The 53,764-nt window shown below is 65.2% G+C and carries 59 protein-coding genes (2 of these 59 running past the window's edge); 33 read left to right on the top strand and 26 right to left on the bottom strand.

Annotated features, from left to right (window positions below; all coding sequences use genetic code 11):
- The 4 genes in view from K2U94_RS19155 to K2U94_RS19140 are tightly spaced (at most 2 nt apart) and all read left to right on the top strand, a layout consistent with a single transcriptional unit that may run on beyond the window.
- Positions 1-193: the end of an efflux RND transporter permease subunit gene (locus K2U94_RS19155; RefSeq protein ID WP_243068745.1), read on the top strand. The gene continues 2,957 nt to the left of window position 1, outside the view; the window shows 193 of its 3,150 coding nt (coding positions 2,958-3,150); the start codon falls outside the window, past its left edge; the stop codon is at positions 191-193.
- A complete protein-coding gene (locus K2U94_RS19150) occupies positions 183-1,367 on the top strand; it encodes an efflux RND transporter periplasmic adaptor subunit (protein WP_243068744.1) in 1,185 nt (394 codons plus the stop codon). The genes K2U94_RS19155 and K2U94_RS19150 overlap by 11 nt, the downstream gene beginning before the upstream one ends.
- Complete coding sequence (locus K2U94_RS19145; RefSeq protein ID WP_243068743.1) at positions 1,364-2,887, top strand: efflux transporter outer membrane subunit; 1,524 nt, start codon at positions 1,364-1,366, stop codon at positions 2,885-2,887. The genes K2U94_RS19150 and K2U94_RS19145 overlap by 4 nt, the downstream gene beginning before the upstream one ends.
- Positions 2,888-2,889: 2 nt before the next feature.
- Complete coding sequence (locus tag K2U94_RS19140) at positions 2,890-3,303, top strand: hypothetical protein (protein ID WP_243068742.1); 414 nt, start codon at positions 2,890-2,892, stop codon at positions 3,301-3,303.
- A gap of 16 nt (positions 3,304-3,319) precedes the next feature.
- On the opposite strand, the gene K2U94_RS19135 is transcribed toward K2U94_RS19140, so the two are convergent.
- Both K2U94_RS19135 and K2U94_RS19130 read right to left on the bottom strand, forming a co-directional pair.
- Positions 3,320-3,649: a hypothetical protein gene (locus K2U94_RS19135; RefSeq protein ID WP_243068741.1), complete on the bottom strand. Its 330-nt coding sequence runs from the start codon at positions 3,647-3,649 to the stop codon at positions 3,320-3,322.
- Between the two features lie 306 nt (positions 3,650-3,955).
- A complete protein-coding gene (locus K2U94_RS19130) occupies positions 3,956-5,065 on the bottom strand; it encodes a DNA recombination protein RmuC (RefSeq protein WP_243068740.1) in 1,110 nt (369 codons plus the stop codon).
- A gap of 125 nt (positions 5,066-5,190) precedes the next feature.
- Between K2U94_RS19130 and def the strand changes: the two genes are divergently transcribed.
- From def to truA, 3 genes are read left to right on the top strand one after another with little or no spacing between them, the layout of a single operon-like run.
- Positions 5,191-5,745, top strand: coding sequence for a peptide deformylase (gene def, locus K2U94_RS19125; RefSeq protein WP_243068739.1), 555 nt, complete (start codon positions 5,191-5,193; stop codon positions 5,743-5,745).
- A gap of 3 nt (positions 5,746-5,748) precedes the next feature.
- Complete coding sequence (gene fmt, locus K2U94_RS19120) at positions 5,749-6,699, top strand: methionyl-tRNA formyltransferase (protein ID WP_243068738.1); 951 nt, start codon at positions 5,749-5,751, stop codon at positions 6,697-6,699.
- Positions 6,686-7,423, top strand: coding sequence for a tRNA pseudouridine(38-40) synthase TruA (gene truA, locus K2U94_RS19115; RefSeq protein WP_243068737.1), 738 nt, complete (start codon positions 6,686-6,688; stop codon positions 7,421-7,423). Before fmt ends, truA begins: the two co-directional genes overlap by 14 nt.
- Here the strand turns inward: truA and K2U94_RS19110 are convergent.
- Together K2U94_RS19110 and K2U94_RS19105 are read right to left on the bottom strand one after the other, a co-directional pair.
- Positions 7,417-7,761, bottom strand: a complete 345-nt coding sequence (locus K2U94_RS19110; RefSeq protein WP_243068736.1) for a hypothetical protein — start codon at positions 7,759-7,761, stop codon at positions 7,417-7,419. The two genes, truA and K2U94_RS19110, sit on opposite strands and share 7 nt — an antisense overlap.
- 22 nt (positions 7,762-7,783) lie before the next feature.
- Positions 7,784-8,653: a hypothetical protein gene (locus tag K2U94_RS19105; protein ID WP_243068735.1), complete on the bottom strand. Its 870-nt coding sequence runs from the start codon at positions 8,651-8,653 to the stop codon at positions 7,784-7,786.
- A 249-nt stretch (positions 8,654-8,902) separates the two neighbouring features.
- On the opposite strand from K2U94_RS19105, the gene K2U94_RS19100 reads away from it, so the two are divergent.
- The 3 genes from K2U94_RS19100 to K2U94_RS19090 all read left to right on the top strand — a co-directional run bounded on the left by K2U94_RS19100 (position 8,903) and on the right by K2U94_RS19090 (position 10,317).
- Entirely contained in the window at positions 8,903-9,592 is a 690-nt protein-coding gene (locus tag K2U94_RS19100; protein WP_243068734.1) for an AraC family transcriptional regulator, read from the top strand.
- 75 nt (positions 9,593-9,667) lie between these two features.
- Complete coding sequence (locus K2U94_RS19095; RefSeq protein ID WP_243068733.1) at positions 9,668-9,946, top strand: helix-turn-helix domain-containing protein; 279 nt, start codon at positions 9,668-9,670, stop codon at positions 9,944-9,946.
- Positions 9,943-10,317, top strand: a complete 375-nt coding sequence (locus tag K2U94_RS19090; protein WP_243068732.1) for a protease inhibitor I42 family protein — start codon at positions 9,943-9,945, stop codon at positions 10,315-10,317. Before K2U94_RS19095 ends, K2U94_RS19090 begins: the two co-directional genes overlap by 4 nt.
- A 6-nt stretch (positions 10,318-10,323) precedes the next feature.
- Here K2U94_RS19090 and K2U94_RS19085 read toward each other — a convergent pair whose 3' ends face one another.
- On the bottom strand, positions 10,324-10,893 hold the full coding sequence (locus K2U94_RS19085) for an SH3 domain-containing protein (protein ID WP_243068731.1): 570 nt from the start codon (positions 10,891-10,893) through the stop codon (positions 10,324-10,326).
- A gap of 214 nt (positions 10,894-11,107) precedes the next feature.
- On the opposite strand from K2U94_RS19085, the gene K2U94_RS19080 reads away from it, so the two are divergent.
- The 3 genes from K2U94_RS19080 (at position 11,108) to K2U94_RS19070 (ending at position 12,965) form a co-directional block, all read left to right on the top strand.
- Positions 11,108-12,103: a 2-hydroxyacid dehydrogenase gene (locus tag K2U94_RS19080; protein ID WP_243068730.1), complete on the top strand. Its 996-nt coding sequence runs from the start codon at positions 11,108-11,110 to the stop codon at positions 12,101-12,103.
- 109 nt (positions 12,104-12,212) lie between these two features.
- Entirely contained in the window at positions 12,213-12,641 is a 429-nt protein-coding gene (locus tag K2U94_RS19075) for an Hsp20 family protein (protein ID WP_243068729.1), read from the top strand.
- 57 nt (positions 12,642-12,698) lie between these two features.
- Positions 12,699-12,965: a BQ00720 family protein gene (locus K2U94_RS19070; protein ID WP_243068728.1), complete on the top strand. Its 267-nt coding sequence runs from the start codon at positions 12,699-12,701 to the stop codon at positions 12,963-12,965.
- Positions 12,966-13,037: 72 nt separating this feature from the next.
- Here K2U94_RS19070 and recQ read toward each other — a convergent pair whose 3' ends face one another.
- Both recQ and recF read right to left on the bottom strand, forming a co-directional pair.
- Positions 13,038-14,864: a DNA helicase RecQ gene (gene recQ / locus K2U94_RS19065; protein ID WP_243068727.1), complete on the bottom strand. Its 1,827-nt coding sequence runs from the start codon at positions 14,862-14,864 to the stop codon at positions 13,038-13,040.
- The gene (recF, locus tag K2U94_RS19060; protein WP_243068726.1) at positions 14,861-16,039 is read right to left on the bottom strand and encodes a DNA replication/repair protein RecF; all 1,179 of its coding nucleotides are present in this window, start codon (positions 16,037-16,039) and stop codon (positions 14,861-14,863) included. The genes recQ and recF overlap by 4 nt, the downstream gene beginning before the upstream one ends.
- Before the next feature lie 158 nt (positions 16,040-16,197).
- On the opposite strand from recF, the gene K2U94_RS19055 reads away from it, so the two are divergent.
- The 4 genes from K2U94_RS19055 to K2U94_RS19040 all read left to right on the top strand — a co-directional run bounded on the left by K2U94_RS19055 (position 16,198) and on the right by K2U94_RS19040 (position 17,757).
- Positions 16,198-16,389, top strand: a complete 192-nt coding sequence (locus tag K2U94_RS19055) for a hypothetical protein (RefSeq protein WP_243068725.1) — start codon at positions 16,198-16,200, stop codon at positions 16,387-16,389.
- A gap of 105 nt (positions 16,390-16,494) precedes the next feature.
- Positions 16,495-16,620 (top strand): type B 50S ribosomal protein L36, encoded by a 126-nt coding sequence (ykgO, locus tag K2U94_RS19050; RefSeq protein WP_088521155.1) that lies wholly within the window; start codon positions 16,495-16,497, stop codon positions 16,618-16,620.
- A 64-nt stretch (positions 16,621-16,684) separates the two neighbouring features.
- A complete protein-coding gene (locus tag K2U94_RS19045) occupies positions 16,685-17,116 on the top strand; it encodes a DUF1810 domain-containing protein (RefSeq protein WP_243068724.1) in 432 nt (143 codons plus the stop codon).
- Positions 17,117-17,157: 41 nt separating this feature from the next.
- Positions 17,158-17,757: a tetratricopeptide repeat protein gene (locus K2U94_RS19040; RefSeq protein WP_243068723.1), complete on the top strand. Its 600-nt coding sequence runs from the start codon at positions 17,158-17,160 to the stop codon at positions 17,755-17,757.
- Between the two features lie 172 nt (positions 17,758-17,929).
- Here K2U94_RS19040 and K2U94_RS19035 read toward each other — a convergent pair whose 3' ends face one another.
- Positions 17,930-18,079, bottom strand: coding sequence for a hypothetical protein (locus K2U94_RS19035; protein ID WP_243068722.1), 150 nt, complete (start codon positions 18,077-18,079; stop codon positions 17,930-17,932).
- On the opposite strand from K2U94_RS19035, the gene K2U94_RS19030 reads away from it, so the two are divergent.
- Positions 18,065-18,898 (top strand): metallophosphoesterase, encoded by an 834-nt coding sequence (locus tag K2U94_RS19030; protein WP_243068721.1) that lies wholly within the window; start codon positions 18,065-18,067, stop codon positions 18,896-18,898. The two genes, K2U94_RS19035 and K2U94_RS19030, sit on opposite strands and share 15 nt — an antisense overlap.
- 15 nt (positions 18,899-18,913) lie before the next feature.
- Here K2U94_RS19030 and K2U94_RS19025 read toward each other — a convergent pair whose 3' ends face one another.
- The 3 genes from K2U94_RS19025 to hemN form a co-directional block, all read right to left on the bottom strand.
- A complete protein-coding gene (locus K2U94_RS19025; protein WP_243068720.1) occupies positions 18,914-19,402 on the bottom strand; it encodes a CDP-archaeol synthase in 489 nt (162 codons plus the stop codon).
- Positions 19,403-19,562: 160 nt separating this feature from the next.
- Positions 19,563-20,573: a ribonuclease Z gene (locus K2U94_RS19020; RefSeq protein WP_243068719.1), complete on the bottom strand. Its 1,011-nt coding sequence runs from the start codon at positions 20,571-20,573 to the stop codon at positions 19,563-19,565.
- A gap of 188 nt (positions 20,574-20,761) precedes the next feature.
- On the bottom strand, positions 20,762-22,114 hold the full coding sequence (hemN, locus tag K2U94_RS19015) for an oxygen-independent coproporphyrinogen III oxidase (RefSeq protein ID WP_243068718.1): 1,353 nt from the start codon (positions 22,112-22,114) through the stop codon (positions 20,762-20,764).
- A 107-nt stretch (positions 22,115-22,221) separates the two neighbouring features.
- Here hemN and hemH point away from each other — a divergent pair, with 107 nt between their 5' ends.
- Positions 22,222-23,259, top strand: coding sequence for a ferrochelatase (hemH, locus tag K2U94_RS19010; protein WP_243068717.1), 1,038 nt, complete (start codon positions 22,222-22,224; stop codon positions 23,257-23,259).
- A complete protein-coding gene (gene cutA, locus K2U94_RS19005) occupies positions 23,250-23,579 on the top strand; it encodes a divalent-cation tolerance protein CutA (RefSeq protein WP_243068716.1) in 330 nt (109 codons plus the stop codon). The genes hemH and cutA overlap by 10 nt, the downstream gene beginning before the upstream one ends.
- A 20-nt stretch (positions 23,580-23,599) precedes the next feature.
- Here the strand turns inward: cutA and K2U94_RS19000 are convergent, their stop codons facing one another.
- Positions 23,600-24,100, bottom strand: coding sequence for a DUF4405 domain-containing protein (locus K2U94_RS19000; RefSeq protein ID WP_243068715.1), 501 nt, complete (start codon positions 24,098-24,100; stop codon positions 23,600-23,602).
- 151 nt (positions 24,101-24,251) lie between these two features.
- Positions 24,252-25,238 carry a UDP-glucose 4-epimerase GalE gene (galE, locus tag K2U94_RS18995; RefSeq protein WP_243068714.1) on the bottom strand — a complete coding sequence of 329 codons (987 nt, stop codon included), beginning with the start codon at positions 25,236-25,238 and terminating at the stop codon, positions 24,252-24,254.
- Between the two features lie 190 nt (positions 25,239-25,428).
- On the opposite strand from galE, the gene K2U94_RS18990 reads away from it, so the two are divergent.
- Positions 25,429-26,319 carry a UTP--glucose-1-phosphate uridylyltransferase gene (locus K2U94_RS18990; protein WP_243068713.1) on the top strand — a complete coding sequence of 297 codons (891 nt, stop codon included), beginning with the start codon at positions 25,429-25,431 and terminating at the stop codon, positions 26,317-26,319.
- A gap of 2 nt (positions 26,320-26,321) precedes the next feature.
- On the opposite strand, the gene K2U94_RS18985 is transcribed toward K2U94_RS18990, so the two are convergent.
- The 4 genes from K2U94_RS18985 to K2U94_RS18970 form a co-directional block, all read right to left on the bottom strand.
- A complete protein-coding gene (locus K2U94_RS18985) occupies positions 26,322-28,022 on the bottom strand; it encodes an outer membrane beta-barrel protein (protein WP_243068712.1) in 1,701 nt (566 codons plus the stop codon).
- A 94-nt stretch (positions 28,023-28,116) separates the two neighbouring features.
- A complete protein-coding gene (locus K2U94_RS18980; protein WP_243068711.1) occupies positions 28,117-29,211 on the bottom strand; it encodes an alkene reductase in 1,095 nt (364 codons plus the stop codon).
- A gap of 106 nt (positions 29,212-29,317) precedes the next feature.
- Positions 29,318-29,560: a DUF2312 domain-containing protein gene (locus K2U94_RS18975; RefSeq protein ID WP_243068710.1), complete on the bottom strand. Its 243-nt coding sequence runs from the start codon at positions 29,558-29,560 to the stop codon at positions 29,318-29,320.
- A gap of 64 nt (positions 29,561-29,624) precedes the next feature.
- A complete protein-coding gene (locus K2U94_RS18970; RefSeq protein ID WP_243068709.1) occupies positions 29,625-30,467 on the bottom strand; it encodes an N-formylglutamate amidohydrolase in 843 nt (280 codons plus the stop codon).
- 132 nt (positions 30,468-30,599) lie between these two features.
- Between K2U94_RS18970 and K2U94_RS18965 the strand changes: the two genes are divergently transcribed.
- Entirely contained in the window at positions 30,600-31,028 is a 429-nt protein-coding gene (locus K2U94_RS18965; protein ID WP_243068708.1) for a DUF1036 domain-containing protein, read from the top strand.
- 28 nt (positions 31,029-31,056) lie between these two features.
- A complete protein-coding gene (gene pyk / locus K2U94_RS18960) occupies positions 31,057-32,493 on the top strand; it encodes a pyruvate kinase (RefSeq protein WP_243068707.1) in 1,437 nt (478 codons plus the stop codon).
- Positions 32,494-32,496: 3 nt separating this feature from the next.
- On the opposite strand, the gene argE is transcribed toward pyk, so the two are convergent.
- From argE to K2U94_RS18935, 5 genes are all read right to left on the bottom strand, one after another.
- The gene (argE, locus tag K2U94_RS18955) at positions 32,497-33,663 is read right to left on the bottom strand and encodes an acetylornithine deacetylase (protein WP_243068706.1); all 1,167 of its coding nucleotides are present in this window, start codon (positions 33,661-33,663) and stop codon (positions 32,497-32,499) included.
- A gap of 118 nt (positions 33,664-33,781) precedes the next feature.
- Positions 33,782-34,174 (bottom strand): Co2+/Mg2+ efflux protein ApaG, encoded by a 393-nt coding sequence (apaG, locus tag K2U94_RS18950; protein ID WP_243068705.1) that lies wholly within the window; start codon positions 34,172-34,174, stop codon positions 33,782-33,784.
- Between the two features lie 82 nt (positions 34,175-34,256).
- Entirely contained in the window at positions 34,257-34,478 is a 222-nt protein-coding gene (locus tag K2U94_RS18945; RefSeq protein WP_243068704.1) for a hypothetical protein, read from the bottom strand.
- 262 nt (positions 34,479-34,740) lie between these two features.
- Entirely contained in the window at positions 34,741-35,931 is a 1,191-nt protein-coding gene (locus tag K2U94_RS18940) for a DNA cytosine methyltransferase (RefSeq protein WP_272884884.1), read from the bottom strand.
- A 33-nt stretch (positions 35,932-35,964) separates the two neighbouring features.
- Positions 35,965-36,225, bottom strand: coding sequence for a hypothetical protein (locus tag K2U94_RS18935; RefSeq protein WP_243068702.1), 261 nt, complete (start codon positions 36,223-36,225; stop codon positions 35,965-35,967).
- Between the two features lie 298 nt (positions 36,226-36,523).
- On the opposite strand from K2U94_RS18935, the gene K2U94_RS18930 reads away from it, so the two are divergent.
- Genes K2U94_RS18930 through K2U94_RS18920 form a run of 3 tightly spaced genes read left to right on the top strand, consistent with a single transcriptional unit; the run spans position 36,524 to position 39,749 of the window.
- Positions 36,524-37,327, top strand: a complete 804-nt coding sequence (locus K2U94_RS18930; protein ID WP_243068701.1) for a glycosyltransferase family 2 protein — start codon at positions 36,524-36,526, stop codon at positions 37,325-37,327.
- Positions 37,320-38,471 (top strand): GNAT family N-acetyltransferase, encoded by a 1,152-nt coding sequence (locus K2U94_RS18925; RefSeq protein ID WP_243068700.1) that lies wholly within the window; start codon positions 37,320-37,322, stop codon positions 38,469-38,471. The genes K2U94_RS18930 and K2U94_RS18925 overlap by 8 nt, the downstream gene beginning before the upstream one ends.
- Before the next feature lie 27 nt (positions 38,472-38,498).
- Positions 38,499-39,749 carry an acyltransferase family protein gene (locus K2U94_RS18920; RefSeq protein ID WP_243068699.1) on the top strand — a complete coding sequence of 417 codons (1,251 nt, stop codon included), beginning with the start codon at positions 38,499-38,501 and terminating at the stop codon, positions 39,747-39,749.
- A gap of 10 nt (positions 39,750-39,759) precedes the next feature.
- On the opposite strand, the gene K2U94_RS18915 is transcribed toward K2U94_RS18920, so the two are convergent.
- Positions 39,760-41,055: an efflux RND transporter periplasmic adaptor subunit gene (locus K2U94_RS18915; RefSeq protein ID WP_243068698.1), complete on the bottom strand. Its 1,296-nt coding sequence runs from the start codon at positions 41,053-41,055 to the stop codon at positions 39,760-39,762.
- A complete protein-coding gene (locus K2U94_RS18910; RefSeq protein WP_243068697.1) occupies positions 41,052-44,237 on the bottom strand; it encodes an efflux RND transporter permease subunit in 3,186 nt (1,061 codons plus the stop codon). Before K2U94_RS18910 ends, K2U94_RS18915 begins: the two co-directional genes overlap by 4 nt.
- A gap of 154 nt (positions 44,238-44,391) precedes the next feature.
- Here K2U94_RS18910 and K2U94_RS18905 point away from each other — a divergent pair, with 154 nt between their 5' ends.
- From K2U94_RS18905 to K2U94_RS18895, 3 genes are all read left to right on the top strand, one after another.
- Complete coding sequence (locus tag K2U94_RS18905; protein WP_243068696.1) at positions 44,392-45,276, top strand: lytic transglycosylase domain-containing protein; 885 nt, start codon at positions 44,392-44,394, stop codon at positions 45,274-45,276.
- A gap of 154 nt (positions 45,277-45,430) precedes the next feature.
- Positions 45,431-46,384, top strand: coding sequence for a L,D-transpeptidase (locus tag K2U94_RS18900; protein WP_243068695.1), 954 nt, complete (start codon positions 45,431-45,433; stop codon positions 46,382-46,384).
- Between the two features lie 333 nt (positions 46,385-46,717).
- Positions 46,718-47,125 carry a hypothetical protein gene (locus K2U94_RS18895; RefSeq protein WP_243068694.1) on the top strand — a complete coding sequence of 136 codons (408 nt, stop codon included), beginning with the start codon at positions 46,718-46,720 and terminating at the stop codon, positions 47,123-47,125.
- 47 nt (positions 47,126-47,172) lie between these two features.
- On the opposite strand, the gene K2U94_RS18890 is transcribed toward K2U94_RS18895, so the two are convergent.
- Both K2U94_RS18890 and K2U94_RS18885 read right to left on the bottom strand, forming a co-directional pair.
- Entirely contained in the window at positions 47,173-48,423 is a 1,251-nt protein-coding gene (locus K2U94_RS18890) for a cell wall hydrolase (protein ID WP_243068693.1), read from the bottom strand.
- A 241-nt stretch (positions 48,424-48,664) separates the two neighbouring features.
- Positions 48,665-49,216 (bottom strand): L,D-transpeptidase, encoded by a 552-nt coding sequence (locus K2U94_RS18885; RefSeq protein WP_243068692.1) that lies wholly within the window; start codon positions 49,214-49,216, stop codon positions 48,665-48,667.
- 347 nt (positions 49,217-49,563) lie between these two features.
- On the opposite strand from K2U94_RS18885, the gene rimP reads away from it, so the two are divergent.
- The 4 genes in view from rimP to infB are tightly spaced (at most 30 nt apart) and all read left to right on the top strand, a layout consistent with a single transcriptional unit that may run on beyond the window.
- Positions 49,564-50,346 (top strand): ribosome maturation factor RimP, encoded by a 783-nt coding sequence (rimP, locus tag K2U94_RS18880; RefSeq protein ID WP_243068691.1) that lies wholly within the window; start codon positions 49,564-49,566, stop codon positions 50,344-50,346.
- A gap of 5 nt (positions 50,347-50,351) precedes the next feature.
- On the top strand, positions 50,352-51,977 hold the full coding sequence (nusA, locus tag K2U94_RS18875; RefSeq protein WP_243068690.1) for a transcription termination factor NusA: 1,626 nt from the start codon (positions 50,352-50,354) through the stop codon (positions 51,975-51,977).
- 30 nt (positions 51,978-52,007) lie between these two features.
- Complete coding sequence (locus tag K2U94_RS18870; RefSeq protein ID WP_243068689.1) at positions 52,008-52,811, top strand: RNA-binding protein; 804 nt, start codon at positions 52,008-52,010, stop codon at positions 52,809-52,811.
- A protein-coding gene (infB, locus tag K2U94_RS18865) for a translation initiation factor IF-2 (protein WP_243068918.1) crosses the window boundary here: on the top strand, positions 52,804-53,764 show its start. 1,757 nt of this gene lie beyond the right edge of the window; only the first 961 of its 2,718 coding nucleotides appear in the window; its start codon is at positions 52,804-52,806; its stop codon lies off the right edge, out of view. Before K2U94_RS18870 ends, infB begins: the two co-directional genes overlap by 8 nt.

The raw sequence follows: 53,764 nt of genomic DNA, 5'->3' as shown, positions 1-53,764 counted from the left end.
GACGGCGCTCGCGATGATCATCGGCATGGGGCCGATGGCGCTGAGCGCCGAGCAGAACGCGCCGCTCGGCCGCGCCGTGATCGGCGGCCTGATTTTCGCAACCGTAGCTACCCTGATTTTCGTTCCCGTGGTATTCGGCATGGCCCATTCGCGCAAGTCGAGGCCTTCCAACGAGGCGTCCCATGAAAAATGAACTAGCCTCCGAGGCGCAGACCATTGCCGTGCGCGGACGAAGCGTCGGCCCTTGGCTGATTCTGGCGGCCGCCGTGCTTCTCGCCGCTTTCGTGGCCTATTCGTTCTCGCAACGCTGGCAGTCGGAGAAACAGCTCGCGGAATGGACGCGCGGGCGCGCGATACCGAACGTGAGCGTCATCGAGCCGACTTACAACACGAAGCCGGAGGCCCTTTCGCTTCCGGGCAAAATTTCGGCCTGGTACGAGGCCTCGATCTACGCCCAAGTCGCGGGCTATATCAAGAACTGGCAGACCGACATCGGCGCCGTCGTCAAAAAGGGCGATCTGCTCGCCGTGGTGGACACACCCGAACTCGACGACCAGCTCGCCCGGGCGAACGAGCAGGTGAGTCGCCAGGAGGCGGCCCTTGAGCTCGCCAAGGTTACGTCCGAACGCTGGGCGGCGCTGCGCAAGTCTTCGGCGGTTTCCAAACAATCCGCGGACGAAAAGGCCAGCGATTATCAGGTCAAGCTGGCCGATCTCGGCGCGGCCAAGGCCAATCTCGAACGGCTGAAGTCCCAGAAATTGTTCGCCCGGATCGTTGCGCCCTTCGATGGCGTCGTCACTGCCCGCAATATCGACATCGGCTCCTATGTGGCGCAGGGGGGCAACGCCAAGCCTTTGTTCAAGGTTGCCGACGTTCACGCCGTGCGTCTCTATGTCCAGGCGCCGCAGGTCTATTCCGCCGTTCTCACCCCGGGCATGAAGGTGGTTTTCACCACGCCGCAGTCGAAGGGCCGCAAGTTCCACGGCACGATCGCCACGACCTCCAATTCGATCGGCGCGGCCAACGGCAGTCTTCTCGTCGAAGTCGACGCGCCTAACCCCGATGGCGCCCTGTTCCCCGGCTCCTATGCCGACGTTCATTTCGAATTGCCGATCAATCCCCACCAGCTGCGCATTCCCTCGAGCGCCCTTTCGACCGGTGAGCACAACACGCGCGTCGCAACGGTGGACAAAGAAAACCGGATCAAGTTCAAGGATGTGGTCATCGCCAAGGATTTGGGGGCAGAAATCATTATCGCCTCCGGCCTGGGTCCCCACGACCGCATCGTGAACAATCCGTCCGAAACATTGGCCGATGGCGACGTCGTCCACATTTCCTCTCCGAAGTCGGCGGAAGCCCAGGAATGAAGTTGGGTTTTTCCCCCTCCCTCGCGCTGCGAGTCGGAATCTGCGCCGGCGTCTTCGCGCTTGCCGGCTGCGACCTCGCGCCTCCTTATGCGCGGCCGAAGTTCGCCGCACCGCAAAAATTCAAGGACAGCGCGCCGCCGGGGCGGCGCGCTGCGCTGACCGAAGATTGGTGGCGGACCTTTCGCAACCACGAGCTTGACCGGCTCGAAGCACTGATCGAACTCGACAATCCGGACTATGCCGCGGCCCTCGCGAGATACCAGCGCGCCAAGGCGTTCCTCGACCTTGCGAATTCGGCGTTCTTTCCGACCGTCATCGGTATGCCGGAGCTGAGCTACAACAAACAGTCGCAGCATCGGCCGCTTCGCTCGCTGGATCAGCCGAATTATTTTGGCGCCAACCAATTGTTCGGCCAACTGAGCTGGGAGATCGACCTGTGGGGCCGGGTTCATGACCTTGTGACGGCGGCCAAGGTCGGCGCCCAGGCCAATGACGATCTGCTCGCCGCCGCCCGGCTCTCGCTCCACGCCTCCTTGGCCAGAACCTATATTGCCTTGCGGGGCGCCGACGCCCAGGCCGCTTTGCTTGCGCGCACGATCAAGGTCTATCAATCCGCGCTCGACCTCACCCAGGAGCGCCTCAACGAGAATATCGCGCCACCGATCGACGTCGAGCGCGCCAAGGTTCAACTCGCCAATGCGAAAGCGGCGGCCGCCGAAATCGCCCAGGGGCGCGCCGTGCTGGAAAACGCCCTCGCGGCGATTGCCGGCCAGAACGCATCCCTGTTCAAAATCCCGCCCTCCGCCGTCCAGCCGGCGACGCCGCGGCCGCCCCGCGCCGCTCCGGCGAGCCTGCTGCTGCGCCGCCCCGACGTGGCGGCGAGGGAGCGGCTGCTTTATGCGACGAGCGAGCGGATCGGCGCGGCCAAGGCCGATTTTCTGCCGCGCTTTTACATTCTTCTGTCCGGCGGCACCCAGTCGACCAATCTCGATCTGCTGAATTTCCATAATTCCTTGTGGAGCTACGGGCCGGCGCTCTCGGCGCCGATCTTCGACGGCGGCGAGCGCCAGGCGGCGCTGGACGCGGCGCGCGCGGATTTTTCCGCCGCAGCCGCCGATTACAAGGGCTCGGTTCTCGCCGCCTATCAGGAGGTCGAAAACGCGCTCGCCTCCATCAAATGGCTGGGGATCGAAAGCGCGTCGCTCTCGACCGCCGCGAAAGCCGCGCAGAGGGCGCTGGACATGTCCATGAGTCTATACAAGGATGGCGCGGCCTCGTCGCTGGATGTCGTGACTTCTCAGTCGGCTGCGCTCCAAGCCGAGCGCGCCGATCTTGCGGCGAAGACGCGCCTGCTCGAGCAATATGTCGAACTGATGCTGGCGCTTGGCGGCGGGTGGTCGGGGCAGGCGCCGCCGCCCCAGCCGCCGCAAGTTCCCAATATCGCGGTGCTCGGATGGCGGGGTCAGGATCCCAGCGCGCAGGGCAAGCCGGCGATCACCGCCGAAGCGGGAGGGCATTGACGGTGGAGGATATGGCAGGCAAGGGCCGCTGCGACCAGTGCGGCTTCTGGAAGATGGCGCGTCCGCGCGAAGGGTGGTGCCGGCGGCACGCGCCCAAGCCTTCGAGCGTTTCGGACCGGATTTCCCATTGGCCGACGACGCATGGCGGGCAGGGGTGTGGGGAATTTGCGGCGGCGGACGCCAATAATGAACCTGTCGCCTGCAACGATTGCGTCTATTGGCATCAGCCTGCGCTGGGCCTCCAGCCTGTCGATCGCGGCGACAAGCTGGGATCGTGGTGGGCAGAGGCGGGGCTTTGCGTCCGTCGTGCGCCGACGCCCGTGTCCGAACCGGGGCCGCGCGCTTTCTGGTGCGCGACCCATCACGCGGACGGCTGCGCCGATGGCCGCCACGCCGCGAAAAACGACGGGGCGTGAGCCCTTCCGGCCCGGCTCAGTCGCAGACCCTGACATAGGGGTGCTGGAAATCCCAGTAGGTATTGATAACGCGCTCGCGCCAGACGCAGCGGGCGGCGCCCCGATGCGTCGAATAGACGGTCATTTGGTAATCCTGCGGGTCGCCGCCATACCAGCTAAGGTAATGGTGCGGATCGAAATGGTCTTGTCCCCCGGACCAATAGGCGCCGGGATCCACCTGCCCCGGATCGCCCGACCAATAGGTTTGACCCTGGGCTGTCCGCACCGTTGCGGCGGCGGGGCTGGCGGCGAAGGCGGCAAAAGCGGCGAGCGCCAACGCTTTGGATAAAAAAGACAAATTTTGCATCTTTCGATCTCCTTGGCCGGGTCGGGCCCTGGACCCGACGAGGTATTAGGCTTCTGGCGGCGACGGTCCTTTGAGACCGGGGCGGAAGGAGCGTTGAACATTTTTAAAATGGGCGCGAACCAAGGCGGACCAACGGCGGCGGCGACTAAAATATTTTTTAATGGCGCAGGTTTGGGAGCGGCCCTGGCGCTTCGGGATCGGCGCAGGCGCAATGGAGCCGGGATCGCCGTACATGCGGCCCGATTCTTCCGCCGAGACGGCAGGATCGAGGGACGGTTCCGCTTGTTTCGTGCGCGATGACGCGCTTCATTGCGCCGCTTCGAAAAAGCCCTGGCCCTCGTCGCGGGAGAAATCGACGCGGTCGATGCGCTCGCCGGCGCGCGCGATCTTTTCCGATGAAACGAGAATCGCGGAAAGGTCGTCCTGCGACTGGCGGAAATGGCTTTCGAGTTTCAGCGCGCGCTGGCGCAGGCGGGCGACGTCTTCGACGAGGCGCCGCGTTTCGGCCTGGATGACATGGGCCTGGTCGCGAACCAGAGCGTCGCGGACCAGAGCCTGCAGGACCTGGATCGCCATGAGCAGCAGCGAGGGCGAGACGATCAGCACCCGGGCGCGATGGGCCTTCTGAATCACGTCGTCGAAATGTTCGTGCAAATCGGCGAAAAGCGATTCCGAGGGCACAAACAGGATCGCGACGTCCTGGGTCTCGCCGGGCAGGAGATAGCGCTCGGACACGTCCTTTATGTGTTTGGCGAGATCGCCGCGCACCCGCGCCTGCGCCGCCTTTTTGGCCGCCTCGTCGCCGGCCTCCTTCAGGGCGGTGAAAGCTTCGAGCGGGAATTTGGCGTCCACCGCCAGAATCTTGTCGTCGCCGGGCAGTTTCAGCGCGCAATCGGGCCGCGCGCCGGTTGAGAGCGTGTGTTGAAACGCATAGGCGCTTGCCGGCAGGGCGTCGCGGATGATCGCCTCCATCCGTCCCTGGCCGAAGGCGCCACGCGCCTGTTTGTTGCCGAGAATCTCCTTCAGGCCGACCACTTCCTCGGTCAGCCCGGCGAGCCGATTTTGCGCGGCGTCGATCAGGGCGAGGCGTTCATTGAGCGCGCTCAAATTGACCAGCGTCGCCCGGGTCGAAGTCTCCAGCCTTTCATTGACGCGATGGGCCGAAGTATCGAGCTTTTCAGCGACCGCGCGCGCGAAATCGGCCTGGCGGCCGCCGAGAATTTCGGCGAGCGTCTGCAGGCGGCCGGCCATTTCGGCGTGAGATCGCGCGAGCGCCTGCATCTGCGCGTCGCCCCGCGCGCGCCTGTCGCGCGCGAAAAGGCCGAGCGCGAACAGGGCCAGCAGCGCGACCGCGGCGACGAGTTCATAGGCCGTTGCCGGGAAATTGAAAATATCGAACAGAAGGTGATCCGTCATGGCGCGATCAAAGCAGGAATCAATGAACAAAAATCGAACATATTACAGCTTATGTGCACAGCCCATTTGACGCGTCCCGCCAGCCCACTTATCTCAGAAGGCAAATTCCGCTAGAGTTCGCTGTCATGGCTATCCGTTCTATCCTGTGTCTTCCGGACCCCCGCCTGCGCGCCGTCAGCCAGAATGTCGGCGTGGTGGACGATTCCGTGCGCGCCCTGATGGATGACATGCTGGCGACCATGTATGACGCGCCCGGCATTGGGCTTGCCGCGATCCAGATCGGCGTCGCCAAGCGCGTCATCGTGATCGATCTCGCCAAGAAGGACGAGGAACCGGCGCCTCTATTCGTCGCCGACCCCGAAATCCTCGAACGTTCCGACGATTCCTCGATCTACGAGGAAGGATGTCTCTCGGTGCCGGATTATTACGAGGAGGTGAGCCGCCCGGCGAAGGTGCGCGTGCGCTTTCTTGACCGCGACAACCAGCGCCGTGAGATCGAGGCCGAAGGTCTGCTCGCCACCTGTCTCCAGCACGAAATCGACCATCTCGACGGCAAATTGTTCATCGACCATCTGTCGCGGCTGAAGCGCGAGCGCGCGATCAAGAAATTCGCCAAAGCCGCCCGCCTCACCGAGCCGGCTGCCCCGCGCGCGCCGGAAATCCGCGAGAAACTGGGCTGATTCATGCGCGTCATTTTCATGGGCACGCCGGATTTCGCGCTGGCGCCGCTCGCCGAAATTTTTGGCCGCGGCCATGAGATCGCGGCGGTCTATACCCGCGCGCCGAAACCCGCCGGGCGGCGCGGACTGGAACTGACGCCGTCGCCGGTCCATGCGGCGGCGGAAAAATATGGCCTTAGGGTCCTGACACCGAGGAATTTTCGCGAGCCCGAGACGATCGAGGAATTCCGATCCTTCGACGTCGATGTCGCGGTGGTTGTCGCCTATGGGCTGATCCTGCCCCGGCCGGCGCTGGAGGCGCCGAAATTCGGCTGCCTCAACCTTCACGCTTCGCTTTTGCCGCGCTGGCGCGGCGCGGCGCCGATCCAGCGCGCGATCATGGCTGGCGATCGCGAGACCGGGGTCGAGGTGATGCAGATGGAGGAGGGGCTCGACACCGGCCCCATCGCCATGGCCGAGAAACTGACGATCACGCCTGAGATGACCGCGGGAGAGGCCCATGACCGGCTCTCCGCGCTCGGCGCCGATCTGATCGGCCGGGCGCTGGCGGCTTTGGAGCGCGGCGGGCTGCAATTCCAGCCCCAGAGCGAGGAAGGTGTGCTTTACGCGCGCAAGATCGACAAGGCCGAGGCGCGGGTCGATTTCAACCGGTCGGCGGGGGAATTGCACAATCTCATTCGCGGACTGTCGCCTTTCCCCGGCGCTTTTTTCGAGGCGGATTTCGGCAGGGGACCGGAACGGGTGAAAATTATGCGCGCCGCGCCGGCCGTGGGCGCGGGGAAGCCTGGCGAAGTGCTTGACGAAACGCCGCGCGTCGCCTGCGGCGACGGCGCGATCCGGCTGCTGGAAATCCAGCGCGCGGGGCGGAGCGTCGTTTCCGGGGAGGAGTTTTTCCGCGGGGCGCGGCTTACCGTCGGCGATGTTCTTGTCCAGGCGCAGCATGCCGCGCTATAAGCTCGTCATCGAATATGATGGGACCGGTTATGTCGGCTGGCAGCGGCAGGCCAACGGGCTTTCGGTCCAGGAAATCATCGAAAGCGCGCTCTCCCGGCTCGAACCGGCGCGGGGGGGCTTGCGCGGCGCCGGGCGCACGGACGCCGGGGTCCATGCCGCGGCGCAGGTCGGCCATGTCGATCTCGCGCGCGAATGGCGTCCCGACAAGTTGCGCGAAGCGTTGAACGCGCAGATGCGGCCGGAAAAGGTGGCGATTTTGCTGGTCGAAGCCGCGGCCGAAGATTTCGACGCGCGCTTTTCGGCCAAGGCGCGGCATTATCTCTTTCGCATCGTCAATCGCCGCGCGCCGCTGACTTTCGACGCCGGGCGCGCCTGGCTCGTCAAGCGCCCGCTCGACGCCGCCGCCATGCATGAGGCGGCGCAATGTCTCATCGGCCGCCATGATTTCTCGACTTTTCGCGATTCCGACTGCCAGGCCGAAAATCCGGTGCGCACCCTCGATAAGCTTGACGTGGTCCGCAAGGGCGATGAAATCCACATTCACGCCAGCGCCCGCGCCTTTCTGCATCGCCAGGTGCGCTCGATGGTCGGCTCTCTGGAGCATGTCGGCTCGGGCAAATGGCGCGCGGAGGATTTGAAAGCGGCGCTCGGCGCCTGCGACCGCGCCCGCTGCGGCCAGGTCGCGCCGGCGGCGGGGCTTTATTTGATCGGCGTGGATTATTGACGCACGGTCATCGAGTCCCTGATCAGGAGCGCGGTGAGAACGACATGGGCGGCGACCGCCGGCCAAAGCAGGACGCCGTGCAGGCCCGCGAAGAGACCAAGATAGGCTAGACCGAGTGCGACGGCGCCGCTGTAGATCAGCATGCCGAGCGACGGCGGGTCGGGCCAGCACGCGACGCTGAGGCCGATCAGGGCGATGCCCGCCACGCGCGCCATGGCCGCCGCGACGCCCGCCAACGACGTACCCAGCAGAAGTTCGCCGACCAGCGACGGGACCAGCAGCAAGGCCAGTCCCGTCAGCGCCTCGCCGACCGACGCGATGATCAGCGCTTTGTTCATGCCCCCTCGCATCGGTTCAACCTTAATCAGGCTTGCACTCGTTGAGCGGCGGGACCTTGCCGTTGAGCTTGGCGGCCAGCGCCGCCGCCCTGCCGATGGGTGCGCCGACATAGATGGTCGAGCCGGTCTTGCCGTTGGCGGTCGCGCTCTTGCAATATTTGAAGAACGATTTGTCGCAGGGGTAGGGCCCGAGGATTTGAAAACCTTGCGAGCGGCCTGATTTGGCCTGGGTGATGGGGCAGGAGCAGATGATCTGTCCCTTCGGGATCGACTTGTCGAAGCCCGGGAAACTCATTTCTTCCGTGCTCTTGAAGCAGATTCCGCCGTCGCACTGGGCATAGGCGCCGTCGGAACTGTTGCTCGGGCACGTATAGACGGCGCCCCCGCCTTGCGGCGACGCGATGGATTCCGGCAGGCTGTAGGTGCTGATCATGTAATTGGCTTTGACGCCGGCGGCGTTGGTGGCGCAGATGTCCTGGTCCTTGCCCATCGTGAACGGCAGGCTGATGCTGTCGTCATGTTTCACGTCGCATTGGCAATAGGCGACGCCGTCATAGACATTGCAGCGCGCCGCGGCGCAAAGCGCATAGGTCTGGTTCTTGCAGATCTTGAAGGACGAGCCGGCCATCGCTCCAAGCAGCGAATTGAGGCAGGTTTTGGAAAGCTGGCCCATCTTGTTCTGAACGCAGCTTTTGAGCCGCCCGACATCGGGCAACACGTCCGAGCAGAGTTTCCAGACATCGCCGGAACAGGCGCGGAAGATTCCGAAATCCTTTTCGATGCCCTCCTGCGCCTTTGAAGGCGCCGCGAGGCCAGCGATCAACAGAAGCGCGACGGCCAAAAACGCGCCGATCGGCCGCGCTGGTGCGGCCCATTTCCACAATGAGCGCATGTTCCCCTCTCCTTTGCCGCGCAACGCTGGCGTCTCGGCAAGAGCGGCCCTCGCGCGGCCCGCGATTGATATGCATGTCATCCGTAAAAGCCGGGGCGGTCCCGCGCCGCCCGGACAGCGAGCAAGTTATCCTGCCACGTTTCGGCCGTATTGACTTTGACGAGCCGAAATTTGACTGTTTGGGAAAGCTGCGGTCGGGGCGCCGTCTCGACCGGCGGATCGAGTGTTCTGGAAGGAAAGGCGGCGGCGATGGACCTCACCGCTCAGAGCAGGCGGCGCGAAGCGACCGCCAAGATCCGCAACATCGCCGCCATTCCCGTCGTGCTCCGCGAGCTTGGCGCCGATGTCGACGCCGTATTGCGGCGCGCGGGCCTCGATCCCCTTATTTTCTCGGACCCGGAAAACGTGATGCCCTATGCGGCGCTCGGGCGGCTGGTAGCCGAAAGCGTGGAGGCGACGGGCTGCGAAAGCTTCGGGCTGCGCGTCGGGGCCAGAACGAAAGCGAGCGCCATCGGCCTCACAGGGCTCGTTGCGTTGCATTCCTCGACCGTGCGCGAGGCTTTGCGCGTCATCAACGACACGCTCAGGACAAGCGAGACCGGGGGAGCGACCTTTCTCGATATCCACGAGAATCAGGCCTCGTTCGGCTATGCCGTCACGGCGCCGAACATCGAGGCGGTCGATCAGATCGAGGACGGCTCGGGAGCGATCGCTTGCAACATCATGCGCCAGCTCTGCGGTCCGCAATGGCGCCCCCAACGGGTCCGTCTCGGTCGTGCGCCGCCCCGCGACAAGGCGCCATTCCTGCGTTTTTTCGAAGCGCCGGTCGATTTTCTCGAGCCTTGCTCCTGCCTCGTCTTCGACGCGGCGATCCTTGGCCAGCCGGCGCGCGAGCGCAGGCCGGATTATGTGGACGTCCTCGCGCCGCTCCTCGAATAGGCGGTCGCCAGCGCCCCGGGCGATTTCCTTTCCGCCGTCAGGCTCGTCATTCGCAGCCAGATCGGGACGGGCGGGATGTCCCGCGACGATGTCTGCCGCGAGCTGGGCGTCAGCGCCCGGACTCTCGCCAATCGCCTGGAAAGCTACGGCGCAACCTATTCAAGCCTTGCCGACGAGGCGCGATTCGAGGCGGCGCGAAGCCTGTTGACCAAAGACGTCCCGATCGCGGCGGTCGCGGCGCAGCTCGGCTTCGCCGAGCAAAGCGCCTTCACCCGCGCCTTCAAGGCCTGGTCGGGACTGGCGCCGGCGCGATGGCGCGCGGCGCGGCGTGGCGAAAGGGGGAGCGCGCGATGAAGGTCGCTCTGGCCGCCGTGCTCGTCATCGCCTGTTTTTGCGGCCGCGCGCTTGCGGCGGACATCCTGACCGAGGCCGACGCCGGGGTCGTCCGCGCCGTCGCGGCAGGCGAGACGATCGCCCTGCGCCTGCCGGAAAATCCTTCGACCGGCTACGTCTGGGCGATCGAGGTCGATCCGCCGTCAGCCGCGGCCGTGGTCGCCGACTATTGGACCGCGCGGAGCGGGCTGATCGGCGCGCCGGGAACCCGCGAATTCACTCTTGCGGTCAAACGGGCGGGGCCGTTTTCGATCCGCGTCAAGAACCGGCGCCCCTGGGAGGGCGACGCCTCGGCGACGCAAAGATTGATTTTCCGTTTTGACGCGCGATGACGGCGCTCAATTCACTTTTTCGCCGGGATAGACGCCCCAGAGATTGGTCTGGATCATATAGCCGTCATAGCCGTCGATTTTCACGCGACACCATTTTCCGTCGCAGGACTTCACGCTGACGATGACGCCCGGCGCGAGCTTGACGACGATTCGCGCGTCATTGTTCGAATCGGCGCGCAAAGGGAGGGGCGGGACGTCCTTTTTCCAAGGGGCGACGAGCGCGGTGCGCTTGCCGGACAGAAGCGAATGGAAGACCCAGCCTTCGGCCCCTTCCGAATCGCGGATGCGCCGCCAGGTGTCGAATTCGGCGGTGATCTCGACCGGCAGTCCGGCGCGCTGGTAGATCCATTTGGTGGCGTGGTCCTTCGACGGTCCTTCGCGCAAATTCACATGATCCGACTTTAGACTGACATAACGCGGCAGCGGCAGGCCGGTCACAGGGCCGACGGCTTGCTGCGCGCGCGCCGCCGAAAAGCCGGCAAACACGAGCGCGGCGCCGGTCAGGGCGGCCAAAACCCGCGCGCGCGCCATCGCGATGAAGGAAAAGCGGAGAAGCCGCCGCGTCCAGTTCGCCATCTCGCTGTCTTTCTTTGTCCCGCGCCCATCCGCCGCCGAAGCGGCAAAAGGATCGCCGTCCTTGTTTTTGCCAAGGCATCTGCTAGGAAGCAGGACGGCGGCGCCGGGAGAAATCGTGTTACGATCTTTCTCGCCCGACCATCGTTAACGACTGGTTTAGGCGAGCGCCGTCGCGCGGACCGACGCGAACGGCGCAGGGAGAAACGGAATATCCATGGGCAAAACCGCGCCGCTCGTCATCGTCACTCGCAAGCTTCCCGAGCCGGTAGAGGCGCGCATGCGCGAATTGTTCGATGCAAGGTTCAACGAAACCGACGCGCCGATGACTCAAGGCCAATTGGCCGAGGCGATCCGCACCGCCGATGTTCTCGTGCCCACCATCACCGATCGCATCGACGCCCATCTCATCGCCCAGGCCGGCGAGAGCCTCAAGCTCATCGCCAATTTCGGCAATGGCGTGGACCATATCGATGTCACCTCGGCGCTGCGGCGGGGCGTCACCGTCACCAATACGCCCGGCGTGCTGACCGAAGACACCGCCGACATGACCATGGGCCTGATCGTGGCGGTGTCGCGCCGCCTCGTCGAGGGCGCGGGCGTTTTGGTCGCCGGACCCTGGGCCGGCTGGACGCCGACCTGGATGCTCGGGCGGCGCATCACCGGGAAGCGCCTGGGCATCGTCGGCATGGGCCGAATCGGCCAGGCCCTCGCCCGGCGGGCGAAAGCCTTCGGCCTGTCGATCGCCTATCACAACCGCCGCCCGGTCGCCCCGGCGATCGAGCAGGAGCTCGGCGCGACCTTTTACGATTCGCTCGACCAGATGCTGGCCCGCGTCGATATCGTTTCGGTCAATTGCCCGCAGACGCCGGCGACCTTTCATCTCTTGTCGGCGCGCCGCCTGAAACATCTCCATTCCGGCGCGATCATCGTCAACACCGCGCGCGGCGACATCATCGACCAGAACGCCCTGGTTCGCATGCTGGAGGCGGGGGAACTCGCGGGCGCCGGGCTCGACGTGTTCGAGCACGAACCGGCGATCTCGCCCCGGCTGCTGAAACTGGCCGAAAACGGCAAGGTCACTTTGCTTCCGCACATGGGCTCGGCGACCATCGAAGGCCGCATCGACATGGGCGAGAAAGTCATCATCAATGTGAAGACTTTCATGGACGGCCACCGCCCGCCGGACCGCGTGCTTCCGTCCATGCTGTAAGCGCGCGCGCTCTTGAAACGAATATAACCCGACGCCATATCCGGGCGGTGAAAACCGCGGGGGCGCTCCGGGCCCTCGGCTTCCACGAGGCGCCTGAGAGGGCTTCGAAATGTCGCGTCCGACTTTGATGAATTCGCCCTTTCTTCTGGGCTTTGATGAGATTGAGAAGGCCTTGGAGCGCGTGACGCGCACCGCCTCCGACGGCTATCCGCCCTATAATATCGAGCGCCTGCCTCGCGACGGCAATCTGCCGGAGCGGCTGCGCATCACGCTTGCGGTCGCGGGCTTCAGCCGTGACCAGCTCGCGATCACGCTTGAAGAGGGTCAGCTCGTCATTCGCGGTCGCCAGCAGGACGACCGCGAACGCCAGTTCCTCCATCGCGGCATCGCGGCGCGCCAGTTCCAGCGCGCCTTCCTCCTCGCGGAGGGGATGCAGGTGCTCGGCGCCGATCTCGCCGACGGATTGCTGTCGGTCGATCTCGTCCGCCCAGAACCGGAGCGAATCATTAAGAATATTGAGATCACTGTGCGGAGCTGAACTTCAGTCCGCACGCTGGGCGCGTCTCTTCGAGAGAGCGCAGAAAGGGTGAAGACAATGACCAACGAACATCACCATCACGTTCCGGGACCGCTGACACCCGACCAGTTTGTTCATCTCGGCCAGGGCGCGATCGCCTATGTCCGGCCGATGAAGTCGGAAGAAGCGCAGGCCCTGTTCCCGCAAATTCAGGGGCTCCAGCCCGGCATGCAGCTGTTCGCGCTGGTCGGCGCCGATGGCGAGCCGATCGTGCTTGCCGACAGCAAGGCCGCCGCCGTCGCCAACGCCTGGGAGCACCAGCTCGCCACGGTGAGCCTGCATTGACGTCGATCTTCTCGCCGCGAGGGTTGTCATTGCGAGCGCGGCGAAGCCTTTCATAAGGACGGCGCGCGAGCTTCAATCGGAAGCCTGCGCGATCGCCTCCAGAAAAGGCTCGCCATAGAGCGCGATCTTGCGCTCGCCGACGCCGTAGATTCCGCGCAATGCATCGAGCGTCGCCGGGCGCCGTTCGGCCATTTCGAGCAGGGTGCGGTCGGCGAAGACCAGATAGGCGGCGACGCCCTCGTCACGGGCGATCTCGCGCCGCAATTTGCGCAAGGCTTCGAATATTTGGTTCTCGCCAGGCGTCGTTTCTCTGGCGCCGGCGGCCGCCGCGTCGCGGGCCGTCTTTGATGTCTGGCGCGGCGCCTTTTCGCGCGGCGGGTCGTCGCGCAACATGAAACCCTCGCGCCCGCGCAAAATGGCCTCGCCCTTTTCGGTCAGGGCGAAGCCGCCATGTTCCGCGCTTGCCGTGCGCAGGGCGCCGGCGGCGAAGAGTTGGCGGAAGGTCGAAGCCCAGTCCTGCTTGGTCCGGTCGGCGCCGACGCCAAAAGTTTTAAGCGCATCATGGCCGTTGCGGCGCAACGCCTCATTGTCGGCGCCGGTCAGCAGGTCGGACAGATAATTGAGGCCGAAGCGCTGGCCGGTGCGGTAGACGGCGGAAAGGGCCTTCTGCGCCTCGATCGCGCCGTCGCGGACAAGGATTTCGCCGCGGCAGAAGTCGCAGGCGCCGCAGGGCGGCGCCTGTTCGTTGAAGTGGCCAAGCAGGATTTGCCGGCGGCAGGCGGCGGCTTCGCACAAAGCCCCGAGCGCCGAAAGGCGCTGGTGCTCGAAGCGGCGGCGCTCGTCGCCGAGGTCCTTCTCGTCGATCTGGCGGCGGCGCAGGGCCATGTCCTCAAGCCCGTAAAGCGTCAAGGTCTCGGCGGGCAGGCCGTCGCGCCCGGCGCGGCCGATCTCCTGATAATAGCTTTCGATGCTCGACGGCATGTCGGCATGGGCGACGAAGCGCACGTCCGGCTTGTTGACCCCCATGCCGAAGGCTATCGTTGCGAAGGCGATAACCCCGTCCTCGCGCAGAAAACGGTCCTGATTGGCGTTGCGCCGCGCCTGGTCGAGTCCGGCGTGATAGACAATTGTTTCAAACGACTGTCCGGCGAAAAATTCGGCGAGACGCTCGGTCCCGGCGCGCGAGGCGCAATAGACGATGCCGCTTTGACCCCGGCGGGCGCTCAGAAAACGCAGCAATTGCTTGCGCGGCTGGTCCTTGGCGGCGAATTTCAGCGCAATATTGGGCCGGTCGAAGGAATGGACGAAGACTTTCGGCGGGCTTGCAAACAGCCGCTCGGCGATTTCGGCGCGCATCGCGGAATCCGCGGTCGCGGTAAAAGCGATCGCCTGGACCGCGCCGATCTTTTCCACGCTCTCGCGGATCAGCCGGTATTCCGGCCGGAAATCATGGCCCCATTCGCAAATGCAATGGGCCTCGTCCACGGCGACCCGGCTCACTCTCGCGTGCGAAAGGGCCTCGGTCAGGCCGTCGAGGGCGAGCCGTTCCGGCGAGACATAAAGCAGTTTCAGCGCGCCGGCGCGGATGTCGCGCCAGATTTTCGCCGCCTCTTCCTCGCTGGTCTGCGAGTTCAAAGTGGCGGCGGGAACCCCGAGCGCGCACATCTGGCCGACCTGATCGCGCATCAAGGCGATCAGCGGCGAAACGACAAGGGTGAGCCCGTCGCCGAGCAGGGCCGGCAATTGATAGCACAGGCTTTTGCCCGAGCCGGTCGGCATCACCGCCAGAACCGGCGCGCCCGACAGGATCGCGCCGACGATCTCTTCCTGGCCTGGCCGGAAATCGGCGAAACCGAAGACTTTTTTCAAAATCTGTTTTGCCGCGGCCAAATCGCTCATGGCGCCTCCGCGCGGGAAAGAGGGGAAAGCGAGCCATTGCACACTGTGAAAATATCGGCGCGGCCAATCAAATCGTCAAACAGACTCGCATCCGCTCCGGTCATCCAGATCTGGCCGCCAAGCGCAGCGAGCGCATCGAACAAGGCGCGGCGGCGACGCGGATCGAAATGGGCGGCGATCTCGTCGAGCAGGACCAGCGGCGCAATGCCGCTCATCGCCGCGACCAGTTGCGCATGCGCCAGCACCAAGCCGACCAGCAAGGCCTTCTGCTCTCCGGTCGAGGCGCGGCGGGCATCGCATTGCTTGGGTCCGTGGCGCACGATGAGGTCCGAGGCCTGCGGCCCGATCAGGGACCGTCCGGCGGCGGCGTCCCGCGCCCGGTTGTCGCGCAGCAGCACCCGGAACATTTCCTCCGCCTCCAAAGCGGGGCGCTCGGCGGTCAGGCGGTCGATTTCGCCTTCGAGCGCAATATCCGCCCAGGGGAAGGGCGATTCGGCGTCGCGTCCGGCCGCGATCAGCGCCGCGAGCCGCTCCACCGTCTCGCGCCGGGCGGCGGCGACGGCTATGCCCAATTCCGCGATTTCGCGCTCGGCGGCGTCGAGCCAGATTTTTTCGCCGCGCCGCTCTTCCAGCAATTTGTTGCGGTTGCGCAGTGCCCGCTCCAAAGCGCCGACCCGCGCGCCATGCTCGCTGTCCACGGCGAGAACGAGGCGGTCGAGAAAGCGGCGCCGCTCCCCGGCGGGTCCGGCGAAGAGGCCGTCCATGGCGGGCGTCAGCCAGACGATGCGAACATGGTCGGCGAAGGCGCGGGAGGAGGAAACGGGCTCGCGGTCGATGCGGTATTTTTTCTGGGCGCCTTCCGGCGCCATTTCCGCGCCGGTCCCGAGCTGGAGCGGGCCGCCGGCCTCGCCGGTCAGCTCCAGCGATACGGCGAAGCCGCCCCCGCCGCCTTCGCGGGCGAGGTCGGCAAGCTCGGCGCGCCTCAGGCCCCGCCCCGGCGTGAACAGAGAAATCGCCTCCAGCAGATTGGTCTTGCCCGCGCCATTCTCGCCGGCAAGCGCCGCTATATTGGCGGAAAGCCGCAGGTCGAGCGCGGCATAGGAGCGGAAGTCGGCGAGGACGACGCGCCTGATGCGCAGCGCGCGAAATGGGGAATCGCCGGCGGGAAAAGTCATGCCCCGCTTTTACCGTCCGCGGCGCGGCGGGGCCAGAGCCGCGACAATTGACCACGGTGCATTTGTGGTCAAAATGTGGTTAATAAAGAATGGCTGAACAGAGGCGGCGCGCCGAAGTGCCGCGACCGAGCCTATAGCCTGCAAAGCAGGAGGCTTCGATGACTCTCCTTCGTGAAAAAAGCAAGGTTCCGGTTTCCGACAAGGTCAAGACCGATCGTTCCTTGGACCCAATGCCGCCGGCTGGTCCGCATGACCGTCCGGAACTGACGAATTACGACGCCTGCCCTGGCGCCGGCATGTTCCCGGCGCAGGTCGGAGTCGGCATCGAGTCAGATCCCGGCGGCGGCTGAGTAAAATGGTGGTCGGGACTTGATTGCGGCGCGCAAATTTGGCATAGGACCGGTTCCGATTTCCGGCTGAGGGAGAACCCCGGCCAAATGTTTCCGGGGTCGAAAATGAAAGTCCGCAACTCGCTCAAATCCCTGCGCACGCGCCATCGCGACAACCAGCTGGTCCGTCGCAAGGGCCGCGTCTATATCATCAACAAGACGCAGAAGCGCTACAAGGCCCGCCAGGGCTGAATTTCCGGCGCGCCAAGCCCGAATTGTGCAACCCCGGCGCTTTGTCGGGGTTTTGCTTTTCAGGATGGGCCAGGACGATCCCTTCAACCTCCAGCGTTTCGTCGCCGCGCAGGACGGCATGTTCGAGCGCGTGCGCGCCGAATTGCGCGCCGGACGAAAGCGCAGCCATTGGATCTGGTTCGTTTTTCCCCAGATCGAGGGATTGGGCTTCAGTCCGACGGCGCAATTCTACGCCCTTTCCTCGCTCGACGAGGCCCGAAGCTTTCTCGCGCATCCCGTGCTGGGTCCGCGATTGCGGGAATGCGTGGATCTGGTCAACCGCATCGAGAGCCGCAGCCTGTTCGAAATTTTCGGCGATCCCGACGACAAAAAATTCCGCTCCTCGATGACCCTGTTCGAGCGCGCGGCGCCGGACGAAAAGCGTTTCGCGCAGGCGCTCGACAAATATTGCGCCGGCGCCCGCGATCCGCTCACGCTCCAAAAACTTGGCCTTTGAGAACGATTGGCGGCGGCGCGAAAAAAGGCTTTAATCGCCCTATGTCGGCGCGTCTCCTCTTCACCTCTCTTCTGATCGCGATCCTGTCGGCGGCGCCGTCCGGCGCCCAAGGGCTGAAGCCGCCGCCCAAACCCGCGCAGGTCGACCCGGCGCAGATACGCGCCAGGGCGCTCGACGATCTGTTGGCGCGATTGCGCGAGGCGCCGGACCCGGAGGCCGCCGCGTCGATCCGCGCGATCATCGAAAAGATATGGGCGCATTCGACCTCGCCCACCGCCAATCTGCTGATGGCGCGGGCGGAAGTCCTGCTCAAGGCGGACAAGGGACCGGCGGCGGAAGCCCTGCTCGACCGCATCGTCCTGCTTTATCCCGACTGGACGCTCGCTTGGCGCCGGCGGGCGCAATCCTCTTTGCTTCAGGGCGACAGCGAGGGCGCCATGCTCGACCTCGATCGCGCCCTGAATGTCGATCCGCGCAATTTCCTGGTCATGACCGACCTCGCCAATCTGATGCGCGCCGCCGGCCACGACCAGCCGGCGCTGGAGCTGCTACGCCGGGCGCGCGGCTTCGACCCCCAGAACGAATCCCTGCGCCGCGAGACGGACCAATTGCAGCGCCAGGTCGAGGGCCAAAGAATCTGACGACGAGAATCTGACGATTGGGGCCGATCGACGAATCCGGGGCGTTCGCGCCTCTCGAATCCGGCTTCTTTTGTGTCGCGGCGGCGCCGTGTAACGTGGTAATGCCTTTCGCCATGGGCGAATGCGCCCTCAGCGGCGAGGGAGCCTGTTCCCCTTGAATCCTGACGCAGTTTCACCTGAAATGATGCAGGATTTCCTGGCTCCCGATGAGGTCGCTCGGGTCCTGGAGGGTCGTCTTGGCCGGTTTCATGCGCGCCAGCGCCTGGGCATAGAACGCGACCACGAAGCCCAGGTTTTCGGTCAGGGATTGACCTTTTTCCATTTCGAGAATGTTCCCGGCTCCGCGGTCGCGATCGAGGCGCTGCTCCGGCTTTCGGGCGCCTTCTGGCGCGGCCGGGAAAATGCGGCCAGGGTCGAACTGCGCGAGAACAGGATCGTTTCGGCCCGGATACCCGAAGCCTTCGACGGCTTCACCATTCTTCATCTGTCGGATTTGCACGCGGATATGAGCGTCGAGGCCATGAAGCGCACGCGCGCGCTCATTGCAGAGGCCAAATACGATTCATGCGTCCTGACCGGCGACTATCGCGGCCAGACATTCGGGCCCTATCTGCCGTGTCTGCAGGCCATGCGGGAATTGATCGAGGCGATGCGCGGCGACGTCTATGGCGTTCTCGGCAATCACGACACCATTCGGATGGCGCCGGATTTGGAACGAATGGGCGTCCGCATGCTTCTCAACGAGCATGTCGTCGTCGAACGGGGCGATGCTTCGATCTTTCTCGTCGGCGTCGACGACGCCCATTTCTTTCGCGTCGACAATCTCGAAAAGGCGGCGGGCGTCGTTCCGGACGACGCCTTTTCGATCCTGCTGTCGCATACGCCCGAAATCTATCGCCAGGCCGCTCATGCCGGTTTCGATCTGATGCTTTCGGGACATACCCATGGCGGGCAAATCTGTCTGCCCGGCGGCTTCCCCCTTACGCTCGAAGCGCGTCTGCCGCGGCGCATGGGGCGCGGCGCATGGCGCTACGGCGAAATGGCCGGCTATACTTCGGCGGGATGCGGCGCCTGCATCGTTCCCGTTCGTTTCAACTGCCCGCCGGAGATCACCTTGCATCGGCTTGTCAGGTCGGGCTGAGGCGAAGGCGTCTCTTCAATAAGGCTCTTTGCGCAGGCCGATTTTGTAAAACAGGCGCGAAAAGACGATTTGCCCCAGGAAAAACGCCAGAATCGTCAATAGGACGTCGAAAAGCGTGAGCGGCAGCGCCAATTGCGCCGCCAGCGCGCCGAACAGGGCTTCGGGGATTTGATCGAGTCCGGTCGCCTTGCTGCTTGCCGGCAGGCGGAGACGGCGCTTCACGAAGCTCGAAAAAATATCGCCCGCCATCGAGGCCGCGGCGATCAAGGCGCCCGAGCGCCAGTCGAGGCCGAGCAGCGGCGCCGCGCCAGCCGTCGCGCCGACTGAGGCGACGATTCCGCGGATCGTTTTCGCCGGCCCCAAGATCGGCCGTGCGTCGGGAAAAGCCTGATTGAAGTCGAGCGGCCAGGCGGCGACGCCGCCCATGAGCCTGGCTGCGATCACCGGCGCGCTATTGGCGACCGCCAGGAGGACAAGGGCGCGCAGGATCGAATCGGGGTTCAAGGCTGTGCCGCCTGGGTCGTTACGCGAGGGAACGAAAATCTTTCGTTGGGAGGGATTTTCAGCGCTGTCGCGCTTGTTTGCAACTCTTTGCCCATCAGAGTTGATATTGAAACGCCGGTAGGCGCGGGGCGTATCCGTGCTTGGCGGAGGGAAGGGCGCTTCAATGCCCCAGGAAGGCGTGCTGCGCCTCGTCCGCGAGCAGATCGCCTCGTCCCTTGTAACGGGGGGAATAGTGCAGGGTGACAAGGCGTTTCGCGTTCGATTTCCGCGCCAGCCAGCCAGCCTGCCGCGCCGTGAGATGACGGCGGGCCGCGGCTACGCTCGCATCCGCGTCAAGGAAGGTCGCCTCGATGAAAAACAGGTCGGCGTTCCGCGCGAGGTCGATGATCTTTTCCTGATTTTCCGGCGTGAAGGCGCAGTCAACGACATAGGCGATCTTGCGGCCCGGGCCGGATTTCATGATTTCCCGCCTGAGCGCGCCTAGCGGCAGCTTCGACACCTGGCCGGCGGTTTCGGATTGAAAGATCACGTCGATCAGATCATTGTCAGGGGCCTCACGAAGGATCGCCTCCTTGAAGCGGCGCAGCCACGGCCCGACGGCGAGCCCCATTCGCTCGACTCTGTCGCGCAGGATATTGATTTCCATTCTCTCTTCCAGGGCGAAGGCGAGCACGGGCACGCCATGGTCCAAAGTGGCCGCGCGCATCTGAAAGTCCGGCTCCTGCAACAACAGGCCATCCTCATATTGCGCACAGGCGCGATCGGCGCGGGCAAAACGCGACCGGCCCGCAAACAAGGCGGCGGACATCCGGCCGTCCGCATCGACGTCCACCGCCCGGATGACCAGATTTCCGTCGTAGCCTTCGACGAGATTCCACGTATAGGCCCGCAATTTGTGCTCGATGGCGTCGATCATTCCCGGCGGGCCGAATATGCTGAGCATTTTCTCCCGGCCAATGAGAAGGCGCAGCAGCGAGTCAAAGCCCGCGAAATGATCCATATGGCGGTGGGTGACGAAAATGTCGCTGACCCGAAGCAGCTTGCGCGCCGAGACATTGGCGCGGTCGCCAAGGTCGAAAAGAATCGCCCGTTTCTGGAAAACGAGATCGACGTAAAGCCCGGCGTCGCCGAAAGCATCGTTGACCAGCGTGGGATCGAAATGGGGCGGCATCGTTTTCGGAAAGGTCAGGCAGACCCGTTAAAGGAAACGCTCTTACCGCCCCTCGCTGCTTCGATCACGATCAGCGGACGTCGATCTGCGGGCGCTTCGTCTACGTCACACCGATGGATCGCTTAGGGCAAGCGCCTTTTCCCAGCGCCGGGAGCTGGACGTCTTAATTTTGCGAAGCGCCAACCGCCTCAGACCGCCACGCTATGGCGTGCGGCGCGGGCGGCCAAATAGGCGTCGAAGGCCGAGGCGACGAGGCGCATGAAGGGGCGGCCGGCCTCGGTGATCGAGACGCGGCGCCCCTCCTGGGTCGCAACGCCCTCCCCGGTCAGTTGCGCCAATTCCTCTTGCGCCGCGTCGAGCGCGGCGGCGTCGCCCAAAAATCTTTCCGCGATCGCACCGTAATCGACCGAGAAATCGCACATCAGGCGCTCGATCACCGCCGCGCGGGCGAGATCGTCGCGGGTGAAGCCAACGCCCTTGACCGTGGCGAAACGCTCCGATTCGATTGCCCGGCGCCAGGTTCCGACATCCGCCGCGTTCTGGACATAGCCTTGGGGGAGGCGGCCGATGGAGGAGGCGCCGAAGGGCAGGAGCGCGTCGGCCTGATCGACCGTATAGCCCTGGAAATTGCGCCGCAATTTTCCCGCGCGCTGGGCGACGGCCATGGGGTCGTCCGGCAAGGCGAAATGGTCGAGGCCGATCGCGACATAGCCCTGTTCGCTCAGGACGCGCCGGGCCGTCGCCGCCTGGCGCAGGCGTTCCGCCGCGCCGGGCAGGGCGGCGGCGTCGATCAGCTTCTGCCGCTTGGCGAACCAGGGCGCATGGGCGTAGCCGAACAAGGCCAACCGGCTGGGGCGGAGCGAGGCCGCGCGTTCGGCGGTGTGGACGACATCCGCCTCGGTCTGGAACGGCAGGCCATACATCAGGTCGAGATTGATGGCGCGAAATCCCGCCGCCCGCAGGACGTTCACCGCGCGCTCGACGACATCGAAGGGCTGGATGCGGCCGATCGCCTGTTGCACATGCGGGTTGAAGTCCTGCACGCCGAGGCTGACGCGGTTGAAGCCGGCGGCGAACAAAGGCTCGGCGAGCGGGCCGTCGACATGGCGCGGGTCGAGTTCGATCGAGATCTCGGCCTCGGGCGCGAAATCGAAATGGCCGCGCAGGGTTTCGGTGAGCGCGCGCAGCTTCTCGCCGCCGAGCAGGCCCGGGGTGCCGCCGCCCCAATGGGCGTGGATGACTTTTCGCGCCGGCGAGGCCGTGGCGACCATGTCGATCTCGCGCGCCAGCGTCGCGGCATAGGCGTGGAGCGGTTCGTCGCGCCGGGTCGCGCGGGTGTGGCAGCCGCAATAAGTGCACAGCTCGCGGCAAAAAGGCACGTGAAGATAGAGCGACAGGCGCGTTTCCGCCGGCAGATCGGCGAGCCAGGCGGCATATTGGTCCGGCCCGACGGCGTCGGAAAAATGCGGCGCGGTCGGATAGCTGGTGTAGCGGGGAACCGCTTTTTCGGCCAGAACGAGATGTGACGGAAGGGCGCTCATCCTTGCCTTCTCGCACGTATAAGGAAACGACTCTTTGACGCGGATCAAATTCATCGGGCGTCGCGTCGCCCGATGCTATGCGAGCCGCACAATCTTTCGAGGTTTCGATGTCTGCTGCGCCGACCGCCCATCCCCCCGTCGCTCACGGCAAGATCGGAGTCCTTCTCGTCAATCTCGGCACGCCGGAGGGTACGAGCTATTGGCCGATGCGCCGCTATCTCGCTGAATTCCTCTCCGACCGGCGGGTGATCGAGACCCCGCGCGCGCTGTGGCTGCCCTTGCTCCATATGGTGATTCTCACCACGCGACCGGCGCGAAAAGGCAAGGATTACGCGGCGATCTGGAACAAGGCGCGCGACGAGGGGCCGCTGAAAACCGTCACCAGGTCGCAGGCCGAAAAGCTCGAGCAAAAAATCGCCTCGGGCGAATTCGGGCCGGGCGGCGAAAGAATCGTCGTCGATTGGGCCATGCGCTATGGCGCGCCGTCCATGGCGTCGCGGATTGAAGCGCTTCAGGCGCAGGGCTGCGACCGGCTGCTGGTGGTCCCGCTCTATCCGCAATATTGCGCGGCGACCAGCGCCACGGTCGCCGATTGCGCCTTCGACGCGCTCAAACGCCTGCGTTGGCAGCCGGCCTTGCGGATCGCCGCGCCCTTTTACGACCGACCGGCCTATATCGAGGCCTTGGCCGATTCGCTGCGCTCAGGCCTCGCCGGGCTCGCTTTCGCGCCGGACAAAATCGTCGTGTCCTGGCACGGGATCCCGCAGGATTATTTCGACAAGGGCGATCCCTATTATTGCCATTGCGCCAAGACCACGCGGCTTCTCGGCGAGGCGACCGGCCTTGGCGAGAAAATGATCATGACCTTCCAGTCGCGCTTTGGCCCCAAGGAATGGCTCAAGCCCTATACGATCGAAACCATGAAGGAACTGCCGGGAAAGGGCGTGAAAAAGATCGCCGTGATCGCGCCCGGCTTTTTCGCCGATTGTCTCGAAACGCTGGAGGAGCTTGGCGTCGAGAACCGTCACGCCTTTCTTGGCGCCGGCGGCGAGGATTTCGCGCTTCTGCCATGTCTGAACGATAGCATCGGCGGCATGGACGTCATCGCCGATGTTGTGCGGACGGAGGCTGCGGGATGGATCTGAGCGCTTTCTGCATGGTGCAAACCACGATCGACGACGAGCTTCGCGCCCATGACATCGCCGAAGCCTTGATCGAGCAGAAGCTCGCCGCCTGCGTCCAGATCGCGCCCGTGACGAGCGTCTATGTCTGGAAGGGCGCGCCCGCGAGCGAAAAGGAATTTCTGATCTCGGCCAAGGCGCGGACGGCCGATTTTGCCGCGGTCGCCGCCGCGATCCGCGAGTTGCATTCTTACGAGACGCCGGAAATCATCGCCTTGCCGATTTTGACCGGCGACGCCGCCTATCTCGATTGGGCGCGGCAGGCGACCGAGCGGGGGGAATAGCAGGAGCGCCTCGCGCTGCCTCAATCGCGCGCGCCGCCGCCAAACAGAACGGCGATGGCCTTGCCCTGCGCCTCGCGGCTCCGGCCAGTGGCGCTGGCTATCGTGGTGTCGGGGCCGGAAATATCGATGCCCGCATTTTTCAGTTCGGAGACAAGCGCCTCGACCGGGCGGCCGGTCAGCGGCGCGATCGCGGAGAGCGGCGCTTTGGCGATGGCGTTCATGGCCAGAACCGGCGGCGCCGCGCCCCTGCCGCCAAGCGGGACAAAGGAAGCGAGCAGGGCAATGGCGAAAGCGGCCACAATCGCGCGGCCGACTTTGCTTGAGACGAAATGGCGCTTGAACGCCGCCCAATTGACGGCGGCATGGAAGCTGACGCCGGCGACGAACACCCAGCCGAGCCATTCATGAGCGAACTTGTTGAGACCGCTGTCGAGGTGGAAGAACATCAGCAGGCCGGTGACGGCCATGAGGCTGAAGGCGCCAATGGTGATGGGCGTGGCCCATTCGCGCGAGATTTTCATGAAGAACACTCCAGGCAAAAAAAAAGGCCTTGTCGCCCGCCTGACGTGTACCGGGTATGAACCGCTCAGCTCCAGCCGCCGAGTTTCCCGCCGCGTCGCCGTTTTCGCGCCGCCGGCCGCCGCCTTGAGCCGGTCTCAAGCCTCCAATTCTTCAGTTATTCTCCGCAATCAGCTTCTTCTCCCAGGCCAAGGCCTGGCGCACGATCTCTTCCAGATTGTCGTGGATCGGCGTCCAGCCCAGCTTCTCCCGCGCGCGCTCGTTGGCGGCGACGATCGCCGCCGGGTCGCCGGGGCGACGGCCGGAGATTTTGACCGGGAAATCGACGCCGGAGACTTTTTTGACCGTCTCGACCACTTCCAGCACCGAATAGCCGCGCTTGTAGCCGCAATTGCAGGCAAGACTTTCGCCCCCGCCGCGCAGATGGCGCAAGGCGTCCATATGGGCGCGAACGAGATCGGTGACCTGGATATAGTCGCGCAGGCAGGAGCCGTCGGGAGTCGGATAATCCGTGCCGAACACTTCGATGCCGGGGCGATAGCCCAAAGCGGCCTGCACCGCGACCTTGATCAGATGGGTGGCGTTGGGCGTGGACTGGCCGGTGCGGCCTTTTGGGTCGGCGCCGGCGACATTGAAATAGCGCAAAGCCACATAGCGCAGGTCATGGGCGCGGGCGACATCCTCCAGCATCCATTCGACCATGAGCTTGGAGCGGCCATAGGGCGAGACGGGTTTGAGGCTCTCGTCCTCGGTGACAGGATTTTTCTCCGGCTCGCCATAGACGGCGGCGGTGGACGAAAAAATGAAATTTTTGACCCCGCCCTCAACCGCATTGGCGAGGAGGCCGCGGGCGGAAGCGGTGTTGTTCCGGTAATAGCCGAGCGGGTCCGAAACCGATTCCGGCACCACGATCTTCGCGGCGAAATGAATGATGGAATCGATGTTCCGGCTTTTGATCAGATTCCTGACAAGGGCCTCATCGCCAAAATCGCCGACGATCAGCTCGGCCTCCTGCGGGACGGAGGCGCGCCGTCCGGTCGAGAGATTGTCGAGCACGACCACGTCCTCGCGGGCGTCGGTCAGTTCATAGGCCATGTGGGAGCCGATATAGCCGGCCCCGCCAGTCACGAGAACAGTCATTCTTGCTCTGCCGCTTTCGATCGCTGCGCGCTTCGGCGCGGCGGGTTTGTAAACCACAAAATCACTCAGGCGAAGCGGCGAAAGTCGAAAGAGCGAATTTTAACTTCTCTTGGCGCAAGGATTCCGCAGGTGCTAAAAGGCGCCGGCCTGTCGCAAAACTCCTACCATGGAACAAAAGAGCGAATCTTTCATGTCCAAGAAACCTGTTCGCAAGGCTGTCTTTCCGGTTGCGGGTCTCGGCACCCGCGTGCTTCCGGCCACCAAGACCGTGCCCAAGGAAATGCTGACGGTGGTCGATCGCCCGGTCTTGCAGCATTGTGTCGAAGAGGCGCGCGAGGCCGGCATCGAACATTTCATTTTCGTCACCGGCCGCAACAAGGCGGTGATCGAGGATCATTTCGACGTCGCCTATGAGCTGGAAGAGACTTTGCGGCGCCGGGGCAAGATGAAGGAGCTGGAAGATCTGCGCGCCGCTCTTCCGGCCGCGGGGGCGACGAGCTTCACCCGCCAGCAGGAGCCGCTTGGTCTTGGCCACGCCATCTGGTGCGCGCGCGAAGTCATCGACGACGAGCCCTTCGCCGTGCTCCTTCCCGACATGATCACTTTGCCGGGCGCGGACGGCAAGCGCTGCCTGCAGCAATGCATGGACACCTATGCCCAGTTTGGCGCCAATGTCATCGCCGTCGAACAGGTCCCGATGGACGAAACGCACAAATATGGCGTGGTCGCCAAGGGGAAGGACTATGGCCCGTCCTTCGAGATCGACAGCATGGTGGAAAAGCCGCCGAAGGGAACGTCGCCGTCTAATTATATCATTTCCGGGCGCTATATTCTGCAGCCGGAAATCTTTGACCTGCTCGGCCAGGGGCAGAAGGGCGCCGGCGGCGAGATCCAGTTGACCGATTCGATGCTCGAACTGGCCAAGATGCAAAAATTCTTCGCCCGCGATTTCGACGGCAAGACTTATGACACCGGTTCGAAAATCGGCTTTCTCGCCGCCAATGTCGCCTTCGCGCTGGCGCGGCCGGACATCGAGCCAGGTTTCCGCGCCGAATTGAAGAGGATCGTGGGAAGTCTGTAGCCCTATTGCTGCAGCCGCAGGCCAACCGTCAGGATATTGGCGGTATAGTCGGTCCCCGCCTGGTTCGACGTCATGCTCTGGAACATATAGGCGCCCTTGAGCACGATGCTCCGCGTGAGATGATATTCCGCCTTGATTCCGGCCGTATAATAGGTCTGGGTCAGGGAATTGCCCGGATAGGTGTCATATTGCACGCCGCCGGTCGCGGTCAGGGTGAGGTCGCGGCGCAAGGCGTGGGCGATCTCGATCGTGGGCCCGCGGGCGATCACGCCGGAGGCGCCGTAGACCGTGGTCTCGTCCATGGTGGTGAGCGCGCGCAAGGTCACCGTGGTCAGCGGCGTCGGTGTCCAGATCAGCGAAATGTCAAAGATCGGGCCGCGCAGATTGGCAAGGCGCGGGTCCTGATAATTGCGGTCCTCATAGCCGATGGAGGCCGAGCCGATGAGCAAGCGGGTGATGTCGAAGGTCGAGCCGACATTGATCGTCGCGCCGACCGAATTGCGGTCAAAGCCGGTGCTGCCGAACGTCGTGTCGTGGATACGCTGGTCCACGCCGCCCGAGATGAAGGGTTTGACGTCCGGCGTCAGCGCATAGCTCGCCTTGAGGGTCGCGCCGTAATCATTGTAGGAATCGCGCGAGAGATATTGGGTCGAGCCGTCGGCGAAATGGGCGTCGGCCCAGTAATTGCGTTCGAACGAGCCGCGTAACGTCAGTTCGGTGCGGTTGAAAACCTGACTCACCCCCACGCCGCCGCCATAGGTGGCGATCAGCGGCCGCGACGACAATTGGGTCGAGGCGCCGTTGTTATAGAGATTGGGCGAAGTCTGGTACTGGGTCGAGAGCAAATAATTGCCGTCGATATTGATCTTGGTGTCCCGCGCCACGTCGATGCGGGCGAGGAAATTGCCCGAGCCGTCCGGGGCGTTGGCGCTCGGCGCGTTGAAATAATCGTCATAGCCGAGCCGCATTTCGCCGGTGAAGGAATGGTTCGACCAGTCGGAAACGGCGGAAAGGCCGACTTCCTCGCGCACGAAGCTCGATCCGCGCAAATAGGACGTTCCCGCCGAGGCCTGGTTCGGATTGGAATTATAGCCGAGATCGGTCTCGGAATAGGCATGGGCGCGCAAGGGCCCGGCGTCGAAGCCGATCGGGGCGAAGGGGTCGGGATCGAGTTTGGGCTTGCGATGCGGCGGGATCGGCGCCGGCATGGCCGTCGTCGGCGCCGGGGCCAGCAGGGCCGGATCGACGCCGTCGGCGCGCAGGCCGAGCCGGTTCGAGCGGCGGGCTTCGGCGGAGGTCGGATAGGGGGCCAAAGCCGGCAGCGGATGGGCGTAGGACTTTTTCTTCTTTTTCGGCCCCGGCCTGAACGGGCGGGGCTTGCCGTAATTGGCCGCCGCCGCCTCGGGGGACATGCCGGACGGCGTGGAGGACGCGGACGGTTCGGGATAATAGGCGCCGGGCAAAGGCGTCGTGGTCATCGGCGTTGAGGCCGCCGGCGGCAAAGGCGCGCCCGCGCCCGGCCTCACCGGCGGGGTCGAATCTTGGAGGTCGTCGCCGGAGGGCCGCAGATCAATGGTCTGCGCCAGGGTCGGGACGACGAGCGCGAGAACGAAAGCCGCCGGCGCGAGGGCGCGGAAAGCCGCACGATCGCGAGGCGATCGCGCGCAAGAACAATCGGGCTCGCGACGCTTTTCGACTGACAAGGGCTGGCCTCGCGACGCGGCGCAACAGGCGCCGCGTCTCGCTCCAGCGTTAGGGTTTTATAGTTAATGGAGCCTTACCAAGGCGCACCGCCGTTCAGGCGGCAAGCGTCGGATAGTCCGTATAACCCTCGGAGCCGCCGCCATAAAAGGTGTTGACGTCCGGCGGGTTCAGCGGCGCGCCGCGGCGCAGGCGCTCGACCAGGTCGGGATTGGCGATGAAGTGCCGGCCGAAGGCGATCATGTCGGCCGCCCCGGTTTCGATCGCCTGGATCGCCAGTTCCCGGTCATAGGAATTATTGGCGATATAGGCGCCGTGGAACGCCTTGCGCAGGGCGGCGTAATCGAAGGGCGCATGGTCGCGCGCGCCCTGGGTCGCGCCCTCGATCACATGGATATAGGCGAGCTTGCGGGCGTCGAGTTCGCGGACGAGATAGTCGAAAAGCGCCTGCGGATTGCTGTCGCTGATGTCATTGGCCGGGCTCGCCGGGGAAAGCCTGATGCCGATGCGGTTGGAGGGAAGAACCTTGGCGATGGCGTCCACGACTTCCAGCGTCAGCCGGCAACGGTTCTCGATCGCGCCGCCATAGGCGTCGGCGCGATGATTGGTCCCATCCTTCTGGAACTGGTCGAGCAGATAGCCGTTGGCGGCGTGGATTTCGACGCCGTCGAAGCCGGCCTCGCGGGCAAGCCCGGCGGCATGGGCGTAATCGGCGACGATTCCGGGGATTTCCTCGGTCTCCAACGCGCGCGGCTCCGACGGCTCGGTGAAGCCTTCGGCGATGAAGATTCGCGATTTCGCTTTGAGCGCGGAGGGCGCGACGGGCGCGCCGCCGCCCGGCTGCAACGAAAAATGGGAAATCCGGCCGACATGCCAGAGCTGGATGACGATCTTGCCGCCGGCCTCGTGGACGGCGTCGGTTATACGGCGCCAGCCGCGCGCCTGTTCTTGCGTGTAAATGCCCGGCGTGTGGATATAGCCTTGGCCCTGCTGGGAAATCTGCGACGCCTCGGTGACGATGAGGCCGGCGCCGGCGCGCTGGCGGTAATATTCGACCATGAGGTCGTTGGGCGCGTCCGTTCCCGGCGTCGCCCGGGCGCGGGTCAGCGGCGCCATGACGATGCGATTGGCGAGGCGCAGGTCGCTCAGTTCGCTGGGCTGAAACAATTTCGGTTCGGCTTGGGCGTGCATGCCGGTTCTCCAGATCGTGGGATGAGCTGGATTTAGGCCTCCGACCGGCCCGCCACAATGTCCCGCGCCGCTTCGTCGCGGCAAGGCCATGCGTGCAAAAATGAAATCATCCCTCTCCGAGCGCCGACATATAGAGGTCGAGGATTTCCTCCTCCTCTTGCCTTTTGCTGGCGTCCTGTTTGCGGATCGAGACGATCTTGCGCATGATCTTCACGTCATAGCCATTGCCCTTGGCCTCGGCGTAAACGTCCTTGATGTCGTCGGCGATCGCCTTCTTTTCCTCTTCGAGCCGCTCGATGCGCTCGATGAAGCTTTTCAGATGGCCGCCGTCCAGCGTGTTCGCGCCCATATCGTTCCTGCATGATGTTCGGGAAATTCACGGGGCCCTGAATTGAACCAGCGGAAGCCAAGCGTCAAGCCGAGGAGATTTTCGGATCGGCCCGCGAGCCGAAGAATTCTATTCCACGCGTCTCGGCGCGGGAAAGGATCGGGGCCACGACGCGGGCGAGGCGCTCCGCCCAGGCTTCGCAGTGCGCCGGCGTTTCCAGCAGATCCTGGCGAATCTCTATCAAGGCGCCGGGCAGGCCGCGCCGGGTCGAATGTTCGTACATGCTGTCGCCGAGAAGCGCGCCGTCATAGGGTTCGTTATCTCCCACGACGATATTTTCCGCGCGCAGGCCCTCGATCAGGGGCAAAGCGAGGCGGGGGTCCTTGTCCCACAGCACCCCGGCCTGCCAGCGCCGCGCGCAGCCTTGGAAACAGGGGGTGAAGGAATGGATGCCGATGAGAACCGGAATCTGGCCGCGGGCGAGCGCCGAATCGATCAGCCCGGCGCAGGCGGCGCGATAGGGCCGCCAATAGGTTTCGACCCGGCGCGCGATTTCCTCTTCGCCAATGCGCGCATTGCCCGGGATCAGCGCGCCGTCGGAGATGCGCATGACCAGGGTCGGGTCGTCCTCGCCGCGGTTGGGATCGATCAGCAGGCGGGAGAACAAGGCGAGCGCCGCCGCCGCGCCGGTGAGGGCGGCGAGGCGGCGGACGACTTTTTCCGCGCCTATGTCGAAGGCGATGTGGCGGCCGAGCGCCTCGCGACAAAGGCCGAGGTCGCCATAGGCCGGCGGCAGGGCGTTGCTCGCATGGTCGCAGAACAGGATCAGGCGCTGGTCCGCCGCGCCTGCGATGAGGTCGAAGGGACGGAAGGCCGGTTCGGCGCCGGGGGACGAATCGTTGTGAGGGATTTTCAAGGTGAGCGACAAAATTCCATCTTGTGAGGCGATTCTAATGTAAATCGCATCGACGCGGTCGGGCAATATCGCTAAAAGACCTTTGCCCTGGCCGTGGAGATCAAGAGTCAATCACCACTTTAGACCTAGAAAGGGAACGCGGACATGGCAGGGACGAACAGGCATATCGGGATCGCCGCCGTGCTCGCCCTGGTCGTGGCGCCAGGAGCGCCGGCGCGCGCCGATTTTCGTCTGTGCAACAATTCCAGCGCCCGCGTCAGCGTGGCCCTGGCCTATACCAACGGAACGGGCTGGGTGAGCGAAGGCTGGTGGAACATCAAAATCAGCCATTGCGAAACCCTGCTGCGCGGCCCGCTCGCCGCCCAATATTATTACGTCTATGCGATGGACGAGCGCGGCGGCGAATGGAAGGGCAAGGCCTTCATGTGCACCCGCGACCGCGAATTCCGCATTGAGGGCCGCGACAATTGCTTTGTGCGCGGTTATGACCGGTCCGGCTTTTTCGAGGTGGACACCGGCAAGGACGCGCGGAACTGGACGGTGCAACTGACCGATCCCGGTCCGCCACATTGATCGCGCGATCAGCCAAAGGGGAGAAAATATGATCAGGCGCCGCCGCTGTAAAATCCTGGCCACGCTCGGGCCGGCCTCCAATGACGAGGCCTCGATCGAAAAGCTCTGGCGCGCCGGCGCGGACGTCTTTCGCATCAATATGAGCCACGCCAATCCCGAAGCCATGCGCGAAACCGTCGCCATGATCCGGGCGGTGGAGGAGCGCGTCGGCCGGCCGATCGGCGTTCTGGTCGATCTCCAGGGCCCCAAGCTGCGCGTCGGCGCTTTCGCCGGCGGCGGCGCCGATCTGCAGGCCGGCCAGCTTTTCACCTTCGATTCCGACCCGACGCCGGGCGACGCCACCCGTGTCTGCCTGCCACATCCCGAAATCCTTCTGGCGCTTGCGCCCGGTCATCAGCTCCTGATCGACGACGGCAAATTGCGCCTGCATATCGTGGAGGCCGACGCCGACCGCGCGGTGGCCAAGGTCGATGTCGGCGGCCGCATCTCCAACCGCAAGGGCGTGAGCCTGCCCGACACCGAAATCGCGGTCGCCGCGCTCACCGCCAAGGACCGCGTCGATCTCGAGGCGGCGGTCGAGACCGGCGTGGATTGGGTCGCGCTCTCCTTCGTGCAGCGCGCCGCCGACGTGATGGAGGTGAAGCGCATCGCTGGAAACCGCGCCCTGGTGCTGGCGAAGATCGAGAAGCCCCAGGCCATATCGCGGCTCGACGAGATCATGACGGTCGCCGACGCGCTGATGGTCGCGCGTGGCGATCTCGGCGTCGAAATGCCGCTTGAAAAAGTGCCGGGCCTGCAGAAACGCATCACCCGCGACGGCCGCCGGCTCGGCCGTCCGGTGGTGGTGGCGACCCAGATGCTGGAAAGCATGATTTCCGCTCCGGCGCCGACCCGCGCCGAGGTTTCCGACGTGGCGACCGCGGTGTTCGAAGGCGGCGACGCGATCATGCTGTCGGCGGAAAGCGCCTCGGGCAAATATCCCTTCGAGGCGGTGACCATGATGAACCGCATCGCCGAAGAGGTCGAGGAAGACGCGGTCTATCGCTCGATCATCGCGGCCCAGCGCGCGGCTCCCGAGCGCACCGGCGCCGACGCGGTGGCGGTCGCTGCGCGCGACATGGCAGAAACGCTCGATCTCAAGGCGATCGTGGCCTGGACCTCCTCCGGCGCCACGGCGCTACGCGTTGCGCGCGAGCGGCCGTTCGCGCCGATTCTGGCGCTGACCCCCAATCGCGACACCGCGCGCCGGCTCACCCCCGTCTGGGGCGTGGCCGCGGTGGTCACCAAGGACGCCAATGACGTGGATGACATGGCCGATCGCGCCTGCAAATTCGCGGTGCGCCAGGGGCTGGCGGGGCCCGGCGACCGCATCCTGATCATCGCCGGCGTGCCGTTCGGGACGCCCGGCGCGACCAATATGCTGCGCCTCGCCTTCATCGCCGACGACGGCAAGCGCGCGGAGTGAAATTCAGTTCGACATCTGGCCGGCCAGGCGGCGCAGGAAGGCCAGTCCTTCGGCGAGCTGGCCGATGTCGATGAATTCATCGGGCTGATGGGCCTGGTCGATGCTGCCGGGCCCGCAGATCACCGCCGGGAGCCCGCTGGCCTGGAACTGGCCGGCTTCGGTGGCGTAGGGCACGGCGATGGTGTGATTGGCCTGGGCGAGCTTCATCGCAAGCGTCGCGGCGGCGGAGTCCGGGTCGGCGCACAGGCCGGGCGCCTCGGTCTCGACGAAGGTTTCGATCTTCGCGGCGGGAAAATTCCCGAACCTTTCGGCGGCGAGCGCCGCGCAAAAGGCCTCGAATTTCTCAAGAGCGCGGTTCTGCGGCGTCTGCGGCAGGCCGCGGAATTCCCAGTAGAAATCGCATTGCCGCGCCATGATGTTGCGCGCCGTGCCGCCCTGGATGACGCCGACATGGACGGTCGAATAAGCCGGGTCGAACCGGCCGAGCGGGTCGCGTTCGGATTCAAGCTCGCGCCCGATGCGCTCCAGCGCCATGACCAGTTCGCAGGCGATATGGACGGCGCTGACGCCGAGCCAGGGCTTCGACGAATGAGCCTCGTGGCCGGTGACGCTGGTGCGATAGGTCGCGACGCTCTTATGGGCGTCGGCGACCTGCATCAGCGTCGGCTCGCCGATCAGGGCGAGCGCTGGGCGCGGCAGGTCGTGGCCGAAGCGGCGAATCGCGTCGAGGCAGCCGGCGCAGGTGGTTTCCTCGTCATAGCTGAGCATGATGTGGATCGGCTTTTTCAACGGCGCGGCCATGAATTCCGGCGCCATGGCGAGGCAGATGGCGTCGAAGCCCTTCATGTCGCAGGTCCCCCGGCCGTAGAGGCGGTCGCCGTCGCGGCGCAGGACGAAGGGCGGCGAAGTCCATTTCTGTCCGGCGACCGGCACGACGTCGGTATGGCCGGAGAGCACGACGCCGCCATCGGTCGCCGGGCCGAAGGTCGCAAACAGCGCGGCCTTGTCGCCCGGGGCGTTGGGAACGCGGATGACGCTCGCGCCAAGAGCGAGCAGGTAATCCTCGACGAAATTGATGAGGCCGAGATTGCTGCGCGAGGATTCGGTGTCGAAGGACACCAGCCGGTCGAGCAGGGCGATGGCGCGGTCCAGGGCGGGGTCGTGGGTCATGCAGGGCTGTCCTCGCCTCTCCATCCAGGCATTATGCGCGCCAAGGATTATGCGCCAAGGATTATGCACGAAGCATTATGCGCGCCAGTTCGCGCGAGCCGTGCAGGGACGGGCCCGATCAGTTCAGGATGCGCCGCTCCATCGGGCTGTCGAGGGAAAAGGGGGGAATCTCCGCGTCGAAGGTGCGGCCATTGGCGTCAACCATGCGATAGCTCCCTGACATCAGCCCGGACGCGGTATTGAGGCTGCAGCCCGACGTATAGCTGAAACTCTCGCCCGGTTCGATGATCGGCGTTTCGCCGACGACGCCGGGGCCGTTCACGGTCTCGACCCGGCCATTGGCGTCGGTGATTCGCCAGAATCGTTCGAGCAATTGCACCTGGATGTCGCCCTGATTGGCGATCTCGATCGTGTAGGTCCAGAAATAGCGGCCGATTCCCGCGTCGCTGCGTTCGGGGGCGAAAATCGGGGTCGCGGTGATTTGAATGTCGAAAGTTGTGGCGCGGTACATGCGGGGGAATTTGCCTTGCCCGCGCCGCGGCGTCGAGCGAAATTTTCGCCGCGGCGCCACGGGAGGCGCCGCCGTCCGCCTTTCAGGCGGCGCGGCGGGCCCGAAGGCTGCGGGCGGTGGAGACGCCGACCAGCACCACGATGCCGCCAGTCTCGTTGGTGACGCGAATCTGCCCGCCGTGCGCCTGTTCGGCGACGACGGCGTCGATCTCGCGCCAGACGGCGCCAATGTCGGCGAGCTGCAACGACTTGATGTCGTGGCGGGCGCCCGTCGGGTCGATCATCTGGAAATGATACAGGGGCATGCCGGCCTCTTTGCGCGCGGCCTCGTGTCGCGACAGGTGCGCTCTAACAAAAAAATATGACGTTTAGATTATGTGATGGGTAGAAAAATGTTGCTACCGAGACATTTCATGCTTTTACCTCAGTCACAAATTGACTGAACATTAATCGGGCCGAAATGGGGCGCGGCGTTTACGTAATAATACCTACTTCCATCGGTTTTGTTTTGCTGCATCGCCAAGAGAAGGCTGCAACGCCGCAAAATAGCTTCGCATTCGCGAAAAGCTATTCCGCTGCGGCAAGTCCCTGAGGCGCGCTGTCGCGCAGAAGCGGCTGCAGCAGATGTTCGGCGAGATGGCGGACGACCGGCGCGCAGAGGCCGTCGCCGCATAATTCGTAAGCCGCGCCGGCGCTTGGCGGCAGCCTGTAGGAATCCGGCAGGCCCATCAACCGCGCCGCCTCGCGCGGCGACAGCAGGCGGGTGCGGATCGTTTCCCGATGGACCTCCATGATGGTCTGGCGCGAACTGCCGCCGCGCGGGGTGCGAAGGCAGCCGGCGAGGCCGTCGAACCTGACCTCGGCTCTTTGCCGCTTGAGGCCGTTCTCGTCGGTCCGGGTGCGCCGGAAAACGGCGCCGACGCGGCGCGCGCCGCTGGCCTGGATCGCGGCGATCTTTTGCCGGTGCGCCGGCGCCATCAGCGCCAGCAGGCGCTCGGTCGCGGCGGGAGGGCGCCAGGGGGCGTCGGCGGGCGAATCTTCGAGAAGCTCGGCGAGTTCCGCATTGCGGCGCGCCGGTTCCGGCAGCCGCCACCATTGCCAGTTGGCCGCCAGTTCGGCGGGCAGGGCGGCGCGCGCCGCGCGCAGGGAGGCGGAGGTCCACAAAGGCTGGGCCTCGTGCGCGACGAGCCCCGCGCCGGCGCGGGCCGGCGCGGCCAATGGGGACTTTTGCACGGCGACGAAGAACACGCGCGGCCGCGACTGGGGGGTGAACCAGCGCGCGTCGAGCGTGAGCGCGCCGGTCCTGTAGCCGAGTTCGTCCAGGGCCGCGACGACGGCGCAAAAGTCGCGCATGCCATGGGAGGTCAGCACGCCGACGACATTTTCCAGCACGACGGCGCGCGGGGCGCGGCCTTCCGCGCGCAGGGCGCGCATTTTTTCGTGGAACAGCCAGAACGCGCCGCTGCGGGTCTTCACCGCGTCGCCGGCCGCGCCCATGCCCTTGCCGCCGCCGGCGAGCGAAAGGTCCTGGCAGGGAAAGGAGGCCCAGGCGAGATCGGCCCGGCCGGGGATTTCGCGCGCGGCGATCGTGGCGAGGTCGCCCTCGACGAATTCCGCGTCGCCCCAGTTGGCGCGATAGGCGGCGGCCTTGTCCGCGTCTATGTCATTGGCGAACAGGCAGGTCCATTCCCCGCCGAGGCCCAGGCGCGCCATGCCGCCTCCGGCGAAGAATTCGTAAAAGGTCAGCGGTCGGGGCATCGCGCGGAAAGGCCGGAACGAATCATTTTCGCATCAGGTCACAGCGGCGTGTTTTCCGCCAGCGCCTGCGCTCCTCCATCCCCAGAAAGCGGCGTCGGTCTCGGCCATTACGCATTCGAAGGCGCGGCGCTCCGCGGTCGCCCGCTTTTCGCCGCCATCATATTCGATCAGCGCGGCGCGCTCCTCGTAAAGCTCGCGCAAATTTTCCGGCAGCAGGTCGAGCAGGGCGCGCCAATCGGCGGGCAGCGGCCGCGCGCCGCCGGGGTGCAGGGCAAGGGACAAGCTTCGCGCCATGGGCGCCTCCGGGGAGAATGTTTCGCCTCATGTGTTCTTATTTTGTTCTATAGGTGAAGGCAAGCGAAAAATGGGCGGCGGGTTTTTATCGCGCCGCCTGTTCGCGCGTCGTTGCGGCCAATTAAGCAAAAATCGTTAAAATAATTAACGCTTAAAATTCACTGTGAGATGGATAAGTCTAAAAACTGCTTAAAAAGGCGCCTATCAGTCAATGAGGACTCGTTGGATTGAGATGAGAGTTGTTTTATAAAACTTGTAATTACCTGCGCAATATCGGCGCATTGCGTGAGAGAGGCTCATGAAGCCGGAAATATCCGTCATCATTCCGACTTTCCGCCGCCCGGAACCTTTGGCGGCGGCGATCGAAAGCGTGCTGGCGCAAACGGGCGCCGCCTGCGAAATCATCGTCATCGACGACTGCCCGGACGGCGGCGCCGAACCGGTCGCGCGGCGCTACGCCGGGTGCGGCCTGACCTATCTGCGCTCGCCGGCGCCCTCGGGCGGGCGGCCGGCGTTGGTGCGCAATTTCGGCTTGCCTCACGCCCGCGCCGGCATCATCCATTTCCTCGACGACGACGACCTCGCGCCCGAGGGTTATTACGCCGAGGCGCTGGAGGTTTTCGCCAGCCGCCCGGACATTGGCGTGGTCTTCGGCAAGGTCGAGCCCTTCGGCGACATCGACGTCAGCTCCGAGCGCGATTTCTTCGAGGCCGCCTTCCGCCGCGCCCGCCGCTGTTCGAGGCTCGGGCCGAAGCTCGGCTTTTCCGCCGCCATGTTCTTCCAGCGCACCCTGCTCATCTGCAGCGCCGGCATGGTGCGCAAATCCTGCGTCGAGGCGATCGGCGGCTTCGATCCCGAGCCCTCGCTCGCCGAGGACGTGGACTTTTTCGCCCGCGCCATCCGCCATTCCGGCGCTTACCTCCTCGACCGCACGTCGATCCATTACCGCATCGGCCCGTCGCTGATGCGCCTGCCGGACCGCCAGCCTTTGATCGATTCCTCCTATCGCGCCATCCATTCCCGCTACCGGCGCGAACATGGCGCGGTCGATTTCTACGCCCTGAAAACCTTCGCCAAGATTCTGGATCGGCTCCATGCTTGAAATCGATGTGATCGAAACTTTTGACGGGCTTCAGGCCCTGGCGCCGGAATGGCAGGCTTTGTTCGACAAATCCTCGCCGCGCACGCCGTCGAAATCGCCTTTGTGGCAGATGGCGTGGCAGCGCCATTTCGGCGGGCGCCGTTCGCTCGCCTGCCGTCACGACATGCGGGTCTTCGCCCTGCGCGACGAAACGGGCGCGCTCGTCGGCGTCGCGCCGATGATGCTGACCAGCCGTCCAGGCTATGGCCCGGCGCTGGTGCGCGAGATGCAGTTCTTCGGCGCCGACGCCTATGTCACCCAATTGCGCGGGCCCTTATGCCAGCGCGAACATCTGCCGGAGGTCGGACGGGCGCTCGCTGCTCATCTGCGCAAGCGAAAAGGCCACGATCTCGTCCAGTGGCGCGGACTCGCGCCCGGCGCCTGCGTTCTGGAGCAGGGCGAGCGTCAGGCGACGCTGGAGGACATCGATTCCTGCCTGATCATGCGCGAGAGCTGGGACGCCTTTCACGCCGGCTTGCCGAAAAAAACCAGAAAACATTTGCGCAAGAGTCGCAACGATCTCAAGGCCGCGGGGATCACGATCGAGTTCCGCGTCGCGACCGCGCCGGACGAGGCGCAGGAGGGTCTGAAGGCCTTCTATGAACTCCACGGGCGGCGCGCCGCCATGGCCGACGTCGTCCGCCACCCCAATGTGTTCGGCGGCGAGCGGGAGCGCGCCTTCCTCGACGATTATTGCGCGCAAATGGCGCGCGCCGGCGATTTGCGCATTTTCGAAATCCAGGTCGGCGGAAAGATTGTCGCGGCGCGTCTCGGCTTCGCCTTCGGCGACGAGCTTTATCTCTATTTCTCGGGCTACGACCCGGATTACGGCGCCTATAGCATCATGACGACGTTGATGGCCGAAACGCTGCAATGGGCGCATGAGAATGGCGTCGCTTTGGTCAATCTGTCCTCGGGCGTCGATCGCTCCAAGACCCGTTTCCGTCCGGAAATGATCGCCTCGGAAGGCTTTTATTCGGTCAGCCCGAACTGGCGCGGGCGCCTGGCGCTTGCCGCCATGCGCAAGCTGCGCGGCGGCGCGCCGGCGCCGGAAGCCGAAGAATCGCCCGACGACCAGGAAATCGGAGAACCGGCCGGGGCCTGAGCGCCGGCGCGAAGGAGGAAAAACGCCATGCGGTTTCGCGCTCTCGACGGCCTGCGCGGTCTGTCGGCCCTGACTGTCGCCCTGGTGCATCTTTACGAATCGATGAAGGTGACGCCGCCGGAATTCATCGGCCACGCTTATGCGTTGGTGGATTTCTTCTTTGTCCTGTCCGGCTTCGTGCTCGCCCACGCCTTTTTCGACAAGCTCGCGGTTCAGGGCGACGGCTGGGCTTTCGCGTTGCGTCGTTTCGGCCGCATGTATCCGCTGCATTTTTTCATGCTGAGCCTGCTCGTCGCGGTCGAGGCGGCGAAATGGGTCGCGGCGCGTCACGGCGTACCGGTTCTGGTTCAGCCCTTCACGGCCGAAAATTCGATTCCGGCGCTGTTCTCCAATCTGCTGCTGATCCAGTCGCTCGGCCTGCATGACCGGCTGACCTGGAATTTTCCGGCCTGGAGCATCAGCGTGGAATTCTATGTCAATATGCTGTTCTGCATGGTCATGGTCCTGCCGTGGCGCGGCGCGGAATCGCGCGAAGGCGTCCAGCGCCGCAAGACCTGGATCATCGCCGCTCTGGCCGTGTTCGGCTGCGTCGCGACCCTGTTGGCGACGCGCTATTCCACCGCGATGAGCTATGATTACGGCTTCGTGCGATGCATCTACGGCTTTTTCTGCGGCGTGCTGGCCCAGCGCATCCGCGCCGGCGGGCTCGATCCCTTCGCTCGCCTGTCAGACCGCGCCGTCGCGGCTTCGGAGGTCGCGCTGACCGTCGTCGCCATCGCCTTCGTGACCTTCAGCCCCTGGTTCTGGCTGTTCGCGCTCACCCCGCTCCTGTTCACCGCGACGACGCTGGTCTATGCCCATCAGAAGGGGCCGTTCTCGCGTCTCCTTCTCACCCCGCCGTTGCACGCCATCGGCGAATGGTCCTATTCGATCTATCTGGTCCACACCTTCCTGCTGATCCACATTCTGGGACGGTTCGCGTCCTTTGCCGGCAAGCACGGCTGGATCGGGCTTCACCCGGTCGCAGGCGCCGATGGCGGGGCCTATATCGGGGGGCTCTACCATCAGGGGCCGCTGATGATGGGCGCGGTTGTCGCCGTCTATGTCGGCCTCATCCTCGCCATGTCGAGCCTCACTTTTCGCTTCATCGAGAAGCCGGCCCACCGCTATTTCAACGCCATGGCGGCGCGCCGGGAAGCGCGGCCCGAGGACGAAGAGAGCGACATCAGGGCGCGGCGCCAGGCCGTGGCCGCGCGCAGGGTCCAGGCGGCGGAATAGACGCGCGGCGTCATTTCCCCCGCGCCGCGATCTCGACCTTCTGGCCGTCGGCCAAGCCGGCGGCGGGATTGAGGATCACCTTGTCGCCCGATGTGAGGCCGGTCGAGGCCTCGATCGCCGTGCCGAAATCGCGCGTGACCCGGATTTTGCGCAGACGGGCGACGCCGTCGTCCACCACCGCGACCCGGGTCCCCTCGCGGTTGAAGATCAGGGCTTCGGCCGGAACCAGCAGCGCATTGGTCTTGCGCGGAATTTTCAGCTCGACCTCGCAATAGGCCCCGGCCTTGAGCAGGCCGTCGGGATTGGGAACGTCGGCTTCGGTCAGCAGGGTGCGGGTTCCCTGCTGCAGCGCGCCGGCGACACGCGTGACCTTGCCGGGGAAGACATGGTCCGGCAGTTCGGGGACGCGCACGGCGACATCGTCGCCAGGGCCGAGGCCGAAGGCCTGATCCTGCGGCACATTGACCTGGACCCGGATCACGTCGGTCTTCTGCAGATTGAACAGGAGGGTCGCGCCGTTCTGGATCAGCGACCCGACGTCGACTCCACGCTGGGTGATGACGCCGTCGAAGGGCGCGACCACGGTGAGATAGTCGCGCTCCTGCTTGAGCACGCGAAGGGCGTCAGTCAGGGCGGCGCCATTGGCTTCGGACGCGCCGAGCGCGGCTTTTTGCGCCTCCGCTGTCAGGCGGTCGATGTCGCCCTGCTGCGCGGTGGTCCAGCCCTGTTTCACCAGCTTGGCGCTGCGCGCATTGGTCAGCGCCGCCAGCTTGGCGTTGGCGTCGTTCCGCCGGATCGTGGCCTTGGCCTGGGCGATCGCCGCCTCGGCCTGCGCGATCTGATGGTCGAGTTCCGGCGCCGCCAGCACGGCGAGCACGTCGCCCGCCTTGACGTGGTCGCCGATATCGACATTGCGTTTGGCGACATAGCCATTGGCGCGCGCGTAAATGTCGGCGTTGGCGAAGGCGAGCGTCGTTCCCGGCAGATTTACCGAGAGCACGGACGCGCCGGGCTTGACGTCGGCGACGCGCACCAGCGGGATCACGTCGCGGAACTGCGCCTTGGCCTCCTCGGCGGCGAGCCGCGCGGAGCGGTTCTGCCAGAAGCCCCAGCCGAGGCCGACGGCGAGCGCGAGGCCAACCAGAAGGCCGAAGCGCCGCCGTTGCCCGGAGCGTCTTTCCGCCTCCTTGCGTTCGCAGGCCCCGGCGTCCGGCGGCCGCCAGCTGCAGCCGAGATCGTTCTGTTTCCCGGCGGCGCGATGCGAGGGATCGCTGCCTTCCGGCGGATTTGTCCAGGCTTCGTTCATGTCAGCTCAGCCTCCGGGAAGACGCCATGCGCGGGCTTGCCGTCATTGCCGCGGCGCAGGACCGCGAAGAGATAGGGGACGATCAGCAGCGTCGTCGGCGTCGCGAACAGCAGGCCGCCGATCACGGCGCGCGCGAGAACCGCGTTCTGCTCTTCGCCGGGGCCGCCGATCGCCATCGGAACCATGCCGACGATCATGGCGGCGGCGGTCATCAGCACCGGGCGGATGCGGGTATGGCCGGCCTCGATCGCGGCCTCGAAGGAGGTGGCGCCGTCGAGCTGGCGCTCGCGCGCGAAAGTGACGAGCAGGATCGAATTCGCGGAGGCGACGCCGACCGCCATGATCGCGCCCATCAGCGACGGCACGCTGAGGGTCGAGCCGGTCACGAACAGCATGGTCAGAATTCCGGCGAAGGTCGCGGGCAAAGCGAGAATCACGACAAAGGGATCGCCGAAATTCTGATAATTGACCACCATCAGGAAATAGACCAGCACGGCGGCGAACAACAGCCCGATCCCTAAATTCCGGAAGGAATCGCGCATCGACCGGATCTGGCCGACGACTTCTATGTGATTGCCCGGCTTGAACTTGGGCGTAAGCTCGGCGACGAGCTTGTCGAGCTGGCGCGAGGCGGTTCCAAGATCGACGCCCTGCAGGCTGGCGTAGACCTCGTAGACCGGCTGGATATTGCTCTGATTGGCGTTGGTCGCGATGGTTCCGCGCGAAAAAGTCGCGACATTGGAGAGCAGGCCGGGCGCCGGCGCGTCGGTCCGGGCGTTGATCGTGGTCGTAACGGGAATGTTCTTCAGATCGTCGAGCGAGGCGATCTTGCGCTCCGGCGTCTGCACGGCGAAGAAATAGGGAATGCCGGATTTCGGATCGGTCCAGAAATTCGGCGACACCTGTTCCGACGAGCTGAGCGCGACATTGAGATTATTGGCGATCGTGCTCGCATTGACGCCGAGAAGCTGGGCGCGGGAGCGGTCGATCGAGGCGATGAGCGCCGGGGCGTCGGTCTCCTGCTGGATATGGACGTCGGCGAAGCCGGGCGTGGCGTTGAGCCGGTCGCGGATTTCCTTGGCGACGGCGAGATTGTTGGCGCGGTCATAGCCGACCGTGCGGATGTCGATCTGCGCCGGCAGGCCGAAATTGAGAATTTGCGTCACCATGTCGGCGGGCTGGAAATAGAAAATGGCCTGCGGGAAATCGCGATGCAGGACGAGACGCAGCTTGTCGACGTAATCCTGAGTCGGCGCATGGCCGTTCTTCAGCGCGACGATGATGATTCCGTCGTTCGCGCCGATGGTCGAGCCGTCGGAAAAGGCGAGATTGTAGGAGCGCGCGGGCAGGCCGATATTGTCCACGATGCGCTCGCGCTCGTGCGCCGGGATGATCTGGCGGATCTTGTCCTCGACCTGCTGGAACAGGACCTCGGTCGCCTCGATGCGCGTCGCCGCCGGGGCGCGGACATGGAGCTGGATCTGGCCGCTGTCGATCGCCGGAAAGAAATCGCGCCCGACCAGAGTGAACATGACGCCCGCGAGCGCGAGGATGGCGACGAAGGCGACGGGAATGACGAAACGATGCGCGAGCAGCGATTGCAGCAGCTCGACATAATTTGCGCGCATGCTTTCGAATCGGGTCTCGAAACCGTGGCTGATGCGGCCGAAGAAGCCTTCTGGCGCGCCTTCCTCATGCTTTTCGTGGCGCAGCAGCAGACCGATCATGACCGGCGTGAGCGTGCGCGACAGAGCGTAGGACGCGAGCATGGCGAAGACGACGGCAAGGCCGAGCGGCGTGAACAGATATTTCGCCGGGCCGTCGAGAAAGACGACCGAGGTGAAGACGCAGCAGATGGCGATGGTCGAGACCAAAGTCGGCACGGCTATGCCCGCCGCGCCATGGAGCGTGGCGTAGCCGAGCGGCTTTTTCTCCTCGGTGAGCAGGCGGTGAGTGTTCTCGATGGTGACGGTCGAATCGTCCACCAATATGCCCACCGCCAGCGCCAGCCCGCCGAGCGTCATGGTGTTGAGCGTATGGCCGAGCGCGGAAAGGACGATCAGCGACGAGAGGATCGACAACGGGATCGACACCATCACGACCAGCGTCGAGCGCCAGGACCGCAGGAACAGCAGGATCATCACGGCGGTGAGCGCGCCGGCGATCAGGCCCTCGCGCACGACGCCGTTGACGGCCTCGCGCACGAACACCGACTGGTCGAGCAATTCGCCGATCTTCAGCCCGGGCGGGGCGGCGGCGCGCAGGGTTTTCAGCGCCTGGCGCACGCCATTGACCACGGCGAGCGTCGAGGCGTTGCCGTTCTTGATGATCGAAAGCAGGACCGAGCGCTTGCCGTCCTCGCGCACGATATTCTGCTGCGCCAGCCAGCCGTCGTGAACCTGGCCGACGTCGCGCACGAAAACCATCGCGCCATTGACGCTCTTGATCGGTATGTCGTTCAGCCCGGCGATGGTCGAGGGCATGGCGTTGGTGCGCACCACATATTGAGTGTCGCCGAGCTTGGCCGCTCCCGAGGGCAGGGTCAGGTTCTGGGCGTTGACCGCATTGACCACGTCCAGCGGCGTGAGGCCTCGGGCAGCAAGTTTTTCGGGGTCGATATCGACCATGATCTGGCGATATTTGCCCCCCGATGGCGTGGGCAGGGTGACGCCGGGCACCGGGGCGAGACCCTGGCGCACGCGATAGATGCCGTAATCGTAAAGTTGTTGCTCGCTCATTGAGTTCGAGCTGAGACTGAGCTGAAGCACCGGCACGCTGGAGGCGTTGAACTGGACCACGATCGGCGGCTGGACGCCCGCCGGCATCAGGGAGCGGATGGCGCTGGTTCCCGCGATGATCTGGGCGATGGCGAGGTCGAGATTGACGTCGGGCTGGAAGTAGATTTTCTGGACGGACAGGCCGTTGAGGGTCTGCGCCTCCATGTTCTTGATGCCGTTGACATTGGAGCTGATGGCGTACTGGCTGTAGGTGCTGATGCGCTGTTCCATTTCCGGCGTGCTCAGGCCGGTGTATTGCCAGATCACCGTCACGACAGGGATACGGATTTCGGGAAAGATGTCGGCGGGCATGGTCTTGATGGCGATGCCGCCGAGGAACAGAATCAGCGCCGCGAGGACGTAAAATGTATGCGGAAATCGCAAGGCGAAACGCACCAGACCCATGAAACGCCCATTCTCTTTTCGGAATCGCCGCGACAGCCCGGCCTCGCCCGCGCCGCCGGCCGCCGTGTCTGCGCGCGTTAAAACTTATCAAAGCTGGCGGGTTTGCGCGCGACTGACTGCGGTTTGGCCCGCAATTCCTGCCTTGCGTTCGCGCATGCGAAAACGAGCGGCCCTCGCCGCGCTCGCGCTCGCCTTCGCCACGCCGGCGCGCCTCGCCGCCGTTCAGAGCGCGCCGCCGCCCGCTTCTGCCGCGGCGTCGCATCCAGCGTCCTCTGGCGATCTGCGCGGCGAGGTTTGCCGGATGATCGAGCGGGCCGCGGCGGCCCATCATCTGCCGCCGTCCTTCCTGACCCGCCTGATCTGGCGGGAAAGCAGTTTCCGCGCCCATGTCGTCAGTCCGGCGGGCGCGCAGGGCATCGCCCAGTTCATGCCCGGCACCGCCGCCGAGCGCGGTCTTTCCGACCCCTTCGATCCCGAACAGGCGATCCCCAAGGCGGCGGAGCTCCTGGCCGATCTGCGCGCCCGTTTCGGCAATCTCGGCCTCGCGGCGGCCGCCTATAACGGTGGCCCGCAGCGCGTCGCCAACTGGCTCGCGGGCTCCGGCGGCCTGCCGTTCGAGACGCAGAATTATGTCGAACTGGTCACCCGCCATCCCGCCGAGGATTGGCGCGACGGGCCTTCCTCCGTAAAATTGGAGGCGGGTTTCGCCAGGCCGGCGACCTGCCTCGCCACTGCGGAGCTGATTCGCATCCAGGAGCCACAGCAATTCGCCGGCTCGACCCTCACCGCGCCCTGGGGCGTCCAGCTCTCCGGCTCGTTCAACAAAAGGGCGGCGCTCGCGGCTTACGCCCGGGCGCAGCGACGCTTCGCGGCGCTTCTGGGCAATGGCGAGCCGATGGTGATCGGCAGAAGGGCGCCGGGACGGGGCTTTGCGCGCTTCTGGCGGGTGCGCTCCCCCGCCCAGACCCGGGCGCAGGCGGAGCGCCTCTGCGCGGCGATCGAACGCGCGGGCGGCGCCTGCGCAGTGTTGAAAACATGATACAGTGCCCCGACGAAACGCGCCGAAGTCGAATTGGCTAGGCCGGAACAGGCTTTACAAAGGCGGCGGCGATCCGCAAATAAGGTTCTGCCCCTTCGCCGCCGCCAAACGAAGCCCCCCTTTGGCGCGCCGCACGCCAAAGGAACGGACCGCCATGTTCGTCAAATCGAGGTCCTGCACATCGAGGCCGCGCCGATTCTTTTTTCATTCCGCTTTGCTCGGCGGCCTTCTTCTCGCGGCGCCGCAGGCCGATGCGCAATTCTGGTTCCCCTTCGGGCAGCCGGAGCCCCAGCCGCAGCCGCAGCCGCAGCCGGCCCGGCGTCACGGGCAGCGCCACACGAGGCAGCATCCGGCGGTTCAACAGCAGGCGGCCCAGCCGCAGCAGCAACAGCCGCTGTTCTGGTGGGACAGCCAGGCGCAGCCGGCCGAGCAGCAGGCGGCGCGTCCGCGCGTCGGCCGCGCGCCCCGGCCGGAGGAAGTCCTGGGAGAGCGCCAGACCGGACCCGGCGGCGACGCGGTGGTCGATCTCGCCTCCCATTCCGGGTTCGACGGCGGCTATGACGGCGGCCGGAGCGCGGCCTCCGCCGCTGTTCTGCCGCCCGACGCCGATCCCAATTATTCCACGCCGGTCGATCTCGATCCCGACGTGAACTATAAATATGCGACGCGCAGGGAAGTGGCCGACCCGACCGGCGAGCCGGCCGGCACCATCACCATCAGCACGGCCCGCCGAAAGCTCTATTATTCGCTCGGCGACGGCAGGGCGATGGAATATGGCGTCGCCGTCGGCAAGTCGGGCTTCTCCTGGAAGGGACAGGCGATTGTCGGCCGCAAGGCCTATTGGCCGGGCTGGACCCCGCCGAAGGAAATGCTGGCGCGCGATCCCGAGCTGCCCGAACATCTGGACGGCAGCCTGAGCAATCCGCTCGGCGCCCGCGCGCTCTATCTGTTTCAGGACAACAAGGACACCTTGTTCCGCATCCACGGCACCAACGCGCCGAAGTCGATCGGCCATGCGGTGTCCTCCGGCTGCATCCGCATGGAGAACGCCGACGTCATCGACCTTTACGGCCGCGTCGGCAAGGGAACCCGCGTCGTCGTGAGGTGAGGCTTTCGGGCGATCGCGGCGCCGCGGCGGGGACTCTCGCGGCAGAAAAAAGGGGGCGCGCCGGGGGTCGGCGCGCCCCCTTTTTTGCGCGAAATTCCATTTTCTGAGCGAAATTTCCAGATTCGCTCAAAATTGTTTTACGTTCGCTCAAAAATTAGGCGCAAGCCTATGGAACCTTTTTGCAGCGACAGGTCTTTGCTTGGGTAACCGGAAAGGCCGTCGCCTGTTGCGCCTCGTCCTGGCGACCCGACAGAATAATCCGTGACGTGATTCGTCCATTCTGGCCGAACCGTCTTTGCGACGAGGCGATGCTCAGCATGATGGAGCAAAGCCATGTGTGACTACTCGCTCGAAATGTATGCTTCGCGCGCCGCACGGGAAAACGAGGTCTATATCACCTCCCGGTTTCCGAGCGGATCGATCGGGCTGACAGCGCCGGACGACCCCGGAACGGCGGTATGCCTCGCCTGCGGCAGCCGGCTCTCGCTCGAAAATCTCTCGGTGGAGACGCAGAAGACCTTCGGCGTGAAGGACGCGGAAGCGGTCAAGTTCATCCGTCTCGAAGAGGGGCTTTATCGGGATGGCGTCGCCTTTGACAATGGCGTCCGCATCGCGCTGACCCGGCTCGGCACGGGCGTGCTGGTCAGCTTGATGGATCAGCCGCGCGCCGCCAAGGCGCGCGATGAAGCGGAAGCGCCGGCGGAGGCTGGCCGCATGATCGAAATGCAGCCGGCGGAGTAAGTTGCGGCGGCCGGAGTCTCATATTCGGGCTGGGCGCGTCCGTGCGCTCAGCCCGGCCCGAGGCGGTAAAAGATGTGCTTGCCGATCACATCCATCTTCTTGAGCGACCGCGCCCAGCGCGGTCGCACATAATTGGCGTGGTAGTGGGTGGCGTCGCCGATGTCGGCGTTCCAGGTCTTGCCGGCCAGAACGTTTTCCGCGACCTGCGTCGCTTCCGTCCAGGCGTCGGGCTCGCGGATGCGCAGAGCATGGCCGTCGCAGGCGAAGGAGAACTGGCAGGCGCGATAATGGCTGCGGTTCTGGAATACGACGCCGCAAATGGTCGAGGGATAGAGGCCTGAGGTCATCCGGTTGAGGACGACCTGGGCGACGGCGGCCTGTCCCTCTTCGGATTCGCCGCGCGCCTCGAAATAGACCGCCTGGGCGAGACAGTGCTTTTCCGAAGCAAGACGCTCGGACGGAATCATGGCGAGATAGTCCCGCCGGCTGCTGGACCCGGCCGCCTGTTCGCCGCGCGCGATCACCGACAGGTCGGCTTGGACCGGCGTTTGGTCGGCGGCGAAGGGCGTGTTGGAGCCGAGCGCGTCGGCGCGCGGGACGGGAGGGGTCGCGCCCTGGGCGATCCGCTCGGCCAGCGCCGCCGGGCGCATGGTCATGTCGCCCGGGCCGGAGGTCGGCGAGGCGTCCGAGACGCCCGATTGGGTGACGGGGGCGTCGTCCGCGTCCCAGGCCTCGAAATGGGCGACCGAATCGGGGCCGGGGGGGTCGCCGTCGCGCGGCGAAAAGCTCGATGCGAGCCCACTCTCGTCCTGGCCGAAGGTGAGAATGTCCGCTCGCAGGCGGTCGAGCGCGCCTTTCTGGCGCAATCGGCTGGAGATGGACGGGCGCAGGCCGATGAGAGGGTCGCCCTTGTGGCTCCGGTCGACTTCGGGAAAGATTCTGGCCCCCTTCTTGAGATCCGTGCGCGGCTCGATCTCGTCCGGGATGGTGGCGAGCATTTCGGGCGGCCCGAGTTCGAGGCGGGCCTCCTGCAGCAGGCCGCGCCCGAAATGGGGGCCGAAATCGGCGTCGAGCGTAAGGGGGTCGGGCGCGAATGGTGCGGGAACGACGGCGGCGTTGAGCGCGGAGATCGGCGCCATGGAGGCGCCCTGGGGAACTTCCTGGCCGGCGTCGGCGGTGAAGGACGCCAGCAGGGCGACGCCGAGCGCCCAGGGCGTTGCGATCCGCATCGCCCAGAACAGCCTCGGCCAGAGCGGCCGCAACCAGGATGTGGGCGTCTGACGCCGCGCTATACGCATACGCGTTCCCATGCCAACCAACGGAAGCGGCGGCGCCGCATTGTCGCCGGTCGCGACGCGAAAGCGCGCGACCGGCCCGTTATTTATCGCTTGTTAGGCTTGATGGGCGGTTACCAGGGGAAGTCGGGCGCGCGTCTCGATATGGGACGGCGCGCTTCGATCTCGCCGCCGACGGACGGCGATCGGGCTTTTTCAGCGGCGAGCGATGAAAATGCGGACGACCGATCGAGCGGCGGAACGGTCAGGGGAAGGGAAAGAATCCGAAAATCCGCGTCTCCGGCTCCTCATAATGGCCGCGCGGCGCAGCGGCGGCGCGGCGGCGTACCGGCCGCTCCTCGTCATCGGAGGCCGGCAGCGTCCAGTCCGACTCGGACGGGGGATCGCCGACAATGTCAATGGTTGCGCCCTCGTCCTCCACCAGTCTGAACAAAGTCGCGGCATGGGCCGGCGAAATGCGCACACAGCCATGCGAGACGGGCCGGCCGAGACTGCGGGTCTCATAAGTGCCGTGAATGGCGAAGCCGCCGTCGAAGAAGATCGAATGGGGCATGGGCGAATTGTAATATTCTTTCGAATAATGCACGGCCTCCATGCGCTGGACCGAGAAATGTCCCTGCGGCGTGACATAGCCGTCGCGCGCGGAAGAAATCGGCCAGGTGTACGACCCGCTGGCGGAGTCGACCTGCATCGTTTGCGAGGAGAGATCGACGAGGATGCGCACTTTCGCCACGCAGGCGAAGGGCGCCGCGACAAAGGCGCAAGCCAAAGCGCCGGCAAGGATTCTGTCGCGCATGTCGCCTCCGAAAACAACCAACGAAAACACCAGGCCAAATTCCAAGGCCAAGCTCCAAGGAACAATTCCGAACTTGAGCGCAGGTTCCAAGTTTTTGCCGTTCTTGTCACGCTAAAGTAGGCTGCGTCCTTTGCAGCGCCACGATCGCGCCATTCCTCCCGCGCCATTCCCTGTCGCGCCATCGAGGACGGGACGCGGCCTTGCGTCCGCGCCCCGTTTGCTTTATAGAACGCGCAGTCAGCATCTTCGTCATGGCCTTGGGGCCAAGCGGGAGTGGGGCCCAGGCGGGACCCGCTCTTTTTTGTTTTACCCGGCTTGCCGGAGCGATTCGGACGGACCATTTGAACGTGACGCAGGATTCAGCCGCCGCCTTGCCGCGAGAACTCGAAGCGCCGCTCGATGAGCCGCGTTTCGTCGCGGAGAGCGGCGTCGCCGCGCGCATCGCGGCCATCGCCGAACGGGTGTTGAATTCTTTGGGCTTTCGCCTGGTGCGGGTGAAGATCATGACCGGGCAGGGCGCGACGGTCCAGATCATGGCGGAGCGGCCGGACGGCTCGCTCACCATCGACGAATGCGAGGAGATCCACGACGCTCTGTCGCCGGTCATCGATGTCGAGGATCCGATTCGGCAGGCCTATCGGCTGGAAATTTCCTCGCCGGGCATCGATCGCCCTCTGGTTCGCGCCTCGGATTTTTTGCGCGCGCTCGGCAAGGAGGCTAAAATTGAACTGGCCCATGCGCATGACAGCGGGCGGAAGCGTTTTCGCGGCTTGATCCGCGCCGTCGAGGGCGAGGGCCGCGATTGTGTCGTGACAGTCGAGCGGACCGACGCCGGTCCGGACGAGGACAAGGCGCCGAAGCTCGCGATGCGGGACCTCGGCGAGGCCAAGCTGGTGCTCACCGAGGCGTTGATTCGGGAATCCTTGCGCGCGGCAAAGGCGCTTGCCCGCGGCGAGGGCGAGCCGGACGAAGAGTCTGCCCCGCAAGAGGCCGCGCCCGCCCGGCGTTACGCTCCGGGCAAGGCGGCTCCAAAATCGAAACCCGTTCTGCCGGCTGGCGTGCGGGCGCAATTCAAAAAAGGCGGCGGCGCCAAGAAGACGCCCCGCAAGCAAATAACACATCAGGAGTAAAACCCATGGCCGTCAGCGCCAACCGGCTGGAGCTTTTGCAGATCGCGGACGCCGTCGCGCGCGACAAGTCGATCGATCGCTCGATCGTGCTCGCCTCGATGGAGGACGCGATGCAGAAGGCCGCGCGCTCCCGCTATGGCCAGGAGACCGAGGTTCGCGCCGAGATCAATCCGCGCACCGGCGAAGTGCGCTATTCGCGCCTCATGCTGGTGGTCGATCAGGTCGAGAGCGAAGCGACCCAGATTTCGCTCGCCGACGCGCGTAAGCGCAACCCGGCGGCCGAAGTCGGCGACTGGATCGCCGAGCCGCTGCCGCCGATCGACTTCGGCCGCATCGCCGCGCAATCGGCCAAGCAGGTCATCGTGCAGAAGGTGCGCGAGGCCGAGCGCGACCGCCAGTATGAGGAATACAAGGACCGCATCGGCGAGATCATCAACGGCCAGGTCAAGCGCGTCGAATATGGCAATGTGATCGTCGATCTCGGCCGCGCCGAGGCGATCATCCGTCGCGACGAAATGATCCCACGCGAATTGTTCCGCCCCGGCGACCGCGTGCGCGCCTATGTCTATGACGTGCGCCGCGAACAGCGCGGGCCGCAGATCTTTCTCTCCCGCACCCATCCGCAATTCATGGCGAAATTGTTCCAGCAGGAAGTGCCGGAAATCTATGACGGCGTGATCGAGGTCAAATCGGTCGCGCGCGATCCGGGGTCGCGTGCGAAAATCGCGGTGACCTCGCGCGATTCCTCGATCGATCCCGTCGGCGCCTGCGTCGGCATGCGCGGCTCGCGCGTCCAGGCCGTGGTCAACGAGCTTCAGGGCGAGAAGATCGACATCATTCCGTGGTCGGTGGACGCCGCGACCTTCATCGTCAACGCACTGCAGCCGGCGGAAGTGGTCAAGGTGGTGCTCGACGAGGATTCGTCGCGCATCGAGGTCGTCGTGCCCGACGACCAGCTGTCGCTGGCCATCGGCCGGCGTGGCCAGAACGTGCGTCTCGCCTCTCAGCTCACCGGCTGGGACATCGACATCCTGACCGAGGCGGAGGAATCCGAGCGCCGGCAGAAGGAATTCGTCGAGCGCACCCAGACCTTCATGCATGCGCTCGACGTCGACGAGGTCGTCGGCCAGCTGCTGGCCTCGGAAGGCTTCCGCTCCGTCGAGGAGCTGGCCTATGTCGAGCCTTCCGAAGTCGCCGCGATCGAGGGTTTCGACGCCGACACGGCGGAGGAAATCCAGAACCGGGCCCGCGACTATCTGGCGCGGATCGAGGCGGAGCAGGACGAACGGCGCAAGGAGCTGGGCGTGGCGGACGAATTGCGCGAGATCGAAGGCGTCACCACGGCCATGATGGTGAAGCTCGGCGAGAACGAGGTGAAGACGATCGAGGATCTCGCTGGCTGCGCCACCGACGATCTGGTCGGCTGGACCGAGAAGACGAATGGCGAAACCGTGCGCACGCCGGGCTTTTTGGAAGGTCTGGACGTGGCCCGTGACGAGGCCGAGGCCATTGTCATGCGCGCCCGCGTCAAAATGGGCTGGGTTGACGAGGCCGATCTCGTCGCCCACACCGAGGACGAAACTGGCGAAGATGAGGCTGGCGACGCGGAAGAAGGCGGCGAGGCCGCGTGATGCGCGGGCCGAACGAGAGGCAGGCGGAATTTGGCGCTGAAGACGGAACAGGATCGGCTGGAAACGGTCGCCCCCCATGCGGGGGCGGGGCCGGAGCGCAGCTGTGTCGTCACCCGCGAAACCCACGCGCCTGACGACCTGATCCGTTTCGTTCTCGGCCCGGATCATGCTGTCGTTCCGGACCTCAAGCGCAAATTGCCGGGGCGCGGCGTCTGGGTCGGCCTGTCGAAGGCTCTTGTCGCTGAAGCGGTCAAGAAGCAAATGTTTTCGCGCGGTTTGCGCGACAAGGCGGTGGCGTCGCCGGACCTGCCGGAGCTGATCGAGGATCTGCTGCGGCGCGACGCCGCCCAGGGTCTGGCGCTTGCCAACAAGGCGGGGCTGGTCGTGACCGGCTTCGCCAAGGTCGAGGCGGCGATCGGCGCAGGAAAAATCGCCGCTCTGGTCCACGCCCGCGACGCGGCGGCGGACGGCAAGCGCAAATTGCGGCAGGCCCTGCGCCGCCGCTTCGGCGCGCAGGCGGCCTCGGAACGTCAAGCGCCGCCGGAATTCGAAATTCTGACCACGGACGAGATGGATTCCGCGCTGGGGCGGAGCAATGTGGTCCACGTCGCGCTTGGCCTCGGCCCGGCCGCGAAGGTTTTTCTCGCTTCCGCACGGCGACTTGCGCTATATCGCGGCGACGGCGAAAAAGACGCCTCCGAAGGGGGCGAAAATTTGACAATGAACGAGGCTTTGGAGCAGGACTTCAATTCCTCTGGCGCGAACGGTCGCGACGCCAACGGGCGGCACATTTCAACGGGCGAGATTCCTGGGACGCATGAACGACATGAATGACTCGAACAATTCTGGCGACAAAACCTTGACCGTGCCGCCGAGCAAGACTTTGTCGCTGAAGCGCCCGGTGGAGCAGGGCGTGGTGCGCCAGAGCTTTTCGCATGGCCGCTCGAAGGCGGTCGTGGTCGAGAAGGTGAAGCGCCGCGCCCATGAAACGTCCAAGGCTCCCGCGCCCGCGGCGCCGGCTTCAGGCGCGCCCAGGCCTGCTTCGCCTCCCCCCGCCGCGCCGTCCCAGTCCGCTCCGCCCCCCCGTCCGCCGGCCAAGCCCACGGCTCCTCGGCCGCAGACCGGCGTCGTCCTGCGCACCCTGACCGAAGACGAGCGCGACGCCCGCGCCCGCGCGCTCAACGAGGCGCGTCTGCGCGAAGAGGAGGACCGCCGTCGCCAGGAGGCGGACGCCCGCGCCCGCGCCGAGCGCGAGGCCCGCGAACGCGCCGAGCGCGAAGCCGCCGACAGCCGCAAGAAGGAAGAGGAAACCCGGCTGGCGCGCGAGGCGGAAGCCAAACGCAAGGCCGAGGATGAGGCGCGCCGCCGCCTTTCACCGACATCGGCGCCCGCGTCCGAGCCTGAGCCCGAGCATGGCCTGTCGCTCGCGCCCGCCGCCGGTTCGCGCGGCAAGCCGCAGCAGATCATCTTCAACGCGCCGCGGCCCGCCGCGCCGCCGCCCGCTGCGTCCTCGGCTTCCGCTCCGGCGCCGGCCTCGTCCGAGGCGCGTCCCGCGCCCGCCGCCGCCTCGCCCGGCGGCCTTGCGCCGCGCCGTCCGATTCTCGCGCCCAAGCTCGCCGTTCCCGCCGTCAAGCCGACGCGCACCGGCGAAATGAAGCAGCGCGGCCGCCTGACCGTCACCAATGCGCTCCAGAGCGAGGGTGACGAGCGCACCCGCTCGGTCGCCGCCTTCCGGCGCCGCACCCAGCGCATGAAGGGCGTCGTCGAGCAGAAGGAGCGGCTGTCGC

The sequence above is a fragment of the Candidatus Rhodoblastus alkanivorans genome, assembly GCF_022760755.1.
Taxonomy (GTDB): Bacteria; Pseudomonadota; Alphaproteobacteria; order Rhizobiales; family Beijerinckiaceae; genus Rhodoblastus; species Rhodoblastus alkanivorans.
Note: the sequence above shows the minus strand (reverse complement) of the source record. Positions and strands in the feature narration are given on the sequence as shown.

What these genes read in the sequence shown, in the direction of transcription:
- K2U94_RS19020 (WP_243068719.1), bottom strand. Translation starts at nt 20,573, where the DNA reads ATGCCGCCCCATTTCGATCCCACGCTGGTCAACGATGCTTTCGGCGAC.
- K2U94_RS18915 (WP_243068698.1), bottom strand. Translation starts at nt 41,055, where the DNA reads ATGAACGAAGCCTGGACAAATCCGCCGGAAGGCAGCGATCCCTCGCAT.
- apaG (WP_243068705.1), bottom strand. Translation starts at nt 34,174, where the DNA reads ATGTACCGCGCCACAACTTTCGACATTCAAATCACCGCGACCCCGATT.
- K2U94_RS19040 (WP_243068723.1), top strand. Translation starts at nt 17,158, where the DNA reads ATGTCGGCGCGTCTCCTCTTCACCTCTCTTCTGATCGCGATCCTGTCG.
- K2U94_RS19045 (WP_243068724.1), top strand. Translation starts at nt 16,685, where the DNA reads ATGGGCCAGGACGATCCCTTCAACCTCCAGCGTTTCGTCGCCGCGCAG.
- K2U94_RS18945 (WP_243068704.1), bottom strand. Translation starts at nt 34,478, where the DNA reads ATGCCCCTGTATCATTTCCAGATGATCGACCCGACGGGCGCCCGCCAC.
- K2U94_RS19085 (WP_243068731.1), bottom strand. Translation starts at nt 10,893, where the DNA reads ATGGCGAACTGGACGCGGCGGCTTCTCCGCTTTTCCTTCATCGCGATG.
- K2U94_RS18890 (WP_243068693.1), bottom strand. Translation starts at nt 48,423, where the DNA reads ATGCGTATAGCGCGGCGTCAGACGCCCACATCCTGGTTGCGGCCGCTC.
- cutA (WP_243068716.1), top strand. Translation starts at nt 23,250, where the DNA reads ATGGATCTGAGCGCTTTCTGCATGGTGCAAACCACGATCGACGACGAG.
- K2U94_RS18905 (WP_243068696.1), top strand. Translation starts at nt 44,392, where the DNA reads ATGCGAAAACGAGCGGCCCTCGCCGCGCTCGCGCTCGCCTTCGCCACG.
- K2U94_RS19000 (WP_243068715.1), bottom strand. Translation starts at nt 24,100, where the DNA reads ATGAAAATCTCGCGCGAATGGGCCACGCCCATCACCATTGGCGCCTTC.
- K2U94_RS19080 (WP_243068730.1), top strand. Translation starts at nt 11,108, where the DNA reads ATGGGCAAAACCGCGCCGCTCGTCATCGTCACTCGCAAGCTTCCCGAG.
- galE (WP_243068714.1), bottom strand. Translation starts at nt 25,238, where the DNA reads ATGACTGTTCTCGTGACTGGCGGGGCCGGCTATATCGGCTCCCACATG.
- K2U94_RS18920 (WP_243068699.1), top strand. Translation starts at nt 38,499, where the DNA reads ATGCGGTTTCGCGCTCTCGACGGCCTGCGCGGTCTGTCGGCCCTGACT.
- pyk (WP_243068707.1), top strand. Translation starts at nt 31,057, where the DNA reads ATGATCAGGCGCCGCCGCTGTAAAATCCTGGCCACGCTCGGGCCGGCC.
- K2U94_RS19055 (WP_243068725.1), top strand. Translation starts at nt 16,198, where the DNA reads ATGACTCTCCTTCGTGAAAAAAGCAAGGTTCCGGTTTCCGACAAGGTC.
- K2U94_RS19070 (WP_243068728.1), top strand. Translation starts at nt 12,699, where the DNA reads ATGACCAACGAACATCACCATCACGTTCCGGGACCGCTGACACCCGAC.
- K2U94_RS18935 (WP_243068702.1), bottom strand. Translation starts at nt 36,225, where the DNA reads ATGGCGCGAAGCTTGTCCCTTGCCCTGCACCCCGGCGGCGCGCGGCCG.
- K2U94_RS18900 (WP_243068695.1), top strand. Translation starts at nt 45,431, where the DNA reads ATGTTCGTCAAATCGAGGTCCTGCACATCGAGGCCGCGCCGATTCTTT.
- nusA (WP_243068690.1), top strand. Translation starts at nt 50,352, where the DNA reads ATGGCCGTCAGCGCCAACCGGCTGGAGCTTTTGCAGATCGCGGACGCC.
- K2U94_RS19135 (WP_243068741.1), bottom strand. Translation starts at nt 3,649, where the DNA reads ATGCAAAATTTGTCTTTTTTATCCAAAGCGTTGGCGCTCGCCGCTTTT.
- K2U94_RS18930 (WP_243068701.1), top strand. Translation starts at nt 36,524, where the DNA reads ATGAAGCCGGAAATATCCGTCATCATTCCGACTTTCCGCCGCCCGGAA.
- K2U94_RS18975 (WP_243068710.1), bottom strand. Translation starts at nt 29,560, where the DNA reads ATGGGCGCGAACACGCTGGACGGCGGCCATCTGAAAAGCTTCATCGAG.
- recF (WP_243068726.1), bottom strand. Translation starts at nt 16,039, where the DNA reads ATGACTTTTCCCGCCGGCGATTCCCCATTTCGCGCGCTGCGCATCAGG.
- K2U94_RS18885 (WP_243068692.1), bottom strand. Translation starts at nt 49,216, where the DNA reads ATGCGCGACAGAATCCTTGCCGGCGCTTTGGCTTGCGCCTTTGTCGCG.
- fmt (WP_243068738.1), top strand. Translation starts at nt 5,749, where the DNA reads ATGCGCGTCATTTTCATGGGCACGCCGGATTTCGCGCTGGCGCCGCTC.
- K2U94_RS19110 (WP_243068736.1), bottom strand. Translation starts at nt 7,761, where the DNA reads ATGAACAAAGCGCTGATCATCGCGTCGGTCGGCGAGGCGCTGACGGGA.
- K2U94_RS18940 (WP_272884884.1), bottom strand. Translation starts at nt 35,931, where the DNA reads ATGCCCCGACCGCTGACCTTTTACGAATTCTTCGCCGGAGGCGGCATG.
- K2U94_RS18990 (WP_243068713.1), top strand. Translation starts at nt 25,429, where the DNA reads ATGTCCAAGAAACCTGTTCGCAAGGCTGTCTTTCCGGTTGCGGGTCTC.
- K2U94_RS19095 (WP_243068733.1), top strand. Translation starts at nt 9,668, where the DNA reads ATGTCCCGCGACGATGTCTGCCGCGAGCTGGGCGTCAGCGCCCGGACT.
- K2U94_RS18895 (WP_243068694.1), top strand. Translation starts at nt 46,718, where the DNA reads ATGTGTGACTACTCGCTCGAAATGTATGCTTCGCGCGCCGCACGGGAA.
- K2U94_RS18965 (WP_243068708.1), top strand. Translation starts at nt 30,600, where the DNA reads ATGGCAGGGACGAACAGGCATATCGGGATCGCCGCCGTGCTCGCCCTG.
- K2U94_RS19105 (WP_243068735.1), bottom strand. Translation starts at nt 8,653, where the DNA reads ATGCGCTCATTGTGGAAATGGGCCGCACCAGCGCGGCCGATCGGCGCG.
- K2U94_RS19100 (WP_243068734.1), top strand. Translation starts at nt 8,903, where the DNA reads ATGGACCTCACCGCTCAGAGCAGGCGGCGCGAAGCGACCGCCAAGATC.
- K2U94_RS18910 (WP_243068697.1), bottom strand. Translation starts at nt 44,237, where the DNA reads ATGGGTCTGGTGCGTTTCGCCTTGCGATTTCCGCATACATTTTACGTC.
- hemN (WP_243068718.1), bottom strand. Translation starts at nt 22,114, where the DNA reads ATGAGCGCCCTTCCGTCACATCTCGTTCTGGCCGAAAAAGCGGTTCCC.
- truA (WP_243068737.1), top strand. Translation starts at nt 6,686, where the DNA reads ATGCCGCGCTATAAGCTCGTCATCGAATATGATGGGACCGGTTATGTC.
- K2U94_RS19150 (WP_243068744.1), top strand. Translation starts at nt 183, where the DNA reads ATGAAAAATGAACTAGCCTCCGAGGCGCAGACCATTGCCGTGCGCGGA.
- ykgO (WP_088521155.1), top strand. Translation starts at nt 16,495, where the DNA reads ATGAAAGTCCGCAACTCGCTCAAATCCCTGCGCACGCGCCATCGCGAC.
- K2U94_RS19130 (WP_243068740.1), bottom strand. Translation starts at nt 5,065, where the DNA reads ATGACGGATCACCTTCTGTTCGATATTTTCAATTTCCCGGCAACGGCC.
- K2U94_RS19145 (WP_243068743.1), top strand. Translation starts at nt 1,364, where the DNA reads ATGAAGTTGGGTTTTTCCCCCTCCCTCGCGCTGCGAGTCGGAATCTGC.
- def (WP_243068739.1), top strand. Translation starts at nt 5,191, where the DNA reads ATGGCTATCCGTTCTATCCTGTGTCTTCCGGACCCCCGCCTGCGCGCC.
- hemH (WP_243068717.1), top strand. Translation starts at nt 22,222, where the DNA reads ATGTCTGCTGCGCCGACCGCCCATCCCCCCGTCGCTCACGGCAAGATC.
- K2U94_RS18925 (WP_243068700.1), top strand. Translation starts at nt 37,320, where the DNA reads ATGCTTGAAATCGATGTGATCGAAACTTTTGACGGGCTTCAGGCCCTG.
- K2U94_RS19090 (WP_243068732.1), top strand. Translation starts at nt 9,943, where the DNA reads ATGAAGGTCGCTCTGGCCGCCGTGCTCGTCATCGCCTGTTTTTGCGGC.
- K2U94_RS19035 (WP_243068722.1), bottom strand. Translation starts at nt 18,079, where the DNA reads ATGGAAAAAGGTCAATCCCTGACCGAAAACCTGGGCTTCGTGGTCGCG.
- argE (WP_243068706.1), bottom strand. Translation starts at nt 33,663, where the DNA reads ATGACCCACGACCCCGCCCTGGACCGCGCCATCGCCCTGCTCGACCGG.
- K2U94_RS19075 (WP_243068729.1), top strand. Translation starts at nt 12,213, where the DNA reads ATGTCGCGTCCGACTTTGATGAATTCGCCCTTTCTTCTGGGCTTTGAT.
- recQ (WP_243068727.1), bottom strand. Translation starts at nt 14,864, where the DNA reads ATGAGCGATTTGGCCGCGGCAAAACAGATTTTGAAAAAAGTCTTCGGT.
- K2U94_RS18980 (WP_243068711.1), bottom strand. Translation starts at nt 29,211, where the DNA reads ATGCACGCCCAAGCCGAACCGAAATTGTTTCAGCCCAGCGAACTGAGC.